Origin of the sequence: Thermohahella caldifontis (assembly GCF_041153465.1) — a bacterium.
GTDB classification, from domain to species: Bacteria; Pseudomonadota; Gammaproteobacteria; order Pseudomonadales; family Oleiphilaceae; genus Thermohahella; species Thermohahella caldifontis.
Genome location: NZ_CP154858.1, coordinates 865,001 through 922,671 on the forward strand (window position 1 = coordinate 865,001; position 57,671 = coordinate 922,671).

At 59.6% G+C, this 57,671-nt stretch carries 51 protein-coding genes and 1 pseudogene (2 of these 52 running past the window's edge); 22 read left to right on the forward strand and 30 right to left on the reverse strand.

Annotated features, from left to right (window positions below; genetic code table 11):
• Window positions 1-296, reverse strand: partial view of a CoA pyrophosphatase gene (locus AAIA72_RS04180; protein WP_369602171.1) — the 5' portion only. The gene continues 286 nt to the left of window position 1, outside the view; the window shows 296 of its 582 coding nt (coding positions 1-296); the start codon lies at window positions 294-296; the stop codon falls past the left edge of the window.
• A gap of 69 nt (window positions 297-365) precedes the next feature.
• On the opposite strand from AAIA72_RS04180, the gene AAIA72_RS04185 reads away from it, so the two are divergent.
• A complete protein-coding gene (locus AAIA72_RS04185) occupies window positions 366-905 on the forward strand; it encodes an NUDIX hydrolase (RefSeq protein ID WP_369602172.1) in 540 nt (179 codons plus the stop codon).
• 12 nt (window positions 906-917) lie between these two features.
• Here the strand turns inward: AAIA72_RS04185 and AAIA72_RS04190 are convergent, their stop codons facing one another.
• Together AAIA72_RS04190 and purL are read right to left on the reverse strand one after the other, a co-directional pair.
• Complete coding sequence (locus AAIA72_RS04190; protein ID WP_369602173.1) at window positions 918-1,226, reverse strand: NGG1p interacting factor NIF3; 309 nt, start codon at window positions 1,224-1,226, stop codon at window positions 918-920.
• Between the two features lie 307 nt (window positions 1,227-1,533).
• Window positions 1,534-5,428 (reverse strand): annotated as a pseudogene (gene purL, locus AAIA72_RS04195) (phosphoribosylformylglycinamidine synthase).
• A gap of 214 nt (window positions 5,429-5,642) precedes the next feature.
• Here purL and mltF point away from each other — a divergent pair.
• Window positions 5,643-7,127, forward strand: coding sequence for a membrane-bound lytic murein transglycosylase MltF (gene mltF / locus AAIA72_RS04200; RefSeq protein ID WP_369602174.1), 1,485 nt, complete (start codon window positions 5,643-5,645; stop codon window positions 7,125-7,127).
• Here the strand turns inward: mltF and AAIA72_RS04205 are convergent.
• Window positions 7,089-7,577 (reverse strand): regulatory protein RecX, encoded by a 489-nt coding sequence (locus tag AAIA72_RS04205; protein ID WP_369602175.1) that lies wholly within the window; start codon window positions 7,575-7,577, stop codon window positions 7,089-7,091. The two genes, mltF and AAIA72_RS04205, sit on opposite strands and share 39 nt — an antisense overlap.
• 30 nt (window positions 7,578-7,607) lie before the next feature.
• On the opposite strand from AAIA72_RS04205, the gene yfbR reads away from it, so the two are divergent.
• The 4 genes from yfbR to AAIA72_RS04225 all read left to right on the forward strand — a co-directional run bounded on the left by yfbR (window position 7,608) and on the right by AAIA72_RS04225 (window position 11,468).
• Entirely contained in the window at window positions 7,608-8,267 is a 660-nt protein-coding gene (yfbR, locus tag AAIA72_RS04210; protein ID WP_369602176.1) for a 5'-deoxynucleotidase, read from the forward strand.
• 97 nt (window positions 8,268-8,364) lie between these two features.
• Complete coding sequence (locus AAIA72_RS04215) at window positions 8,365-9,129, forward strand: PleD family two-component system response regulator (RefSeq protein ID WP_369602177.1); 765 nt, start codon at window positions 8,365-8,367, stop codon at window positions 9,127-9,129.
• Between the two features lie 9 nt (window positions 9,130-9,138).
• Window positions 9,139-10,788, forward strand: coding sequence for a tetratricopeptide repeat protein (locus AAIA72_RS04220; protein ID WP_369602178.1), 1,650 nt, complete (start codon window positions 9,139-9,141; stop codon window positions 10,786-10,788).
• Complete coding sequence (locus tag AAIA72_RS04225; RefSeq protein WP_369602179.1) at window positions 10,785-11,468, forward strand: sensor histidine kinase; 684 nt, start codon at window positions 10,785-10,787, stop codon at window positions 11,466-11,468. The genes AAIA72_RS04220 and AAIA72_RS04225 overlap by 4 nt, the downstream gene beginning before the upstream one ends.
• On the opposite strand, the gene AAIA72_RS04230 is transcribed toward AAIA72_RS04225, so the two are convergent.
• The 3 genes from AAIA72_RS04230 to AAIA72_RS04240 all read right to left on the reverse strand — a co-directional run bounded on the left by AAIA72_RS04230 (window position 11,465) and on the right by AAIA72_RS04240 (window position 14,582).
• Window positions 11,465-12,199: a UPF0149 family protein gene (locus tag AAIA72_RS04230; protein WP_369602180.1), complete on the reverse strand. Its 735-nt coding sequence runs from the start codon at window positions 12,197-12,199 to the stop codon at window positions 11,465-11,467. The genes AAIA72_RS04225 and AAIA72_RS04230 overlap by 4 nt on opposite strands.
• A gap of 158 nt (window positions 12,200-12,357) precedes the next feature.
• A complete protein-coding gene (locus tag AAIA72_RS04235) occupies window positions 12,358-13,044 on the reverse strand; it encodes a lysophospholipid acyltransferase family protein (RefSeq protein ID WP_369602181.1) in 687 nt (228 codons plus the stop codon).
• A gap of 173 nt (window positions 13,045-13,217) precedes the next feature.
• On the reverse strand, window positions 13,218-14,582 hold the full coding sequence (locus AAIA72_RS04240; RefSeq protein ID WP_369602182.1) for an MATE family efflux transporter: 1,365 nt from the start codon (window positions 14,580-14,582) through the stop codon (window positions 13,218-13,220).
• A gap of 74 nt (window positions 14,583-14,656) precedes the next feature.
• On the opposite strand from AAIA72_RS04240, the gene AAIA72_RS04245 reads away from it, so the two are divergent.
• Both AAIA72_RS04245 and dinB read left to right on the forward strand, forming a co-directional pair.
• Entirely contained in the window at window positions 14,657-15,607 is a 951-nt protein-coding gene (locus AAIA72_RS04245) for a LysR family transcriptional regulator (protein ID WP_369602183.1), read from the forward strand.
• Complete coding sequence (gene dinB, locus AAIA72_RS04250) at window positions 15,604-16,680, forward strand: DNA polymerase IV (protein ID WP_369602184.1); 1,077 nt, start codon at window positions 15,604-15,606, stop codon at window positions 16,678-16,680. The genes AAIA72_RS04245 and dinB overlap by 4 nt, the downstream gene beginning before the upstream one ends.
• Window positions 16,681-16,706: 26 nt before the next feature.
• On the opposite strand, the gene AAIA72_RS04255 is transcribed toward dinB, so the two are convergent.
• The 3 genes from AAIA72_RS04255 to AAIA72_RS04265 all read right to left on the reverse strand — a co-directional run bounded on the left by AAIA72_RS04255 (window position 16,707) and on the right by AAIA72_RS04265 (window position 20,141).
• The gene (locus tag AAIA72_RS04255; RefSeq protein WP_369602185.1) at window positions 16,707-17,042 is read right to left on the reverse strand and encodes a rhodanese-like domain-containing protein; all 336 of its coding nucleotides are present in this window, start codon (window positions 17,040-17,042) and stop codon (window positions 16,707-16,709) included.
• A gap of 37 nt (window positions 17,043-17,079) precedes the next feature.
• Window positions 17,080-18,756, reverse strand: coding sequence for a methyl-accepting chemotaxis protein (locus AAIA72_RS04260; protein WP_369602186.1), 1,677 nt, complete (start codon window positions 18,754-18,756; stop codon window positions 17,080-17,082).
• Window positions 18,757-18,857: 101 nt separating this feature from the next.
• Window positions 18,858-20,141, reverse strand: a complete 1,284-nt coding sequence (locus AAIA72_RS04265) for an acetyl-CoA C-acetyltransferase (protein WP_369602187.1) — start codon at window positions 20,139-20,141, stop codon at window positions 18,858-18,860.
• 158 nt (window positions 20,142-20,299) lie between these two features.
• On the opposite strand from AAIA72_RS04265, the gene AAIA72_RS04270 reads away from it, so the two are divergent.
• Complete coding sequence (locus AAIA72_RS04270; RefSeq protein ID WP_369602188.1) at window positions 20,300-21,691, forward strand: 3-oxoacyl-ACP reductase; 1,392 nt, start codon at window positions 20,300-20,302, stop codon at window positions 21,689-21,691.
• A 2-nt stretch (window positions 21,692-21,693) separates the two neighbouring features.
• Here AAIA72_RS04270 and AAIA72_RS04275 read toward each other — a convergent pair whose 3' ends face one another.
• Entirely contained in the window at window positions 21,694-22,134 is a 441-nt protein-coding gene (locus tag AAIA72_RS04275) for a hypothetical protein (protein ID WP_369602189.1), read from the reverse strand.
• A 43-nt stretch (window positions 22,135-22,177) separates the two neighbouring features.
• The gene (locus AAIA72_RS04280) at window positions 22,178-23,197 is read right to left on the reverse strand and encodes an AraC family transcriptional regulator (RefSeq protein ID WP_369602190.1); all 1,020 of its coding nucleotides are present in this window, start codon (window positions 23,195-23,197) and stop codon (window positions 22,178-22,180) included.
• A 113-nt stretch (window positions 23,198-23,310) separates the two neighbouring features.
• On the opposite strand from AAIA72_RS04280, the gene AAIA72_RS04285 reads away from it, so the two are divergent.
• A complete protein-coding gene (locus tag AAIA72_RS04285; protein WP_369602191.1) occupies window positions 23,311-24,159 on the forward strand; it encodes a MaoC family dehydratase in 849 nt (282 codons plus the stop codon).
• Window positions 24,160-24,164: 5 nt separating this feature from the next.
• Here the strand turns inward: AAIA72_RS04285 and astB are convergent, their stop codons facing one another.
• The 7 genes from astB to AAIA72_RS04320 all read right to left on the reverse strand — a co-directional run bounded on the left by astB (window position 24,165) and on the right by AAIA72_RS04320 (window position 31,492).
• Entirely contained in the window at window positions 24,165-25,511 is a 1,347-nt protein-coding gene (gene astB, locus AAIA72_RS04290; protein WP_369602192.1) for an N-succinylarginine dihydrolase, read from the reverse strand.
• On the reverse strand, window positions 25,508-26,980 hold the full coding sequence (gene astD, locus AAIA72_RS04295; RefSeq protein ID WP_369602193.1) for a succinylglutamate-semialdehyde dehydrogenase: 1,473 nt from the start codon (window positions 26,978-26,980) through the stop codon (window positions 25,508-25,510). Before astD ends, astB begins: the two co-directional genes overlap by 4 nt.
• Window positions 26,977-28,029, reverse strand: coding sequence for an arginine N-succinyltransferase (gene astA / locus AAIA72_RS04300; RefSeq protein ID WP_369602194.1), 1,053 nt, complete (start codon window positions 28,027-28,029; stop codon window positions 26,977-26,979). The genes astD and astA overlap by 4 nt, the downstream gene beginning before the upstream one ends.
• Window positions 28,030-28,042: 13 nt before the next feature.
• Window positions 28,043-29,062 carry an arginine N-succinyltransferase gene (locus AAIA72_RS04305; RefSeq protein WP_369602195.1) on the reverse strand — a complete coding sequence of 340 codons (1,020 nt, stop codon included), beginning with the start codon at window positions 29,060-29,062 and terminating at the stop codon, window positions 28,043-28,045.
• A 4-nt stretch (window positions 29,063-29,066) separates the two neighbouring features.
• Complete coding sequence (locus tag AAIA72_RS04310; protein ID WP_369602196.1) at window positions 29,067-30,281, reverse strand: aspartate aminotransferase family protein; 1,215 nt, start codon at window positions 30,279-30,281, stop codon at window positions 29,067-29,069.
• A gap of 93 nt (window positions 30,282-30,374) precedes the next feature.
• Complete coding sequence (locus AAIA72_RS04315) at window positions 30,375-31,316, reverse strand: GlxA family transcriptional regulator (RefSeq protein ID WP_369602197.1); 942 nt, start codon at window positions 31,314-31,316, stop codon at window positions 30,375-30,377.
• On the reverse strand, window positions 31,313-31,492 hold the full coding sequence (locus AAIA72_RS04320; RefSeq protein ID WP_369602198.1) for a hypothetical protein: 180 nt from the start codon (window positions 31,490-31,492) through the stop codon (window positions 31,313-31,315). The genes AAIA72_RS04315 and AAIA72_RS04320 overlap by 4 nt, the downstream gene beginning before the upstream one ends.
• A 65-nt stretch (window positions 31,493-31,557) precedes the next feature.
• Between AAIA72_RS04320 and AAIA72_RS04325 the strand changes: the two genes are divergently transcribed.
• On the forward strand, window positions 31,558-33,312 hold the full coding sequence (locus AAIA72_RS04325; protein ID WP_369602199.1) for a methyl-accepting chemotaxis protein: 1,755 nt from the start codon (window positions 31,558-31,560) through the stop codon (window positions 33,310-33,312).
• Between the two features lie 17 nt (window positions 33,313-33,329).
• On the opposite strand, the gene AAIA72_RS04330 is transcribed toward AAIA72_RS04325, so the two are convergent.
• The 6 genes from AAIA72_RS04330 to lptF all read right to left on the reverse strand — a co-directional run bounded on the left by AAIA72_RS04330 (window position 33,330) and on the right by lptF (window position 39,343).
• Window positions 33,330-33,464 carry a hypothetical protein gene (locus tag AAIA72_RS04330; RefSeq protein ID WP_369602200.1) on the reverse strand — a complete coding sequence of 45 codons (135 nt, stop codon included), beginning with the start codon at window positions 33,462-33,464 and terminating at the stop codon, window positions 33,330-33,332.
• Between the two features lie 71 nt (window positions 33,465-33,535).
• Complete coding sequence (locus AAIA72_RS04335) at window positions 33,536-34,207, reverse strand: hypothetical protein (RefSeq protein ID WP_369602201.1); 672 nt, start codon at window positions 34,205-34,207, stop codon at window positions 33,536-33,538.
• 87 nt (window positions 34,208-34,294) lie between these two features.
• Window positions 34,295-35,077, reverse strand: coding sequence for a c-type cytochrome (locus AAIA72_RS04340; RefSeq protein ID WP_369602202.1), 783 nt, complete (start codon window positions 35,075-35,077; stop codon window positions 34,295-34,297).
• 73 nt (window positions 35,078-35,150) lie between these two features.
• Window positions 35,151-36,980 (reverse strand): methyl-accepting chemotaxis protein, encoded by a 1,830-nt coding sequence (locus AAIA72_RS04345; RefSeq protein WP_369602203.1) that lies wholly within the window; start codon window positions 36,978-36,980, stop codon window positions 35,151-35,153.
• 211 nt (window positions 36,981-37,191) lie between these two features.
• Complete coding sequence (gene lptG / locus AAIA72_RS04350) at window positions 37,192-38,253, reverse strand: LPS export ABC transporter permease LptG (protein WP_369602204.1); 1,062 nt, start codon at window positions 38,251-38,253, stop codon at window positions 37,192-37,194.
• On the reverse strand, window positions 38,240-39,343 hold the full coding sequence (gene lptF, locus AAIA72_RS04355; protein ID WP_369602205.1) for an LPS export ABC transporter permease LptF: 1,104 nt from the start codon (window positions 39,341-39,343) through the stop codon (window positions 38,240-38,242). Before lptF ends, lptG begins: the two co-directional genes overlap by 14 nt.
• Before the next feature lie 167 nt (window positions 39,344-39,510).
• On the opposite strand from lptF, the gene AAIA72_RS04360 reads away from it, so the two are divergent.
• The 6 genes from AAIA72_RS04360 (at window position 39,511) to AAIA72_RS04385 (ending at window position 46,073) form a co-directional block, all read left to right on the forward strand.
• Window positions 39,511-40,986, forward strand: coding sequence for a leucyl aminopeptidase (locus AAIA72_RS04360; RefSeq protein WP_369602206.1), 1,476 nt, complete (start codon window positions 39,511-39,513; stop codon window positions 40,984-40,986).
• A gap of 202 nt (window positions 40,987-41,188) precedes the next feature.
• The gene (locus AAIA72_RS04365; protein WP_369602207.1) at window positions 41,189-41,581 is read left to right on the forward strand and encodes a hypothetical protein; all 393 of its coding nucleotides are present in this window, start codon (window positions 41,189-41,191) and stop codon (window positions 41,579-41,581) included.
• Window positions 41,582-41,734: 153 nt separating this feature from the next.
• Complete coding sequence (locus AAIA72_RS04370; RefSeq protein WP_369602965.1) at window positions 41,735-44,587, forward strand: valine--tRNA ligase; 2,853 nt, start codon at window positions 41,735-41,737, stop codon at window positions 44,585-44,587.
• An 11-nt stretch (window positions 44,588-44,598) separates the two neighbouring features.
• Window positions 44,599-45,501: a ketopantoate reductase family protein gene (locus AAIA72_RS04375; RefSeq protein ID WP_369602208.1), complete on the forward strand. Its 903-nt coding sequence runs from the start codon at window positions 44,599-44,601 to the stop codon at window positions 45,499-45,501.
• 6 nt (window positions 45,502-45,507) lie between these two features.
• A complete protein-coding gene (locus AAIA72_RS04380) occupies window positions 45,508-45,828 on the forward strand; it encodes an ATP:cob(I)alamin adenosyltransferase (RefSeq protein ID WP_369602209.1) in 321 nt (106 codons plus the stop codon).
• Complete coding sequence (locus tag AAIA72_RS04385) at window positions 45,774-46,073, forward strand: ATP:cob(I)alamin adenosyltransferase (RefSeq protein ID WP_369602210.1); 300 nt, start codon at window positions 45,774-45,776, stop codon at window positions 46,071-46,073. The genes AAIA72_RS04380 and AAIA72_RS04385 overlap by 55 nt, the downstream gene beginning before the upstream one ends.
• Window positions 46,074-46,116: 43 nt before the next feature.
• Here AAIA72_RS04385 and AAIA72_RS04390 read toward each other — a convergent pair whose 3' ends face one another.
• The 4 genes from AAIA72_RS04390 to AAIA72_RS04405 form a co-directional block, all read right to left on the reverse strand.
• Entirely contained in the window at window positions 46,117-48,144 is a 2,028-nt protein-coding gene (locus tag AAIA72_RS04390) for a methyl-accepting chemotaxis protein (RefSeq protein ID WP_369602211.1), read from the reverse strand.
• Window positions 48,145-48,304: 160 nt separating this feature from the next.
• The gene (locus AAIA72_RS04395; protein ID WP_369602212.1) at window positions 48,305-49,135 is read right to left on the reverse strand and encodes a hypothetical protein; all 831 of its coding nucleotides are present in this window, start codon (window positions 49,133-49,135) and stop codon (window positions 48,305-48,307) included.
• Entirely contained in the window at window positions 49,132-49,692 is a 561-nt protein-coding gene (gene ampD, locus AAIA72_RS04400; RefSeq protein ID WP_369602213.1) for a 1,6-anhydro-N-acetylmuramyl-L-alanine amidase AmpD, read from the reverse strand. The genes AAIA72_RS04395 and ampD overlap by 4 nt, the downstream gene beginning before the upstream one ends.
• A gap of 46 nt (window positions 49,693-49,738) precedes the next feature.
• A complete protein-coding gene (locus AAIA72_RS04405; protein ID WP_369602214.1) occupies window positions 49,739-52,114 on the reverse strand; it encodes a DUF1631 domain-containing protein in 2,376 nt (791 codons plus the stop codon).
• A 291-nt stretch (window positions 52,115-52,405) separates the two neighbouring features.
• On the opposite strand from AAIA72_RS04405, the gene nadC reads away from it, so the two are divergent.
• From nadC to AAIA72_RS04430, 5 genes are all read left to right on the forward strand, one after another.
• Window positions 52,406-53,239 (forward strand): carboxylating nicotinate-nucleotide diphosphorylase, encoded by an 834-nt coding sequence (gene nadC, locus AAIA72_RS04410; RefSeq protein WP_369602215.1) that lies wholly within the window; start codon window positions 52,406-52,408, stop codon window positions 53,237-53,239.
• 112 nt (window positions 53,240-53,351) lie between these two features.
• A complete protein-coding gene (locus AAIA72_RS04415; RefSeq protein ID WP_369602216.1) occupies window positions 53,352-56,048 on the forward strand; it encodes a putative bifunctional diguanylate cyclase/phosphodiesterase in 2,697 nt (898 codons plus the stop codon).
• Window positions 56,014-56,235 (forward strand): DUF1289 domain-containing protein, encoded by a 222-nt coding sequence (locus AAIA72_RS04420; protein WP_369602217.1) that lies wholly within the window; start codon window positions 56,014-56,016, stop codon window positions 56,233-56,235. The genes AAIA72_RS04415 and AAIA72_RS04420 overlap by 35 nt, the downstream gene beginning before the upstream one ends.
• Window positions 56,162-56,758 (forward strand): RNA 2',3'-cyclic phosphodiesterase, encoded by a 597-nt coding sequence (gene thpR / locus AAIA72_RS04425; RefSeq protein ID WP_369602218.1) that lies wholly within the window; start codon window positions 56,162-56,164, stop codon window positions 56,756-56,758. The genes AAIA72_RS04420 and thpR overlap by 74 nt, the downstream gene beginning before the upstream one ends.
• Window positions 56,751-57,320: a uracil-DNA glycosylase family protein gene (locus tag AAIA72_RS04430; RefSeq protein ID WP_369602219.1), complete on the forward strand. Its 570-nt coding sequence runs from the start codon at window positions 56,751-56,753 to the stop codon at window positions 57,318-57,320. The genes thpR and AAIA72_RS04430 overlap by 8 nt, the downstream gene beginning before the upstream one ends.
• A 19-nt stretch (window positions 57,321-57,339) precedes the next feature.
• Here the strand turns inward: AAIA72_RS04430 and AAIA72_RS04435 are convergent, their stop codons facing one another.
• A protein-coding gene (locus tag AAIA72_RS04435) for a YqcC family protein (RefSeq protein WP_369602220.1) crosses the window boundary here: on the reverse strand, window positions 57,340-57,671 show its 3' portion. Its footprint extends 19 nt past the window's final position; only the last 332 of its 351 coding nucleotides appear in the window; its start codon lies off the right edge, out of view — the gene reads right to left on this strand; it ends in the stop codon at window positions 57,340-57,342.

Consider the following 57,671-nt stretch of genomic DNA (forward strand, 5'->3'; position numbering starts at 1 on the left):
GAAATAACCTGACTGAGCTGACCACATAGCGTGATCTGATCTGAAGACACGCTGATTTCCTCCCGCGCCTCTCTCAGCGCGGTGTACTCCAGCGACGGATCACCGGGATCCTTCATGCCACCGGGAAAGGCTACCTGGCCACTGTGCGTGGAGAGTCCGCTGGCACGTTTGGTCAGGACAACATGAGGATTAATGTCATCAGTCACCAGCACCAGGACAGCCGCATCAGGATAAGGCACACTCAATTGATGAGGCCTGTGAGCAGCCAATGCATTGCGAATTTGTTTGACAACCATGGTGTTTCCGTGCCAGAAAGGCTATCAACTATTATACTTTGTGCCGAATTTTGCAACCGGTGGTTCTCCATGAAGTTTTGTTCTTCCTGCGGTACGCCGCTGACGATCCGCGTCCCCGAAGGCGATAACCGGGAACGTCATGTCTGTCCCGAATGCCAGATGATTCACTACATCAACCCGAAGATCGTTGCCGGCACCCTGCCTTATCATGAAGGCAAAATCCTGTTGTGCAAACGGGCCATCGAACCGCGCATGGGATACTGGACTTTACCTGCCGGCTTCATGGAGATGAACGAGTCCACCGAGGAAGCGGCAAGGCGGGAAACCCTGGAGGAAGCTTGCGCCGCAGCTGAAATCGGCCCCCTGCTCTCCATGATCAGCATTCCCCATATTGGTCAGGTTCACATCTTTTATCTGGCCAGACTGATAAACGGTACCTTTGCTGCAGGCGAAGAAAGTCTTGAAGTGGATCTTTTCGCTCCGGATGACATTCCCTGGAATGATATTGCGTTTCCCACCGTCAAAAGGACACTTCGGTTCTTTATCGACAACGGCTGCCGGTTTGACGGGCAGCCCTATGTTGATGTCATACAACAGCCAGGACGGTAACGCAGCGCGGCATTACGTTTCGATGGCAATAAATCCATAGGCGGGTTCTTCATAGGGATGTGCCCGTCTGAATGCCTGAAGCACCTCCTCCCTGAGCGTCTCCGGCAGCACCATCTCCACACGCCACTCTTCCACGGTTTCCAGTTCACCTTTCCGGCCGATAAACGGGTTGGCGGCGTCTCCGGGACGGAACTGTCCTTTACCGAGGGTCTGCCAGCAACAGGCTTCATAATCACCGATGCGTCCCGCCCCGGCGTCAAACACAGCTTCCTTGACTTGTTCAAGATGGGATTCCGGCACGTAGAAGTAAAATTGCAGCATTCTTGGCATATTTTTCCAGCTCCATTTCATCCACAGATTCTGTGGATAACTTTGGGGATAATATATTGGAAACCATCGCCAGCCCCCGGTATCACTGGCACCTTGTCACTTTGTCCATTTTGCCAACAATTTTGTAACAGCACTTATATATCAATGTGTTACAGAATATTATGAGAATCCACTCAAACTATGTGTCGCAACCCGACCCTAAGGTCCCTAGCTCCGCCGGCTGTGTGCATAACTTTCAAAGTCAAGTCTTGACCGGTAAAAAAACGGGGGCCAGGCCCCCATTTTCATTTGCGTCAGATCAGTTGTCCAGAGCGCGTCTGGCGTTGACAAACAGCTTGAACCAGGGCGCGTTCTCTCCCCAGTCATCCGGATGCCATGACCATTGTACCGTGCGGAAAACCCGCTCTGGGTGAGGCATCATGATGGTCACACGGCCATCCTCGCTGGTAAACCCTGTCACGCCCTGAGGCGAGCCGTTCGGGTTTTCGGGGTAACGCTCTGTCGGCACACCCCGGTGATCCACATATCGGGCAGCAACGAGCCCGCCCTTCAGGGCTTCCTCCAGGCTGGCCGAGCCGCGGAATTCGGCACGCCCCTCTCCATGAGCCACTGCAACCGGCAGAATGGATCCGGCCATGTCCTGAAGCCAGATGGATGCGCTCGGCAGGATTTCAAGCATGCTGACGCGCGCTTCAAACTGCTCCGAGAGATTACGGACAAAATGAGGCCAGTGGGCGGCACCGGGAATGAGACTCTTCAGGTTTGAAAGCATCTGACAACCGTTACAGACACCAAGAGCGAGAGTGTCACCACGCTGGAAGAATGCTTCGAATTGTTCCCGTGCACGGGCATTGAAGAGAATGGATTTCGCCCAGCCTTCCCCCGCACCGAGCACGTCTCCGTATGAGAAACCGCCGCAGGCTGCCAGTACGGCATACCCTTCCAGGGTGTGTCGGCCACTGAGTATGTCACTCATGTGCACGTCAACCGCTTCAAATCCTGCACGGTGAAATGCTGCAGCCATTTCTGTCTGCCCATTGACTCCCTGTTCTCTCAGGATTGCTGCCCGCGGTCTGGCCCCGGTGTTGACGAACGGGGCATCTTGCGGCACAGGGAATGTCAGCCTGACATTGAGCCCCGGGTCTTCGTCGTCACGGATGCTTTCAAATTCCTGATCCGCACATTGGGCGTTATCACGGATACGCTGGATGTGATAGCTGGTTTCGGCCCACATGGCCTGCAGGTCGGCACGGGCGTACTGGCGGTGGACCTCGCCTCCGAATCGCAGCACGACCTTCTGTTCTACTGTGGGGTGCCCGATATCTACCAGACACTCGCCCAGACCAGCGGCATCAAACGCTGCTTTCACTGCGTCAAGATGCTTGTCTTCCACCTGGATTACCGCACCCAGCTCCTCGTTGAAAAGCTCACGGACAATATGGGAAGTATCCCGAACCCAGTTGTCCAGCTCAATTTCCGTACCACAGCGTCCGGCAAAGCACATTTCTGCCACGGTGGTGAACAGTCCGCCATCCGAGCGGTCATGGTAGGCGAGAATGCGATCCTCGCCCGCAAGACTCTGGATGACCCCGAAGAAGGCCTTGAGGTGCGCCGGATCATCCACGTCAGGGGCCACGGCGCCGGTCTGTCCGAAAACCTGGGCCAGCGCGGAACCGCCAATGCGGTTCTTGCCAAAGCCCAGGTCGATCATCAGCAGACGCGACGGGATTTCAGGCCGCAACTGGGGCGTCAGGGTCTTGCGGATGTCGGTCACCGGGGCAAAACCACTGACGATGAGAGAGGGGTGACACGACCGTTTTCCGGGTTTCACCTTCCTTCCAGGTGGTTTTCATGGACATGCTGTCCTTGCCAACGGGAATGGTGATGCCCAGCGCAGGACAGAGTTCAAGTCCGACAGCCTTGACGGTATCGAACAGCGCCTGATCTTCGCCGGGGTGACCGGCAGCCGCCATCCAGTTGGCGGAGAGACGGATGTCAGAGAGCTTCCGGATGCGGGCGGAGGCCAGATTGGTAATGACTTCGCCAATGGCCATGCGTCCGGACGCTGGCGCATCAATGACCGCGACAGGCGTGCGCTCACCCATGGCCATGGCTTCCCCGGTATAACTGTCATAGCCGCTGGCGGTGACGGCGGCGTCCGCCACAGGCACCTGCCAGGGACCGACCATCTGATCACGGGCAACCAGGCCGGTAATACTTCTGTCTCCGATGGTAATGAGGAAACTCTTGGATGCAACCGCCGGCAAACGGAGCACTCGCTTCACAGCTTCATCAAGATCTACCGCTGTGGAATCAAACAGGTGCTTGGTAAAGGTTTGTCGCGTAAAGCTGCGGTGCATCCTGGGAGGCTTGCCGAACAGAACGTTCATGGGCAGATCGACCGGCTTGTTGGCAAAATAGCCGTCGGTCAATGTCAGGTGCATGGTGTCAGTCGCCTCACCCACCACGGCATACGGACAGCGTTCGCGACGACAGATGGCGTCGAAGACGGGCAGGTCCTCTTCTGCCACGGCGAGAACGTAGCGCTCCTGGGATTCGTTGCACCAGATTTCCATGGGTGACATGCCCGGTTCGTCGTTGGGAATGTCGCGCAGTTCGAAGGTGCCCCCGCGCCCGGCATCCTTCACCAGTTCAGGCAGGGCATTGGAAAGCCCGCCAGCACCCACGTCGTGAATGAACAGAATGGGATTGGCTTCGCCCCGCTGCCAGCAGCGGTCGATCACTTCCTGACAGCGGCGCTCCATTTCGGGATTGTCGCGCTGCACGGACGCGTAATCCAGGTCTTCCGCACTGCTGCCGCTGTCCATGGAGGAGGCTGCGCCGCCGCCAAGACCGATGAGCATGGCCGGGCCGCCAAGCACGATGAGCCTGGCGCCAACGGGCACAGTCTTTTTCTCGACATGGTGCGGCCTGATATTGCCCAGGCCTCCTGCCAGCATGATGGGCTTGTGGTAGCCGCGGACTTCTGTGCCGTTGACACCCGGCGCGGCCTGTTCATAGGTACGGAAATAGCCGCACAGATTGGGTCGCCCGAATTCGTTGTTGAATGCAGCGCCACCGATCGGCCCTTCGATCATGATATCGAGGGGCGAAACAATTCTGTCCGGCTTGCCATAAGGCTTCTCCCATGGCTGCTGAAAGCCGGGAATATTGAGGTTTGAAACGGTAAACCCTGTCAGGCCTGCCTTGGGTTTGCCGCCAATGCCCGTGGCGCCTTCATCGCGGATTTCGCCCCCCGAGCCGGTTGCTGCACCAGGGAAGGGAGAAATCGCTGTCGGGTGGTTATGTGTTTCCACCTTCATCAGGATGTGAACGGGCTCTTCCACCTCTCCGTAGATGTGATTTTCAGGATCAGGGAAGAATCGTTTCGCGACAGGCCCTTCGATGATTGCGGCATTATCCTTGTAGGCAGAAAGCACGCCCTCACCACCCTTTTCATAGGTGTTGCGGATCATCTGGAAGAGCGTCCAGGGCTGGGTTTCGCCGTCCACTTCCCAGGTCGCGTTGAAGATCTTGTGGCGACAGTGTTCGGAGTTGGCCTGAGCAAACATCATCAGTTCGACATCGGTGGGATTGCGTCCCAGGTGGCTGAACGCATCCACCAGATAGCGGATCTCATCATCCGCCAGTGCAAGGCCCCACTCCCGGTTGGCCTTTTCCAGCGCGGCCTGGCCGCCCTGCAAGACATCCACGGTCCGCAGTGGCCGCGGCTCGGCATGGGAAAAGAGCAGCTCGGCACCGCTCATTTCATGAAATACGGCCTGGGTCATGCGGTCGTGCAGTTCGGCAGCGATAAGTGCACGCTGCTCGGCATCCGGCATGTCTTCACTCTGAATGTAATACGCGATGCCCCGCTCGATACGTTCGATATCGCCCAGTCCGCAGTTGTGGGCAATGTCCGTGGCCTTGCTGGACCACGGCGAGATGGTTCCCGGGCGCGGCACCACGAGAAACAGTGTCCCCTCCGGGGCTTCGGCCGATTGTTCCGGCCCGTAGTGCAGCAGTTGCTTGAGTGTCTTCAGGTCTGAAGCGCTGAGCTCTTCTCTGAGCTCGACGAAGTGCATGTACTCGGCGTAGATCTGTGTGACGGCGGGTACTACTTCCTGAATCCGTGAAAGAAGAAGATCCCTGCGGAATGGTGACAGCGCGGGTGCGCCCCTGAGTTCCAGCATGGTGTTTAGTCGCCTCTCAGCCCCGTTGAAAAATAAGCGCGTATGATACTCGAATCCCGGGATGCAGGCCACATTGACCAAAGTGGATAGTGTCAGAACGTTCAATTTTTAATCGTTTTGCAAAGTTTAGGTTGCGTGCTCGAATGACTCAGGTTAGGTTCAGGCACACAGGGACAGACTGCGTCTTATCAGGATGCTGAATGAGGTTTTACGCTTGAAGGTTGTATTCAGGTTTTTTCTGGCGACACTGTTTGCCACCCTCGTCCAGGGGTGCACAGAACCTTCCCAGATGGATCTGCTGCGCAAGGAAGGCCGGCTCCACTGGGTGACGCTCAACTCGCCAACCACATATTACGAGAACCGCGACGGTGAACCGGAGGGCCTCGAATACGAGCTGGCCAAGGGGTTTGCCGAATATCTGGGTGTGCGCCTGAATGTGATCGTCGCCGAATCGGCCGATGAAATGTTCGCACAGCTCGACAAGGGTTATGCACACCTTGCGGGAGCGGGCATCACACAACAGGGCGCGCAGCTGAAGTCTCCCGGCTATCGCTTCGGGCCGGCTTACATGCAGGTTCAGCCCACGCTGGTTTACCGGTCCGGCTCCGAACGTCCCACGCAACCCGGTGATCTGAAGGGCAAGGTGGTCTGGCTGGATATCCACACCCCTCATTTCGACGTCATCCGCGAAGCACTTTCCGGTGTTGAAGGACTGACCTTGGCACCGGTTGAGATGGATGACTCGGAACTGCTGAATGCACTTGACAGTGGCGATACGGAGCTGGTTGTTGTGGACTCCAACCTGTTTGAAGTCAAGCAGGCCCTCTACCCCCGTGCACGCTTTGCCTTTCACCTGACTCCGCCCATGCCGGTGAGCTGGGTATTCCCACCCAAGACCAGTGAGGAGCTGGTTCGTGCCGCAGAAAAATATTTCAAGACCATTGAAGAGAATGGCACGCTCATTCAGATGACAGAGCGCTACTTTGGTCACCTGAAACAACTGAACTATGTGGGTGCGCGGACCTTCCTGCGTCACATCGAAAAGCGTCTGCCACGCTACGAACCGCATCTCCGGCAGGCTGCGGCAGAGTACAATCTGGACTGGCGCTTGCTGGCGGCAATCGGTTACCAGGAGTCTCATTGGCGGCCTTACGCGGTCTCTCCGACAGGCGTCAAGGGTTTCATGATGCTGACGCTGCCCACTGCCCGCGAAATGGGCATCAAGAACCGGCTCAACCCGGTGCAGAGTATCTGGGGCGGTGCGCGTTATTTTGCTTCGCTCAAGTCCAGAATCCCTGAACGCATACCGGAGCCCGACCGCACCTGGTTTGCATTGGCGGCCTACAACGTCGGGCTCGGCCATCTGGAGGATGCCCGGGTCATCACTCAGATGCGCGGCGGCGATCCGGACAAGTGGGTCGATGTGAAGGATAGCCTGCCGTTGCTGCAGCAGAAGTCGTGGTATCGCCAGACGCGCCATGGCTACGCCAGGGGCTGGGAACCGGTGCAGTATGTTCAGAACATCCGCCGCTATTACGATGTATTGACCTGGATGACTCAGTCGGACGAGACGCTGACGGCGTCTGCCACACCTCTGAATCCGCTCCCCTCAGGAGAAGACACGGCCGACCGGGAGTCTGACGAGGCGTTGCCCGAGCCCTTACCCCCTACCATGCGATGGGACATCCCCCTTCTCTAGGGCTTCCGCCACGTCCAGCGCGTGGTCGGCCTGATCCTGAGTAAAGCCGCGCTGAAGCAGCCGGCCACGGGCCTTCCAGCGTGCCTCTTCTGTGGACAGGTCCGGTTTCCTGCGTACGAGCCAGTCTGCTGCCGTGGCATACCAGTCTACGTCTGCGTCTTTCAGTCCGGCCCGGATGTCGGTCTCGGAAAGCCCGGCACACTTCAGTTCGTGCTCGACCCGCCTGGGCCCCCAACCCGCCGAAGCGCGGTTGCGTGCGAGCATGGCCGCATAGCGCACTTCATTCAGCCAGTTTTCGGCGACACAGTGATCCAGCACCTTGTCCAGGTCCCGAGGGTTCGTGGCATGACGGGCAAGCTTTCTCGCCAGCTCTGAACGACAGTGCTCACGGCGTGCGAGCAGGCCGAGCGCCCGTTTGAGCAGTTCTGTGGTATGCTGATCTTCATTCATGTCCTTCAGTTTACCGGAGTCTTTTTACTCATGGGTAGCCGTACTTCATTGTTTTTTGCCTACCTTGAACGCTTGCGCTGGATCCGCCGGTGGGGCCTGAAACGGAATGTGGTTGAAGAAAATGTGATGGAACATTCCTGGCAGGTGGCCACCATTGCCCACGCGCTGGCGGTGATCGGAAATGAAAAGTTCGGCATGAAGATCAACCCCGGCGAGGTGGCCATCACGGCGCTCTACCATGATGCTTCGGAAATCATCACAGGTGACCTCCCCACGCCGGTCAAGTACCACTCCGATAGCATCCGCAACGCTTACAAGGCCATCGAGAAAGAGGCTGAGCACGAATTGCTGCGCAAACTGCCCGACTTCATGCAGCCGGCATTTCGTCCCTATCTCCTTTCCGAGAATGTTCCGGAAGACATCGAGCGTTGCGTCAAGGCTGCAGATCTCATCAGTGCCTTTCTCAAATGTCAGCTGGAAACGCGTGCAGGCAATCATGAGTTCCAGGATGCCATGCGGGATGTGGAGCGCCGATTGCGCACCTTCGACTATCCGCCCGCCCATTACTTTCTTGCCCGGTTCGTGGATGGCTATCTGCTGACGCTGGACGAGCTGTTGCGCCATCACGAGGCCGATACCGAAGACACCTCCGCCTCTGACACTCGGGCTATGCCATTCATTCGATTGTGAAGGCCCTGCCACTGACGTTAAATTGGGGGTTTGTTCACGCACAATGATCGTGCAATCGCTATACTGAGTCCTGCAGGGAGACTGATTCGGGGTGGAAATGAGCAGGCTGGCACTGATAGTGGATGACTCGGCGACTGCGCGCCACATGCTTGCCCGTATGCTCAGGGGGCTGGATTTCGAATGTCATTTCTCCCAGTCCGGCCAGGAGGCACTGGATCAGCTCGCGTATGAGTTGCCGGATATCATCTTTCTGGATCATCTCATGCCGGGTCTGGATGGATTTCAGACGCTGGGCGCCATCAAGCAGAATCCGCGTACCCGCCACATTCCGGTCGTCATGTACACCTCCCAGAATGCGCTCAAGTACCAGGAAGAAGCCATGGCGCTGGGCGCCGCCGGCGTCATCACCAAGCAGGTGGACAAGGAAGCACTCTACATTCTGGTGGAAAAGGTGTGTCTTGCTCAGGACATCGGACTGCAGGTCAACGCCGCTGCCCCGGACGGGACAGCGGCGGGAAGCGCCAACGAAATCCAGCCCGTTGAACCTTCGCCCGCAGCCGACAATGTTGTGCCCTTTCAGCCGAAACACCCCTCCCCGGGCGGGGCTGACAAAGCATCATCACCACGGGATTCCGAGACGTTCAGGCTGAGACAACGCCTCAACCTTCTGGAAAGCCGCGTTGCCTTTCTGCGATTGCTGGTATTTCTGCTATTATTGATTTCAGTTCTGCTCGGCATTGAAGTGCTGCAGCAGCATGAACGGCAGGTTCGCCTGACCAGCCAGATGGAGGGTCACCGCAAGGCCCTTCAGGAGCTGATTGATCTGGTGGATCCTGCCAGCAAGCCCACCCGTTCTGAATAGGATCGGCTCGTGACCAATCCGTTCTCTGTGCTGTTCAAGGCGTACCAGCGCAAGCGTTTTCTCATCATTGATGACTTTGACAGCTTTGTGTTTTCCCTCAAGCAGATGCTGCGCCGGCTGGGCGCCGAACAACTGGACAGTGCCAGTAATGGGGAAAAGGCTCTGGATATGGCCTTGCAGCGCCACTACGATGTCGTCCTCTGCGATTACAATCTGGGTGACGGCAAGAACGGACAGCAGGTTCTCGAAGAGCTGAAACATCGCGGGCTGCTGCGCCACCAGGACATTTTCATCATGATCAGTGCCGAGGCAGCGCGGGACTGGGTTTTTGCTGCCATCGAGAATGCGCCGGATGAATATCTGACCAAGCCCATCACCCAGTCCATCCTGCAGAACCGTCTGGACCGCATTCTGACACGCAAGGAGACGCTGCGACCGATGTATGCGGCCATGGATGCGGGCGACTTCTCCAAGGCACTGATTGCCTGCGATCAGGCGCTCCCGGCACACCCGGAATACCGACCGCTACTGATCAAGACAAAGGCCTATCTCTATCAACAGGTGGGAGACCTGGCGTCTGCACGCGCGCTCTACGAAGCGGCGCTGAAGCACCGACCGGTGCAGTGGGCCAGGTTCGGCCTGGCTCGGGTGTTGGTACAGGCCGGCGAGCTGCCCAGAGCCATCGAAATCCTGCAGCTGCTTGTGGCCGAGTACCCGACCATGATTCAGGCATGGGATCTGCTAGCCGAAGCGCTGAAGGCTTCGGGTGATTCCATGGCGGCCGAGGAGGCGCTCCGGCAGGCGGCAAATCTCTCTCCCCGGTCTGTCCAACGTCAGCAAAAACTGGCGAAACTGGCCGAGACCAATGACCATCCGGACACGGCGATCGGGGCCAGCCAGCTGGCGCTGCGGTATGCTGAAAACAGTGTCCATGATACCCCCTCTCTGTATCTGGGACATGCACAAATCCTCTCGGGCGTGTGTGAAAGCCATCCCGATCAGCTGAACAGGCTGGGGCCGGAAATCCGCACGACATTGCAGAATTGCCGGCAGCGTTTTGGCCCGGCAGCGATAGATCCCTTTGACGAGGCAATCATGGAGGCGCGCCTTCTGATCGCCGAAGGCAAATCGGATGAGGCCATGGAAAAGGTACAGGGCCTCAAGTCCCGCTTCTCTGCCCTGCCTTCAGGCCAGCAGAACACGGAACAGGGACTGGCACTCGGACGCTGTCTGCTGATGCTCAATGCACACAAGGAAGCCGAGGCATTTCTCTACCGGCTGGTTCAGGACCACCCCGAAGAGGCGGGGCTCCCGGCACGGGTCGAGGAGCTGCTGGATGAACCGCTCAGTCTGCAGGCACGCATGAAGGCACGTGAGCTGAACAGCCAGGGCATTCGTTGTTATGACAAGGCGCTGTATGAGGATGCCATACGCCTGTTCACCGAGGCGGCTGAGCTGGCACCCAGGCATGTGGCACTGAACCTCAACCTGCTTCAGACCTTGCTCAGACTGGATCCTTCTCGGCGAAAACAGTATCGTGCAACGGAAGCCGCCTGTCTGGAGCGCCTGAAGGGGCTGTCGTCCCGCCACAGACAGTATCGCCGCTACCGTCACCTGCTCGGCCGGCTCGGTCCGGAAATCCCACAGGAGTCATCATGAGTTCATCACCGGATTTCAATCTGATTCTGGCGTCATCCGTACACGACATGAAGAATTCCCTGACCATGTTGCTGTCATCTCTGGATGAGGTGACTCAGGCATTGTCGGAAAAGGATGATCCCATTGCGCGTCAGGTTCCTGTTCTCCAGTATGAGCTGGCGCGGGTGAACAATGATCTGGTGCAGTTGCTGGGATTGTACAAGCTGGGTGAAAACCTCCTTGTGCCCCACATGGAAGAGCATCAGATTGCGGATCTGTTTCGGGAGCTTCAGGCCCGGTACGCACCCCTGTTTGAAAACCGGAAAATCCGCTTTGAAATTCAGGCTCCGGATGATCTGTTCGGGTTCTTCGACCGGGATCTGGTCATGAATGTGCTGAACAACGCCATCACCAATGCGTTGCGATATACCTCTTCCGGGGTCTGGCTCAGCGCGCAGATGGACGGCAAGGATCTGCTCATCGAGGTCAGTGATGATGGCAAAGGCTACCCGGAATCCATGCTGGCGCAGGATTATACCAACCTGACGGGGTTCAGCTGGGCCGAGAAATCAACCCAGCTCGGTTTGTATTTTGCCAACCGGATTGCTGCACTGCACCAGTCAGGTGACCGGTGTGGCCGGCTGGCCATCTGCAACGAGGGTGTGAATGGCGGTGGCTGTCTCAGGCTGTGGTTGCCCTAGGTCCCGCAGCACTTCTTGAATTTCTTGCCACTGCCACAGGGACAGGGGTCGTTGCGGCCAACCTTGGGCAGTTCACGTGTGATGGTCACACCGGGTGAGAGGACCCGGGAAAGGCGCTGTCCGACCTCCGCATACACCCTGAGCTCTTCCTGAATGTTCTCGCGCCCGCGGGCCAGTTGCTCACGAAACTCGTCTGCCCTGTCCGGCTGTTCACGCTCGACCGTTTCCAGCGCGTCGTCAATGTCGGCATAAATCTGCATGAAGGCCAGGATTTCATCCAGCGCTTCGGCAAATTCGCTGTAACCGTCAAGATGCTTGTGCCTGGCTGCCGCAAGTGCCTGACGCCAGTGATCCTCCAGCCACTCATCGGTCATCAGGAAGCCTTCTACCCAGGCATCAAGGTATCTGCGTTCCCAGTTATCCCAGCTGAACACGCAGCGTTCGGGCAACGTCCAGGTGCCTTGTTCGATGTCCTGACGAATGGAATCGTGCAAGCGGCGAACCAGCGCGACAATTTCCGGGTGAGCCTGATCATCCCCGTTTTCACCAAAGATGACCGGCATCCACTCACCCTCCTCCGGAGGCATGGGACAGGAGGCGATGGCAAACAGGAATCCCTGAAGCTGATCCAGGTCCAGTGCATCATCATGACGCGCTTCATCCGCCAGAAAGCTTTCCAGCTTCTGAAGTTCCTCGTCCGTCAAGACCGGGTTGGTTCCGTCTGCCTGCATACCTGACCTCTTGATTACCGGCGCGCAGTATAGCGGACTCTGGTGCAGGACTGAACCAGTGGCATTCAACAGAAGTGAGTTTCCCGTTCAGCGGGCCGATTGATGCCCGGGTGAGCAGCGGGCCGGGACCCGCCGAATTGCCGGGGGCACTGCCGTTTTCAGGCAGCCAGCCTGACTTCGGAGTCGCCGTTGAGCTGGGCTTCGAGTCGGGCGTATGCTTCAAGCATGCGGTTGCGGCACATTTCCATAAGCCGGGGAACATCCTTCGCAGTCATGCCCACCGTGGGAATGGGTGCCAATACTTCGATCAGCACTTCTTTCGCCCTGCCCGATCCGGGTTTGAGGACATCCAGATAGCTGCTCACACAAACCGGGATAATGGGAGCTCCGGTAGACACCGCAAGATGAAAGGCGCCCTTCTTGAAAGGCAGCATGTTGTTGCCGCGGTTACGCGTCCCTTCCGGGAAGATCCAGATGCTCTTGCGCTCACGCTGCATGGCTTCGGCAGTTGCGTTCATGGTTGCCACGGCCTGATTCCGGCGTGACCGGTTGATCAGAACATTCCCGGCTAGCCAGTACATCTGCCCGAAAAGAGGCACCCACTTGAGAACGGACTTGCCCACACTGACGGCACCCTTGGGCACAATCCCCCCACGATAAACAGGTCGAAATTGTGCTGATGATTGGCAACCATCACGGATGGCGTGGTGGTGTCCAGATAATGGGCATTGATGTGGGTGACTTTTACCCCCATGATCTTGCGCCCCCCCAGGCCAGCCACTTGGCACAGTAGTGGCTGTTGTCACGATGGAAAGGCCGGAAGAGACAGAAAACCAGCCCGACACAGGAGGTGGCCAGGCAATAAAGCCAGAGAAAGGTGTATCGAATGTGCTGCACGAGAGCTCCGGAAGATTTCAAGCCTATTCAGCGTACAGTTTAGCGTACAGGTGTACGCCAATCCAGCCGACCAAGGTTGCAAATTTGTAAAATTTTACAGGTTTGCAGCCTCTGAACCGGATCAGAGTGGCGGAATGGCAGGCCTGGCGCTGCGCCGGCTCGACCAGGCCTCCCGGCCCAGCGTGCGCCAGTAAAGCCAGCCCAGCCCAAGTGCCGTGGACAGCAATCCGATCCCGAGCCCACTCCAGATGCCGTGAACCCCCCAATATTGTCCCAGCCACCAGGCCACCGGCACACCGATCAGCCAGTATCCGATTGCTGTCACGACGGTGGGCGCGGTGCCCAGGTGTAGAGCCCGCAGCACGCTGATGATGATGACCTGGGCGCCGTCTGCCAGCTGAAAGAGGGCAGCGACAACGAAGAGCCCGGTTCCCACGGACATGACCTCTGCACTTCTGGCAGCGTCTGCATTAAAGGTAAACAGACGGATGATGGGTTCCGGCAGGGTCACGAACAGGATGGCAATCAATGTACAGCATACCAATCCCAGGCCGAGCCCCATACGGGCCACGCGATCAGCGCTGAGCCGATCCCCTGCTCCGTAAAAATGTCCGACCCGGATGGCCGTTCCCTGTGCCAGACCGATATACAGATTGAATGCGGTTGATGCGGCCTGAAGCGCGACCTGGTGTGCTGCCAGTGACACGGCACCCAGTTTGCCCGCCATCAGGGCAGCAACAAAGAACAACCCCATCTCCATACCGATGGCCACGGCAATGGGTACGCCCAGACGCCAATAGGGCCGGAAGTCCGGGCGCCTGGGGCGGCTCAGTGCATGCATCAGCCAGCGGCGCACCCTGACAGACCGCGCCAGGTGCCACAGCATGCCCAGGGCCAGAAACACATGCACCAGCGCCGTACCCAGTGCAATCCCCTTGAGCCCCAGTGCCGGCAATATTCCTGCGCCGGTCATCAGGGCATAACTGACCGGCACATTGAGCACTGCCGCCATGAGTGTCAGGATCATGATCGGCCGGGTGTCGCCCAGCCCGGACGCAAGCCCGCGCAGGAGCATGAACAGGTAGGCGGGCAGTCCAATCCAGGCAGCACCCTCCAGATAGGCCCGGGCATGGACCAGCATGTTCTTTTCATAACCCAGGGATTCGAGCACACCCGGCGTTACCAGGCACAGGAGGCTGACCAGCATGCTCAGACAGAGCGCGACAACCAGGCCGCCTCTGAGATTGCGCACAATCCGGCCATGGTGCTTGCGGCCGTAGCTCACGGAAATTTCGTTGGGCGCCGCGAAGAGGACACCGCTGAAGGTGATGAGAAAAAAGTGAAAGGCGCCCACGCCCAGAGCACCGCCCGCCAGTGCATCCACTCCCATCAATCCCATGAGGATGGTATCCGACACCAGCATGGCCGACTGAGCCAGTTGTGCCGCAGACAGGGGAAGCGAGATGGACAGCAGGGCCTTCAACATGATTCATCCTCATTCAGGCACCCCATTCTAGGCTATGCGAATGCCTGTTCAAGCGATATGATGTCACCCATGACATGAGTTTTTTTCATGAAGAGGGTTCCGTGCTGCCACCACTCAATGCGCTCCGCACCTTTGAAGTTGCCGCGCGTCACCTCAGTCTGACCCGTGCTGCCCGGGAGCTCAATGTGACTCAGGGGGCCGTCTCCAAACAGATTGCCCATCTGGAAGATGTGCTGGGTGTGCCTGTGTTTGAACGGCATCACCGCCGTCTGACCCTGACCCCTGCCGGCCAGCAGCTGGCAGAGCATCTGACCCCCATGTTTCGCGGACTGGCGGCCGCCTGTGAGCGCATTCGCGCGGCTGACCCTTCTCGCCTGGCCATTCAGCTCACCCCAACCATCGCCATCCGCTGGTTTTTCCCGAGGCTGCCACAGATTCAATCACGGCTTCCCAATATCCGGCTGGAAGTGACCACGCGTTGGTTCGAAGCGGAAAAGGCATTGCCGGATGAGCTGGTGCCCTATGATGTCGTCATCTTTTGTGCACCGAGGCATCACCGCCTGCCAGCCTGTTTTCTGCGCGACGAGATCATGCGTCCTGTCGCCTCGCCGGCGCTGCTGGCACGCTGGGGCGGCGACGTGCGTGCAGCGCTGGCCCATGCGCCCCTTTTACATCTTGAAGCATCGCAGCAGGACTGGGGCCGGTGGTTCACACAGACCGGTTACCACCGCGAGGGTCCAGTGGCGCCGGAACTGCGTTTTGACTCACTTGACATGGCACTCACTGCCGCATTGCAGGGGCACGGGATCGTCCTGATGGATATGCCTTTCGTAATCAATGAGGTTTCATCAGGCGCTTTGCGCTGTCTCACGCCGCAAACGCCATTTGACAGCGGCTGGGCCTATTTCGTTCACCTGCCCCGCGACGACCGGCAGGAACAGGCACGTCCGCTTCTGGACTGGCTGAAGTCCGAAACGGAAAGGGACGCTCACCGCGTTCACGATTGGCTGGGCACCCTGGAATGAGTGTTCGCAAGATCATCCATGTGGATGCGGACTCTTTCTATGCCGCCATTGAAATGAGGGAGGATCCGGCCCTGGCTTCGCGCCCGATTGCGGTAGGCGGCCAACCGGATCACCGGGGAGTGATCGCCACCTGCAATTATCTGGCGCGGGCCCGCGGCGTACACTCTGCCATGCCCTCTTCCATGGCGCTGCGCGCGTGCCCGGATCTGATCATTCTGCCACCACGCTTTGAACTGTACCGGGAGGTTTCCCGGCAGCTCCATGCCATCCTGCGCCAGTACACAGCCCTCATCGAGCCGGTTGCGCTGGATGAGGCTTATATGGACGTATCGGAATGCCGGGCACTGGGGGGCATTGCGACACGGATTGCCGAAGCCATCCGGCAGGAGGTGAGAGAAACGCTGCGTATTACCGTATCGGCCGGGGTGGCACCCAACAAGTTTCTGGCCAAGGTAGCCAGTGACTGGCGCAAGCCTGACGGACTGTTTGTCATCAAGCCTCATCAGGTTGCAGACTTTGTGAAGAATCTGCCGGTTGGCAAGATCAATGGTGTGGGACCCGTCACCCGCAAAAAACTGGAATCCATGGGTATCCACACCTGCGGTGATCTGCAGTCCGTGGAGGCGCTGGAGTTGGAACGCCTGTTCGGGCGCTGGGGGGCGCGGCTGTACCAGCTTGCACGGGGTGTGGACAACCGGCCTGTCCAGACATCACGACGGATCAAGAGTCAGTCTGTCGAAAGAACCTTTGACCACGATCTGATTTCGGAAGCCCGGATTCTGGCAACACTGCCGGATCTGCTGGTCCGCCTGGCCACCCGTTTCGAACGCTATCAGTCCGCCTATCAGCCCGTCTCGCGCACCGTGAAGGTCAAGTTCAGTGACTTTCAGCAAACCACGCTGGAGCAGAGACTGACCACTCAGGACTGGGAAGACCGGGCGGCCTGGGAGGTCATGCTGGCTGCGGCCTGGCGGCGTCAGGGGAAGCCCGTCAGGTTGATTGGTGTGGGGCTGGGCCTTGCGCCCCGCCATGCGGACTCGGCCCAGCTTTCACTGTTCGAAGAGGATTTCTGATCCGGTATCACCGGGTCATTCTCCGGTTACTCCCTGACGACAGGCAGCCCGTATTGCTTCACTACGTCGTCCAGACCGCCTTCATTGACCACCCGCGTATATCCCATGGCACGGAGTGTTTCCAGTGCAATGCCTGCGCGACGGCCGCTGCGGCAATAGAGGTGAATTTCCGCATCCCGGTCAGGGGCGATCGATCCGATACGCTGGCCGATTTCCTGATATGGCACGAGCAATGCGCCCTCTACGTGACCCTGGGCATATTCCTGTGGCGTACGGACATCAATCCAGAGCGCGTCCGCCCAGACGGAGAGACTGACCAAGCTTGCGAGTATCAATCCGAAAAGTCGTTTCATCTCACTCATGGACCTGTTTCAGGAGTTTATGTGCTCCCATTCTACACTATTCTGTCCGGAACCGGGCGACCTGCTGCGACAAGCTGCGTCCCAGTTCAGCCAGTTTGAGTGTGATTTCGCGGGTTTCCTGCATGCCGCTGTTGGCCACTTCAGCCGCCTCGGTGATTTCGGTAATGCTGCGGTTGATATCCTCGGTCACAGCAGTCTGTTCCTCCGCCGCGCTGGCAATCTGGGTATTCATGTCGTTGATCCGGTTGACGGCCTGAGCAATTTCAATGAGTGACTGATTCGAGGCCTCCGCGAGCTCAACGGTATCCTGCCCCTTCTGCTGACAGGCACGGGCCACCGATACGGCCCGGCCGGAGCCGGATTGCAGCTTTTCGATCATCTGCTGGATTTCTTCCGTGCTGTCCTGTGTCTTGCTGGCCAGTGCACGCACCTCATCCGCGACCACGGCGAAGCCTCTTCCGGCCTCCCCGGCTCGCGCCGCCTCAATGGCGGCATTGAGTGCCAGCAGGTTGGTCTGTTCGGCGATTCCGCGAATGACATCCAGTACGGAGACGATGTTCTTCACATCGCCCTCCAGATTGCCAATGACGGAGGCGGCTTCTTCCAGGTCCGACGCCAGCTGACTCATGGATTCGACTGCACGCCCTACCGTTTCACGGGCCTTCTGACTTTCCTCGTCCGCATGATGCGCCGATTCTGCCGCTTCGTGAGCGCCGGTTGCCACCTGACTTGCAGCGGAAGTCAGTTCGGAAACGGCAGTGGCCACCATATCCGTCTGGGCGGTCTGGCGTTCAAAGGCACTCGCCGCATCCTGCACCACGTCCTCCATCTGGCCGGAACGGGCTTCGATCTGCTCGCTGGTATATTTGACCTCCCGGATGAGTCCGCCGATCTTTTCCACAAACCGATTGAAGGCCCGAGAGAGCTCGCCCAGCTCATCCTGAGCCTCATCAGGCAGACGGCGGGTCAGGTCTCCTTCCCCTTCGCTGATTTCATTGAGCTGTCGGGTCACCATGAACAGGGACCGCGCAATGGAACGATAGATGAAATAGCCCACAATGCCGACGGCCAGGAGCATCAACACGGCCGTCGTGATGAAGGTGGTGATCAAGGCGCTGATTTGCTCATCCGCCACCGCTTCCATTTCCGCAACCTTACGGTCAATACTGTCAATATAAAAACCGGTTCCGATTATCCAGTTCCATTTGGGCAGATAAACGGCATAACTCAGCTTGGGCTGAGGCGCCTTCGCCCCCGGCTTCGGCCACATGTATTCAACGTACCCGCCTCCGTTCTGAGCCACCTTCACCAGTTCACGGATCACATAGACCCCGTTGGGATCCTTCACATCCCAGAAATTGTCTCCCCAGCCCCTGTCATTGTCCCCATGAAATATCCGGGTGCCCTTGTCGTCATAACCGAAAATGTAGCCGGTTTCGCCATAGCGCATGCTGTTCATGATGGCGATGGCTTTCTGCTTCGCCTCCTGATCATCCGGTCCCGCTGCGTCATACACAGGTTTGATGGCGGTCTGAACCAGCTGCATGTAGTGCAGCAACTGCTCCTTCTTGCTGGCCAGGAGCTCCTCACGGGCCTGTTCCACGGACTTCCGCGCATTCTGCCCGGCCGTCAGGTAACTGGATACCCCGAGTATCAGTGCAAGAAGGATTGGGGGCAGATAAGTAATGGCTATCAGTCGGGTCTGAATTTTCACGAAGAACAACTCCAATCTGGCGTCCGGATCTTGTCTCCAAGCATAGACGCCAGAATGGAAATATCCAAAAATGATCTTCTGTACTTGAGGACGGGAATCGGTCAGACGGCTTCCAGAATGGCCGTGACGCCCTGTCCGCCGGCAGCACAGATGGAAATGAGTCCCCGACCGGAGCCACGCTGATGCAGGATCTTGGCCAGAGTGGCGACAATCCGCCCTCCGGTTGCGGCAAAGGGGTGACCCGCGGCCAGACTGCTGCCCTTGATATTGAGACGATCCCGGTCGACCGGCCCCAGCGGCGCATTGAGCCCCAGACGCTCCCGGCAGAATGCGGGATCTTCCCAAGCCTTGAGTGTGGCCAGAACCTGGGAGGCAAAGGCTTCGTGAATCTCGTAGACGTCAAAATCCTGTAGTGTCAGATTCTGACGGGCAAGCATCCGCGGTACCGCATAGGCCGGTGCCATGAGCAGGCCTTCCTTGCCGGAGACAAAATCCACGGCCGCTGTTTCATAATCCACCAGTCTGGCCAGGATGGGCCAGCCCTGCGCCCTGGCCCAGGCTTCGCTGGCCAGAAGCACCACCGAGGCGCCATCGGTGAGCGCGGTGCTGTTGCCTGCGGTCATGGTCCCCTTTTCCCGATCAAATACCGGGCGCAGACTGGCCAGCTTTTCCAGGCTGATATCCTCGCGCAGGATGTTGTCCCGGGTGAGGCCGGCACAGGGTGTCATCAGATCCTCGAAGAATCCTTCTTCATAAGCCTGCCTGAGGCGAACATGAGACCGGAAAGCCAGGGCGTCCTGTTCCTCGCGGCCGATCCCCCACTGATGGGCGGTGATCTGTGCATGTTCGCCCATGCTCTTGCCCGTTCGCGGCTCACTGTTCAGCGGAATCTCGGGCATGAGATCACGGGGCCGGATTTGCGCCAGCGCCCTGAGCTTGCCCTGCCAGTCCTTTGCCCGGTTGGCCGCAAGCAACGCCTTGCGAAGGCCCTCGCCGACACCGATGGGCGCGTCCGAGGTGGTGTCCGTACCGCCGGCAATCCCCCACTCGATCTGTCCGAGCGCAATCTTGTTGGCAACGGCAATGAATGCCTGAAGACCGGTGCCACACGCCTGCTGCATGTCGCAGGCCGGGGTATCGGGCGCCAGCCCGGAACTCAGCACCACTTCACGGGTCAGATTGAAGTCGCGGGAGTGCTTGACCACAGCACCGGCGGCCACCTCGCCTGCACGCTGACCGTGCAGACCGAAACGATCCACCAGACCGCGCATGGCCTGTGTGAGCAGGGCCTGATTGCTCAACTCGGCATAGGCGGTATTGGAGCGGGCAAACGGAATCCGGTTGCCTCCGACGATGACCACGTTTCTGAGGGGCGGGCTGGACATGAGCGATCTCCTTTCATGGTTGATTGCCAGCCAGTCTAGGCGAATAATGCGGCTGGACATTGGCAGAGATGACAACCGGACCGGCGTACCAGGCCAATCGCTCCCCTGCGCCGGCAGGACATAATCAAGACTCACACCATTGCAGAGGATGCCCGACCATGACTGACATGTACCAGAAACTTGCCAACTCTCCACTGGGCAGTTCGCTCGTGGATGCCCTGAACCTGCCCCGCCCGGTCTTTCTGGAACGTCTGACCCGGAATGATGCCCCGCTGATCGAGGGCCATGTTGCCATCGGCGGGCTCACGGCAGACAGTGCTGCCCTTCCGGAACTGGCCGGTGTGCTGACCGGTTCGCTGGTGACCTGTCATGTTGCGGAGGATATCCGGGCGGCCTTTCCGGAAGGCGAAAGTCTGGCAGGTGAAGCGTCCGACATCCGCTACAAGGCGGTGGTCTTTGACGCCACCCATGCCCGCACACTGGATGACCTGAAACCGCTTTATCGTTTCATGAAAGCCCATGTCCGCAAACTGGCGACCTGCGCCCGTGTGCTGATTCTCGGCTGTCCGACGGACAAGCTTGAACCCGAAGCGGCGGCCACACATCAGGCTCTGCTGGGATTTGTGAAAAGTGTGGCGAAGGAAATCGGCCGCAAGGGTGCCACGGCCAACCTGATTCAGGTTCAGCCCGGCTACGAGACGGGGCTGACCTCCAGTCTGCGCTTCTTCCTCTCCCCGCGCTCCGCATTCGTGGATGGTCAGTCCGTGGTGATTCAGGGCAAGCCCAAAGCCGGTATCCAGATTGACTGGACCCGACCGCTTGCCGGCAAGACAGCCCTCGTCACCGGCGCGTCTCGCGGCATCGGGGAAGCGATTGCGCGGACATTGGCCCGGGATGGCGCACGGGTGGTGGTACTGGACATTCCCGCAGCCGAGTCTGCACTCAATTCGCTCGCCGGCGACCTGGATGGCATTCCCGTCCTGCTCGATGTGAGTGCACCCGACGCCCCCGAGACACTGGCAAAACGTCTGGCCGCGGAAGATATCGGTGGTATCGATATCGTGGTACACAACGCCGGCATTACCCGTGACAAGACACTGGCCAACATGCCGGAGCATCTGTGGGATCAGGTCATGGCCATCAACATCCAGGCGATTGTGCGGATCAACGCCGCCCTGCTGGCACAGGATCTGATCAGACCTCAGGGACGGATCGTCGGACTGGCCTCCATTTCCGGTATCGCCGGCAACTTCGGTCAGAGCAACTACGCGGCTTCCAAGGCCGCGGTGATCGGCTACGTCAAAGCCCTGGCCGGCACCCTCAAGCAAGGCATCACGGCCAACGCGGTCGCCCCCGGCTTCATCGAGACTCAGATGACGGCAGCCATTCCCTTTGCCATCCGGGAGGTGGGTCGGCGCATGAATGCTCTGTCACAAGGGGGCCAGCCCCAGGATGTGGCGGAGGCCATCGCCTGGCTGGCCAGCCCGGGCAGCCAGGGCATTACCGGCCAGACCGTCCGCGTCTGCGGTCTCAACCTGATCGGACAGTAAGCCTATTCGACGATCAGGGTGTAATCCGGTGTGGGGTTGAGCGGGCAGGAATAGACATAGGTACCGGGCTTCAGATCAATCTGGTATTCCTGTGTCTGTCCCGTACCGATCCCACCGCCGGAGACCGAAGGCAGGGTCACTCTGCCCAGGCCCTTTCCCCGCAGCCAGAATCCCAGTTCCCAGGGCACGTCACGATTGGTCACCCGGATGGTGACCGGCCCCGGGCCGAGATGGACGATCCGACTGTTCGCCAGTCGCTGGTCTTGCGTTGCGCCATTGATCGACGTGCAGTCCGAGGCACTCCCGGCGCGGAAATGATGATCCTGATTTTCCGGTTCAAGAAACTGGCAGCGAGTCTGGGTCAGTTCGAGTGCCCGGGGCGCGCCAAGGGCCGGGACGGCTGTGACTATCAACAGCCCGGCAAACAGGATGAGCTTGTTCATTGCAGATGGCTCCGTTGACTGAGTGTGCAGGGTTAGACTGCACTCAGGGGCCGGAGTTCCCTGTCCGGTGCGCCTGTCTGTATTCGACGGGGGTCATGCCTACCCAGCGCTTGAATGCACGGTAAAAGGTTGAAGGTTCCGAAAAGCCGGTGAGATAGACGATTTCATCAATGGATTCGTCGGTCCTGGCCAGCAGGCGCCGCGCAAGATAACAGCGGTAATCCGCCAGAATCTGGTTGAACGAGGTACCGGCTTCGCTCAGACGGGCCCGCAATGCCCGGGGCTTGATGCCAATCTGTTCCGCAACGCGCGTCAGCGTGACCTCTCCACTCTCCAGTTGCTCTCCGATGGCCCGGCGAACCTGCGCCACAATATCGTTCAGTGCCAGTCGGGCAACCTGCCGATTGGCGATGGCTTCATGTGCCGCCAGCAGTTCGGGTTCGTGGTGAGCCGACGGGTGCGCCAGCATGGCCGCGTCAAAGATGACCCGGTTTTCGGGCTGGTCCAGCCTGACGGGGCAGCCGAACCGCTCCGTATAGTCTTCGAGGGGCAGATATGCCGGGTGCTGCAGCCAGACTTCAAGGGGCTGGAAATGGTCTTCCGTGACGTAACGCAGAAACTTGAGCAATCCCAGCGTGAACGCATCGGAGAAATGGCGAACGGTCAGGGGATCCGAGGACAAGGGACCGATGACAAGGTGTGCCGTTTCACCGTCAATTTCCAACCGGCCCTGGGTGGCATCACTGATCAGGCGCTGGTAGCGGAGCGCCCTGTCCAGCCCTTCTCCAAAGGTCGGACTACTGAGAAAGAGGTACTCGAGAATCTGCCCCTTGAACACCGGGAGGCAGTCTCCGAGATGCAGGCCGATATGGGGGTCACCCGTCACGTCTTCCAGAGTCTGCCAGAAACGCTGCTGTGCTTCGTGAGGCGTCCTGAGGTCCTTCCGGCTGAGCAGATCTCTGGGAATGCCGCAGCGACGGAAAACTTCCTCCACGTCAACGCCGTATTCACACATGGCGCGATAGGCCAGTCTGAACAGTGCACTGTCTTCGGTTCGCTCCACCTCGGCTCCGGGGGTCCATTGACTTGACTGACAAAATTACCGGTTCATCCGGTCATTGTCCAGTTGCCCCACGCTGCCTTATGCTGAAGACCGTCCACACCGGAGAGTGAACCATGACCGCATCACTTGTTTCCATGCTCCCGCTTTATGGTCGCAGCCTGCTGAAAACCGGCCGCGCCGTCAGTCACTGGCCGACGCTGTCCCTCCGGCGGACGGGCATGACCATTGATCAGGCTCACCTGAAGCGCTACCTGGAGGTCTGCGGGTATCCGCCGGTTCTCGATCAGTTGCCTCCCTGCTATCTGCAGGTCTGCGCCTTCGATGCACACATGGCCCTGCTGACGGAACCGGCCTTCCCGCTCAGGCTGCTCGGACTGGTACATCTCGGCAACACCATCCGCCAGCACGCGGAGCTCACACCGCTGGATGTGTTTGATCTGGACATTTCCCTCGGCAGTCTCGAAACCAACCATCTCGGGCATGTGTTTTCCGTTCTGACCGTAGCCAGGCGTGCGGGACGCGTTGTCTGGGAATCCGACATGGCGATTCTGTCACGGGCCCGGACAGGCGTTCCCAAACCCGAAAAGGAACCCGAACCGCCCTTTGTACCCGCTGAAACCCAGGATCTGGGGACGGTTCCCGAAGATATGGGCCGGCGCTATGCCCGCGTGTCAGGGGACTACAATCCGATTCACCTCACCCGTGCCACGGCCCGGCTTTTTGGCTTTCCGAGACAGATTGTTCATGGCATGTGGACCAAGGCCCGGGCACTGGCCGCCCTCCCCGAGAGCTGGCGGAACGGCCCCTTCGAAGTACAGGTCCGGTTCCGCAAGCCTGTCCTCCTGCCTGCGCACCTGACGCTGCAAAGCGCCAACCGGCAAGGCGCGGGCGCATTCAGAGTGACCGACGACACCGGCCAGATCGTGCACCTGACCGGTGAAATCCGGAGGCCCGGGGCCTGACCGACTCAGGCGCCGGCAAGCTGGAAAGGATAGACGCTGCCCACGCCGGTGATCTGCGTCAGTTCATCCAGCGCCGTCCGGCATTCGTTGAGCAGGGACGGATCCGCCAGATCACGGGGCAGGATCTGATCCCGGTAATGCCTTTCCACCCAAGCCACCAGCTGCTCGTAGAGCGCTTCGGACATCATGACACCGGGTGTGACCGCTGCCAGCTGCGCGTCAGTCAGGACCACACGGAGACGCAGGCAGGCAGGCCCGCCACCATTGCGCATGCTCTGTTTCAGGTCGAAGACACGCACTTCACGGATGGGACCACCACTGCCGACCAGCGAATCCAGATACGCCTTCACTCGCGGATGGGTTTCGCATTCCTGTGGTACAACCAGCAGCATGTTGCCATCCGCCCGTGTCAGCAACTGGCTGTTGAAGAGGTACGACTCCACCGCATCCTCCACACTGACCTGATCACGCGGGACGCAGATGGTCTTGAACAGCGCACCTTCAAGCTTCTGCTCGATCTCATTCAGGACCTGTGCGGTATTGAGAAAGGCATCCTCATGATAGAAGAGCACGTTACCATTGCCGACGGCAATCACGTCATTGTGGAAAACCCCCTTGTCCACCACTTCCGGATTCTGTTGCGCGTACACCACCCTGGATTCCGGCAGTCCGTGCAGACGGGCAATGGCCTGGCACGCTTCGAGCGTCTGCCGTGCAGGATACTTTTTCGGCGCGGGCTTGCTGGTATCAAATGCCGACCTGCCATAGACGAACAGTTCCACACCCGGCGCCCCGTATTCGGCACAAAAGCGGGTGTGGTTGGCCGCACCCTCGTCACCGAAATGGATCTGCCCCGGCAGTGCCGGATGATGCGCGAACAGTTGCTCGTCCCGGAAGATCGCTCGCAGAATGCGCCCGGTGGTCGGGTGCTCGATGGAGCGGTGGAATTTTGCCGTCAGGTTGGCGGGCGTGAAATGTACCCGGCCATCGGCGGTGTCCGCACCCGGAGAGACCGTGGCGGCATTGGCTGTCCACATGGCCGAAGCCGAGGATACCGCCGCAAGGATTTCCGGAGCCTCTCTGCCGGCAGCCAGCAGCACTTCGCGCTCGCTGCCCTCGAACCCGAGCCTGCGCAGGGTGTGAATGTCCGGTCGCTCATGGGGCAGCAGAATCCCCTGCTTGTACCCCATGTCATGCAGGGCCTTCATCTTCCGGAGGCCCTGGAGCGCCGCTTCACGCGGATTGGCAGGCTGGTGCCCGTGTTTCTGGGAGGCCACGTTGCCGTAGGAAAGGCCGCTGTAGTTGTGGGTGGGCCCGACCAAGCCGTCAAAGTTCACTTCATGTGCTGTCATAATGTCATCCCCGGAGACAGGTTTTCTGGAGCTCTGGCGGTATCGTCCACCAGCGATGCCATGGGCCAGGCACAATAATCCGCCGCGTAGTAGGCACTGGGTCGGTGATTTCCGCTGGCGCCGATTCCCCCGAAGGGTGCCGCGCTGCTGGCCCCGGTCAGCGGTTTGTTCCAGTTGACAATGCCGGCCCGGATCTCTTCCATGAACATTTCAAAACGTTGCCGGTCATCACTGATGAGGCCCGCGGCGAGCCCGTATCGGGTGCGATTGGCCAGTTCCAGAGCCTCTTCGAAGGTATGGTAACGCTGTACCTGAAGCAGCGGACCGAAGTACTCCTCGTCCGGCAGGTCCCGGATGGCTGTCACGTCCACAATACCGGGTGTCAGCAGTGCCGTATTGTTCTCCAGCGGCCTGCTTTCGAGCAGAAGATTTCCGCCCAGCTCCACCAATCGCTTCTGGGCGGCCAGGATGGCTTCCCCTGCCCGGGCAGAAATCAGTCCTCCCATGAAAGGTTGCGGGTCGGCATTCCAGGCTCCCACCCTGAGTTGTCCTGCCGCCCGGACAATATCCTCAAGCAGCGCGTCGCCCTCTGTACCTGCCTGAACCAGCAGCCGCCGGGCACAGGTGCATCGCTGCCCGGCTGAAACAAAGGCCGAAAACAGCACATGATGGATGGCACCGGCCCGCGCCTTCACGGGTTCGGCAATCAACGGATTGTTGCCACCCATCTCGAGCGCCAGAATTTTCTCGGGATGGCCTGAAAATGCCTTGTGGATGGCGTGGCCGGTCGCGGAACTGCCGGTGAAGAACAGGCCGTCAATGTCCGGATGATTGGCCAGCGCGATGCCGGTCTCCCGTTCTCCCTGAACCAGAGACAGCACGCCTTCGGGCAGGCCGGTTTCATCCCACAGGCGGACCATGAACTCCGCCACGGCCGGAGTCTGTTCACTGGGCTTGAACACAACCGTATTGCCGGCCAGCAACGCCGGCACGATGTGCCCGTTTGGCAGATGTCCGGGAAAGTTGTACGGGCCAAACACGGCCACCACCCCATGCGGCCGGTGCTGCAGGATCGCGTGTCCCGCGGCCACGTCCGACTCCTTGTAGCCGGTCCGCTCATGATAGGCCTGGATGGAGAGCGGCACCTTGCCGATCATGGCCGCCACTTCCGTCCGGGATTCCCAGAGGGGCTTGCCCGTCTCGCGGCCGATCAATGTAGCCAATTCCTCCGAATGGCTCTTGAGCACGTCCGCCCAGCGATTGAGGATTCCGATCCGCCCTTCCAGGGGCATCCGACGCCAGCCCCGGAAGGCCTCGCGGGATTGCCGCACCGCCTCGTCCACCTGTGCCGGTGACGCCATGTGGCCCTGCCATACCGTTTCGCCGGTCACCGCATTGCGGCTTTCCAGCAAGGCACCCTGGCCGGTCACCCACTGATGACCCAGTCTGTTTTCGCCTGTCAGCTTCATTGACCTTTTCTCCCCGGCTTCAGCCGAACCAACCGTACCGTGTCCCCGGAGCCGACCTGCAGGTGCCCGGCCATCGAGTGGGACAGGGTAACGGTATCAATCTTGATGGATTTGCCCGGCACCAGTGCCACACGAAAATCCTCGAACCGGCGGTTGGAGACCATGTAAAGTTCATCCCCCTGCCAGTGAGCTGCCGGCGCATCATCTCCTGACACCAGTGCATAACGCTTGAAACTTTCCCTCACGCTGCGGACGTTGTGCACGAAGGCTTCCACCAGCGGGCCGGCATCGAAGATGTCGATCATGCCATTGAAGTTGAAGCCCTCGGTGGTGAGCATGTGCAGCGCAGGCCCGGTGTTTTCATGCACCTTGCCGATCACTTCCTGAGCACTCTGCGGCAGGAAGGGCACGAAGATGGGATACTTCGGCATGAGTTCGGCAATGAAGGACTTGTTCCCCAGGCCGGTGAGGTAATCGGCATAGGAGAAATCCAGCGTGAAGAACTTGCGGCCCAGACCTTCCCAGAAGGGTGCGTTGCCCTGCTCGTCCGACACGCCGCGCATTTCAGCAAAGACCTTTTCGGCAAAGCATTCCCTGAAATCGGCCATGAACAGGAAACGGGAAAGCGACAACAACCTTCCGTTCGCGCCCTTGCGGTAATCTTCGTGCAGGAACAGGGTGCAGACTTCGCTGCAGCCCGTCATGTCATTGGAGAGATACAGGGTCGGTGTCTGGCGATGAATCCCCAGTTCCGATGAAGCATTCACCGTATTGCTCAGACGGTAGTTGTACCAGACATCCTTCAGGCCGACGCCCGCATCAATGGCACAGACGCCTGCCACGCGCTCCTGCCCGGTATCTTCCAGCACGAACATGTAATAGCTACTTCGGGGATCCCCTTCGCGATGGAAGGCCTGGCGTGCCGCCTCGATACGGGCCGCCAGAAACTCACGGTTGGCGGGCAGCGTGGTCACGCCCACGCCGGCACTTTCCGCCAGTGCATAAACACCATCCAGATCGGAAGGTTGTACAGGTCGTATGATCATCATGTCATCATTCCCCTTATAGCGGACTGTAGATGACCTGATCGCCATCATTGAGTTCGAGCATTTGAGCCGCACGCTCCGGCACGCGCAGGACGTCTCCCATGCCGTCCGTTAGCTTGACCAGTGTGGCGACAAATCCGTTTTCCTGCTGAACGCCCATCAGATAGCTGAGTCCCATGGTACCCGGCGTCAGCCGGACCTGCTTGCTGCGTGCATGCTTGACGGTATTGATCTGATCCAGGCTGGCTTCCAGCGTCGGGCCGCCATCAAAGATGTCGATATATTTCCCGATCCGGAACCCTTCCCGATGGAGGAGCTGACAGTTGGCAGACGCTGCCGGATGGGGCTGACCAATCGCCTCCCGTGCCGCGTCCGTGAGCAGGGAGACATAGATGGGATGGGCGGGCATCATTTCCGCAATGAAGGTCTTGCTCTTGATGGAGGAATAATAGTCAGCGGTGGCAAAGTCCATGTCGAAAAAGTGCCGTCCCAGGCTGTCCCAGAAGGGCGACTGCCCCTCCGGGGTCTGCACACCCTGAATCTCGACGATGACACGCGGATCGAAGCGTTCGGCGTTCAGATGCATGAACAGAAAGCGGGCACGGGACAGCAGTTCCCGTCCCGCCTGGTCCACCTTCTGCTTGTCGAAGGTCAGCGAGCAAAGCAGCGATCGCCCGGTCAGTTCATGGGTCATGTAAAGGACGGGCACCGTGTTGAACACACCGAGCTGATGGGAGGAGTGAATCAGTTCGTCCATCCGGTAGTTGTAGAACGGTGCGCCGTTGCCGGCACAGCGGTCGATACCCGAGGTTCCCAGAATCTCGCCGCTCTCCGTATCTTCGAGGACAAACAGATAGCGCTCCCGGCCAGCAACGGACGGATCACCCTCAAAGGCCAGACAGGATTGCGAAATCTTCTCAGCCAGCTTGTCCCGGTCAACAGGCAGCGTGGATACCCGGACATCCATTTGCGCCAGCAGGCGCTCGATCCCCGGCACGTCTTCGTGGCGGGCGGGCCTTACCCGGTATGCCGTCATCGTCTCACCCCCTGACCACGCGTGCAACCGCACGCTCGAATCGCGCCAAGCCATCGTCGATATCCGCTTCGGGAATGATCAGCGAAGGCGCAAACCGCACCACATCCGGGCCGGCAACCAATGCCAGCAGTCCTTCTTCCAGTGCTGCCGTGACAAAGGCCTTGGCCTGCCCCTTCCAGGCGTCTTCCACTTCGGCACCGATGAGCAGGCCGGCCCCGCGGATGCTGCGAAAGGCGTTGTGGCGGGTATTGATGTCACGCAGTCCGGCGACAATCCGCTCGTGACGTGTCTGAACGCCCTCCAGTACGCCGTCACGCATGACGATATCCAGCACTTTTGCAGCCACTGCACAGCCCATGGGGTTGCCGCCATAGGTGGAGCCATGGGTGCCGACCTTGAGTGACGCGGCAACCCTGGTAGTGGTCAGCATGGCCGCAATGGGGAAGCCGCCCCCGAGCGCCTTGGCGGTGGTCAGGATGTCAGGTGTGACCCCGTATTTCATGTACGCATACAGGTGGCCGGTCCGGCCCACGCCGGTCTGCACTTCATCAAAGATCAGGAGTGCGTTATGGCGGTCACACAGCTCACGGGCTTTCTTCAGATAGATCTCGCTGGCAGGCGTAATGCCCCCCTCCCCCTGCACGGGTTCCACCACAAAGGCGCAGGTGCGATCGGTAATGGCCGCTTCCAGGGCTTCGATATCATTGAACGGGACATGGGTGACGCCTGCCGGCACCGGCTCGAAACCTTCGCGATACTTGTTCTGACCACCCACCGTCACGGTAAACAGGGTCCGGCCATGGAAACTGCTCAGACAGGAAACAATTTCATGCTTCTCCGGGCCAAAATGCTCCCAGGCATAACGCCGGGCCAGCTTGAATGCCGCCTCGTTGGCTTCCCCGCCGGAATTGGCAAAGAACACCTTTTCCGCAAAGGTCAGCCGGGTCAGCTTGTGAGCCAGCAGCAGGGCCGGTTCCGTGGTCAGGACATTGGAGACATGCCAGAGCTTGTTGGCCTGTTCGACCAGCGCCTCCACCAGCTCGGGGTGAGCATGGCCCAAAGCTGTCACGGCAATCCCGCCGGCAAAGTCCACGTATTCCCGCCCGTCCTGATCCCAGACGCGGGATCCCTGGCCACGTACGGGAATGATCTTGCCCGGCGCATAATTGGGCACCATTACTTCGTCAAACAGGTCGCGATTGAGTACAGGTTCTGTCATGTGATTCACCCCGATAGGCATTCAGCAGTTGTTGTCAGGGTGATTGTAGAAGGGAAAGGCCGGATACGCGTTTCAGGAATGCGACACCGGCTTTCAGATTTTTTCTCCGGAAACCTGTTCCCGGTCCTGAGATGGTGTGCAACCGTAACGATCCCGGTAAGCGGTGGCGAAATGGGCTGCGGAACTGAAACCGCATGCCACCGCAATTTCCGCCAGCGGCAGACGAGTTGCGCGCACTTTCTCACGTGCCGCTTCCAGACGGATTTCCTTGTAATAGCGTGACGGCACCGTATCGAGATATTTCCGGAACCAGCGCTCCAGCTGTCGGCGGGAAATGCCCAGATGGCCGGACAGGTCATCGGTGGTCAGCGGCTCTTCCACATTCGCCTCCATCAGCCGGATGGCCTCCATGAGCAACGGCGCCTCCTGTACGGCTTGTCTGTCAGGAAGGCGCCGGACCCTGGCCGGCGTGCCGCCCACACGCTCCTGAACCCAGCCATGCGCCAGGCTTTGTGCCGCTTCGGCCCCGAGCCAGCGTCGGAACCAGAACAGCAATGCATCCAGTGGCGCTGTCCCCGCGCGGCAGGTGGTCAGTTTGCCCTCAATGCTGAAGAGGTCGGACGACAACCGGATGCCCGGCGAAACCCGTGCCGGATCCAGCAGCAACTCGGGTGCACTGACCTTGCCTTGCTTCAGCCTCCCCGAGGACACCAGCCAGGCCGACGCCGAACCGGTCGCCATGACCCACTCAGCCTTGGCAGTCATGGTTTCAAGCCAGACGGCCTGATCCTCATCCGGCCAGCTTGCCCGATTGCCACCAATCAGCACGAGGTGCGAGGCCACGACCGGCCCTGTCAGGGCTTCAGCCCGAATCGGACCGGGGACATTTTTTTCCCGCAGTTGCCACAGGGAAATCCCCTCACCTTCTCGCCCGTCCAGGGCCAGCACATCCTGCAGGGGCTTGATCACGTTGGCCGCGCTGAGCAGACAATAATCCGGCAACAGCACAATGGTAAAGGTATCCGCCAGTCTCACCCGAAAGTCTCCTGAATACCATGTTCCACGTCAGAAACGTCAAAGGGACCTGACGACAGCGCGTCCGGTTCGGACAACGCCAGTATCTTTCCGGCACCCATCAGCACGTCACGGATACCCTGATCTTCGGGTGCAAACACCCTTGCCTTCCTCACCAGCACCCAACGGTTGTCCATATTGGCTCCTGCAAATTCGTCACGGTCGTCTAAGCTTATCAGATCAGAAAAATGAGGTGATCGCCATGTCCGATCCGGATCGCACAACGTTCAGTCTGACCATTTTTCAGAGGACACTGATATTGTGCCTCGCCGTTGCTCTGGTTTCAGCACTGGGATATGGATTCCTGATGTCCCGGATTTCGGATATGGTTGAAGTCATCCGCAGCCAGTCAGCCCAGGTTCAGGCCCAGCAGGCGGCAGTGGAAGGCCAGACCCGGCTCAGCCGAAGCCAGAAAGCGCTGATTGACCTTCAGTCCGCGACCCAGCGCGCCTACGCGCTCTACTCTCAATATGTCTACTGGCGACTGAATGCTGCCGCGACGGGGGATGAACAGTCCACCCGCAACGGCGATGAGGCCGAAGCACAACTCCGCTCACAACTGGCCACCATAGCCGGCATGGATGAGGGCCTTGCCGAGGCAATTGATGTGGTCAATGTCTATCTGGATGACTTCAATTCTGCCATTGGTCAGGCCATCGAACGATTGATCCGGGATGAACCGAGAAAACGTGTGGCCTCCAAGATCGCTCAGGCACAAAGCGCCAGCATGGCCATGAATGCCACCTTCGAATCCATACTTGAGGAAACCGGCCAGCGTGTCAGCCAGGCCAGTACCGGGGTACTGCAGGCGGCAGACAAGGTTGCCGTTGCAGCGCAGCATGTCCAGGCCGGTACCGGGGCAGTACTGGAACAAGGAGAAACCCTGGCAGCAGTGGTGCCCGGCATCATGGGCGGCACCCTGGTGCTGGCGCTGTTGGTCGGGCTGGCCGTCTCACAATCCATTACCCGCCCCATACAACGACTCCATCGGGTCATTGAAAGCATCGGACGGGATCACGACCTGACACGCCGCGTTCACTACACCCGCAACAACGAAATCGGCGCAATTGGCCAGGCAGTCAATACCATGCTGGATACCTTCGCCTCCATAATGGAAGACATGAGAGCCCTTTCATTGCAGCTGACGGAAACGGCACGCCAGGCAAGAGACAACGCGCAGGCCACCCGACAAAACGCCGAACAGCTTCAGCAGGAAACGGATCTGGTGGCCACCGCTTCCAATGAGATGACAGTAACCGTCAAGGGCATCAATGATCATACGCGGAACACGACGGAGGTGGCGATACGTGCCCAGCAGGCCTGTCTGCACAGCCACGAAACCGTGACTACCGCAAAGGGCATCATGGCGCATCTGGCCAACAGCATCCGCGATGCAGCCGAAGCTGTGGACGATGTTTCCCATCGTGCCGAGTCCATCAGTTCCGTTCTGGATGTGATCCGGGGAATCTCGGAACAGACCAATCTGCTGGCACTCAACGCAGCCATTGAAGCCGCACGTGCCGGCGATCAGGGACGCGGTTTTGCGGTAGTCGCGGATGAAGTGCGCACTCTGGCCCAGAAAACCGGGAATTCGACGGACGAAATCCAGTCCGTCATCGAAAATCTTCAATCAGTTGCCCGGCAGTCAGTGGAGCGCATGCAACGCAATGTGGAACGTGCCCGGACAACTCAGAATCATTCGGACAAGACAGCGGAGGCCATTCAGGACGCCCTTTCCGCTGTCGAAGAAATCTCCGAAGCCATGCAGCACATCTCCACTGCAACCACGGAACAGACTCAGGCCGCAGAGAACATTGACCGGAGCATCATGAATATCAGTCAGCTGGCTTCGGAGGTCAACGAAACCGCAAACGTGAACAGCCAGGCCAGCGTTCAGCTCAGCACCATGGCTGAACGACTCAATACAGCCATATCACGCTTCCGCCTCAATGCCTGATCCGGCAACCGGGCGTCTCAGTGCAGGCGTGAGATACACTCGCGCTTGTACTTGACCCACTGATCACCTACCCGGCGGAACCAGTACATGACCTTGACCTGATGGATGGCCATTTCAATGCACAGCGTTGAATCGTTGCCTGTAACACGCATCAGTCTGTCCTCATCACGTCATTGATACTGTAATTATATACAGCATCATGTTTCATGCAATGACTTCTGCGTCATTTTCGGACAAATGGAGCCAGCGTGGCTGCCAGATCAACGGGTTGCCAGGCCAGGATCTCCAGATGCCGGTCCTCCAGCACATCGGCTCCGGGGGCGGACTTGCGGGCCGCCGCAATCTGCCTGTCACGCTCCCGGATCAAGGCGATGATCTCCTCACGAAACAACCGCAGAAAGGCCGTGAGCCAGAGGTTTACCGCCCAGTTGGGGGTGGCATGGGTCACAGCGAAGCGGTCCAGGTGACGGATGACATCTTCTGCACTGAACCAGGTTTCGTCCGTGACCCAGCGGTTGGTGACGAACAGGCCCTGAGGAAGACCGTACGCATCCATGCTGATGCCGACCAGATGCATCAGCGCTTCATCGCCCTCCGGCCAGTGCTCCGATACTTCCTCGCCACGTGCGGGCGCAATGTCCTTGTCAAACGCACTGACCCTGAGAAACAGGTGAAAATGACCATGCTCCTGTTCCGGCCCCCGGTGAGCATGGTAGTAATACTGACTGCCGGATGACGTATCAAAGACATCGCCCTCCGGGTAATGATTCATTTCATAAAAGGTTCCCTGCCCCTTGAGCACCTCTGCCACGACGTTGGTCTCGCCTTTTTCCAACGCCTCCTGACATCGGAGCAGCGTCAGGGCCGACGCTTCCCGTGAAGAAAAATCAAACATGGCAGGCATATTCATCTCGTCACACCGTGGATTCCGCATCAAAAACGGCGACCACTGGTCGCCGTAAATGATGGCAGGTCAAGTACTTCAACCCGCTGCACAGGGGTTCTTCGCCGCACAAGGGTTCTTCGCCGCGCAGGGGTTCTTGGCCGCGCAGGGGTTCTTGGCCGCGCAGGGGTTCTTGGCCGCGCAAGGGTTCTTGGCCGCGCAAGGATTCTTGGCCGCGCAGGGGTTGAAGCCTTTCTGAACCTGTGCCACATAGGCCGTCAAAGCCGCCAACTCCTTGCTTTTCCATGGCAAGGGCTTGCTCTGCATGGGCGCAACCAGGCAAAGCTGTATCATTTCATCCAGCTGAATGGAGGGAATGCCGTACTGATTGGCTGCCATGCCCACCTTGTGGGGATACGGCTTGGCGAAACCCGCCGTGAACCCGGCGCCACCCGTATGACAGGTCTGGCAGGAAAGCCCGTTGCTGCTCAGGCTGCTGTCACCATACAGCTTCTTGCCCAACGCCAGCAGGGCCTTCGCGTCACCACGGTAAGGCTTGTAATCATCCGGCCGCTTGACCAGCGTTCGGACCTTGGCCGCACAGGGATTTGTGGCTTTGGCCGCACAGGGATTCTTCGCTGCGCAAGGATTCATCGCTTTGGTTTTCGCTGCACAGGGATGCTTTGCAGCACACGGGTTTTTGGCCGCGCAAGGATTCATCCAGGCTTTTTTGGCCTTGCAGGGATTGCAGGGTGCACAGCCAGCCCAGGCGAGTGTTCCGCTCAAAGCGGCCATGAGGACTCCGGCAGACAGTCCGGCTGCGGTCTTGAGGGTGGCAGGATGACGCTTGGCTGCAGGCAAGGGGGCTCGAGAGGTATTCATGTGTTGCTCCTGATTTGATTGTTATGACCAAGTGGTAGCAGCTCAGACCCCCTCTGCCCCAAAAAAGTTCCCCCTACACTCTGAATTTTGCTACCAGTTCGCTCAGATGATTGCCCAGTTCGGCAAGTTTCTGAGCGGTTTCAGCCGCCTCCCGCGTGCCGGCAGCGGTCTGGTCGGCCGAATCTGCAATCGTGGTAATGGAGCGGCTGATGTCCTCCGTCACGGCAGTCTGCTCTTCGGAAGCCGCGGCAATCTGAGTGTTCATGGACGAAATGGTGCCAATGGCTTCGGCGATGCTGTCCAGGGACGTTCCGGCAGAACGCGCCTTCTCCACCGTATGCTCGCCGCTCGCCCGACTCTCGCCCATGACGGCAACGGCGCGGTTGGATGCGGCCTGCAAGCGCTCAATGGTGTTCTGAATTTCTTCCGTGCTTTCCTGCGTCTTGCTGGCCAGTGCGCGGACTTCATCAGCAACCACGGCAAATCCCCGTCCCGCATCGCCGGCACGGGCAGCCTCGATGGCCGCATTGAGTGCCAGCAGGTTGGTTTGCTCCGCAATGCCGCGAATGACGCTGAGCACTGAAACGATACTGTTGACGTCGCTGCCCAGCGTATTGATCACATCCGAGGCATCACCAATCTGGCGGGAAAGCTGCTCAATGGATGCAACGGCTTCATCCACAATCCGCTTGACCTGCTCACCCTCCTCATCCGCATGCTGGGCCGCTTCCGCAGCCTGCTGTGCATTCTGTGCGATCTCGTGAGCGGCCGCGGACATCTCGTTGACGGCGGTCGCCACCATGTCCGTTTCGTGCCGCTGACGGTCAACCTGTTCGCTGGTTTCCTGGGCAATCCGGGACATTTCTTCCACGGATCCACGCAACGTGACCACCGAGTCCACCACATCACGTACCAGCAGATGAATTTTCTCCACAAACTGATTGAAGCCTTTAGCCAGACGACCGATCTCGTCCTCGCTCACCACATCCAGCCTGCGTGTCAGGTCACCCTGTCCCTGCGACAAATCATCCATGGCGTTGCCCAGTTGAACCAGGGGACGCATGAGACGGCCCAGAAGCAGCGACATCAGGCCGACAACCAGAACCACGCCCAGCACCGTCGCCAGCACCGCCGAATTCCGGAAAGCGGCCATCTGGGCATAGGCCTTGTCACGATCAATCACGATACCGATTTTCCAGTGAATGTTCGGCACGCCGTCAATCGGCAGGAACGACACGAGAACGGATTTGCCCGAGGCTTCCGCATCCTGAAGCTGCCCGTCCAGCTTCAGTGCCGCTTTCCCGAACAGGGCAGAAAGCGGCTGATCGGCAAATGACTTGTCCTCATGCACCAGAATCTTGCCGCTCTCCGAAACCAGGAACGCCGACCCCATCCCGAAAAAGTCCACCGCATTGACAATGTCCGAAACCATTTTCAGAGACAGATCACCGCCGGCCACCCCGGTTTGGTGACCCGAGAATGCCGCGGCGGCCGTAATAATCAGGTCTCCGCTGGAGGCATCACGATAGGGTTCGGTGAAACCGCCTTTCCCGCCCAGTCCCTTTGCCAGCGTGTACCAGGGCCGTTTGCGGGGATCATAACCTTGAGGCAGCTGGGCTTCCTGCGCCGGATCATGCATGGTCATGGTGCCGTCATCCGTCCCCACATAGACATCAAAGCCTCCGGCTTTTGCACCGATTACGGCAATATCGCGGATGCTTTCCCTGTCCGGTGCCTTGGCGGCAGCCTGCGCGACGGCCCGGACGATATCCAGCCTTGCATTCAGCCAGTTGGCGATATTGGTGGAAGCAGCCCGGCCGACCTCATCCACGCCCTGTCTGAGGTTGTTTTCGACATGATTGGCCAGGAATACATAGTTCCCCAGGAAAACGCTCCCAGACACAACACCAGCAGGCTGGCACTCAACACAATGATCTTGCTGCGAAAGGACAATGCGGGCATGTTTACTCCACCTTGCGAGAATGTTGGTATCCGTGTTGAAGTGTAGATCGAAATCCGGAAAGTGCGAGCCATCATGCAAGGGGCTGAACCGTGGGCCAGGTTTCCGCCGGACAGGGGATACGCTGCCGACGCCCGGGCTCTGTGCACAGATTCTAGCGGATACGGCGAAACAGAAGCGTCGCTGCAATGGCGCTGATGAGGATGGGCAACGCCACGGCCAGTGCGGGATGGAATCCATAGACCACACTGGCCGGCCCGAGCATGTCCTGCATGTACTTGAAGACAAGTCCCACCAGAATGCCACAGAACACCCGAAAGCCCATGGTCACTGACCGCAGCGGCCCGAAGATGAATGAAATGGCCACGAGGACCAGCACAGCCGTGGCGAGAGGCCTCAGCACCTTGTTCCAGAAGCTGAGCTGATAACGGTCTGCATTGAGACCCTGTTCCGACAGGTAGCCGATATAGGTGCTCAGCCCGCGTATGGAAAGGTAATCCGGATCCAGCACCAGCACTCCCAGCACATCAGGTGCCAGCTCTGACTGCCAGGGTCGGGTGGCATGCCGTGAAACCGTGGTCTGTTGCGCGCCAAGCTGCGTCTCGCGCACATCGTACAGCAGCCAGTGATCCCCCTGAAACAGGGCCCGGCGGGCTTCAACCGCCTTCTGCAAGCGACCGGTTTCATCAAACTCGAACAACTGCACCCCGAGGAGGACACCCTTGGGCTGCACGGCATTGAAGTGCATGAAGGTATTGCCTTCCCGGTGCCATAAACCGGTACTGGAACTGATGGTTTCCGCCTCCCCCCGTGCCAGCGACTTGTAGGTTTTGGCCACGCGCTCGGTGAACGGCGCCACATACTCACCGAGCAGCATGCCTGCCAGAATGATGACCAGCGCAGGCTTCAGCGTGGACCAGGCAATACGGCGGATGGAAACGCCCGCTGCACGCATCACCGTCAGCTCACTGGTATTGGCCAGCACACCCAGCCCGGCCAGGGCGCCAATGAAAGCCGCCAGCGGCAGGTAGTCGTAGATCCGCCTGGGGATGGTATAGGAGATATACATCAGCGCCTGAAGAATCTGGTACTCACCCTTGATATCCTCCATCTCGCCAATCAGGGCAAACACCAGATCCAGTGCAAGCACGACCACCAGCACCAGAAACATGGCACCGGCCACGGTGGATACAATGTACCGGTCAAGCCGCCGCACGGACCGCCCTCCGCTTCCACCACAACCGCAACGACTCACTGTAAAGCAGCCAGAGGGCAATGATCAGATAGAGGCCATGCACCCACCACATGCCCAATTCCGCCGGCACGCGCCCCTTCTCGATCTGCTTGCGGGCAAAGATCAGCAAACCGAGATAACTGATGTACAGCAGCATGGCGGGCAGCAGCTTGAAATACCGCCCCTGGCGGGGGTTGACCCGTGACAGCGGAATGGCCAGCAATGTGACGATAGGTACCAGCAACGGGATGGAAAGCCGCCACTGCAGCAGTGCCACCGACTTGGCGTCACTGGCCTGCATCAGCTCCATGGTGGGAATGGCTTCGTCGCGAGGTTGTCGGGCCTCTGCCGGGGCATCCGCGATTTTCACCCCGTATTCGCGGAACTCGATGACCTTGTAGTCCGCCTCACCCGGCCGGCCTTCGTAGCGCTGCCCCTCGTGCAAAATGAGAAAGCGACTGCCTGTTTCCGGATCAATGAACTGAGTCCCCCGTTTGGCCACCACGACGGAAAGACTGTTTCGCAGCGGATCCTTCTCGGAAATGAAAACTCCGGAAAGTACCCGCCTGTCCTCCGACAATGACTCGGTATAGGTCACCCGCCCTCCGGTTCTCAACGCCTGAAAGCGGCCGGGGGCGAGCATGTCGAACTCGGTTTTCCGGCTCTGTTCCACGAACAGCTCATCCACCTTCTGCATGCCTTGGGGTGTCACCCAAAGGCTCATCCAGCCCACCAGAATCATGACCGGCAAGGCGGTGACAAAGGTTTTCAGCACCAGGTCCGTGGGCCCCATGCCGCTGGCCCTGAGCACCACCATTTCGCTTTCGATGTACATGCGGCCATAAGAAAGCAGGATGGCCATGAACAGGCTCAGGGGAATGATCAGCTCCAGGAACTGGGGCATCCGGTAGGCCATGATGGCCAGCACGATATCTGCCGCCCACTTGCCCGCTGCCACTTCACCCAGATACTTGATGAACCGGCCACTCATGAAGATGAGCACGAGCACGCCACTCACCGCGAGCATGGTCACGAAAAGCTGCCGGAAGAGGTAGCGGGGAATGATCGCCATTCAGAACAGGGCTCCAAACAAGAAGCGCTCATGATACCATCGTTACCAGGAATTTCGAGGTCAGGCCTGCACAAAGCCTCCGGATACCGGACACGCAGAACTACGGACTGCAGAAACGTGCAGGTTTCACCAGAATTGGCCGTACCACCCTTTGTGAGGAAACGAGGATGACCTACACAGTCCAACTTGCGGATATCAACAGGTTCCAGGCGGACACCTGGATCATTGCCCTGGATGAAGACAACACGCTGCAGACCACACAACAACTGGATGCCCGGCTGGGCGGCATCATCCGCCAGCAGCGCGAATCCGGCAATCTGAGCGTCAAGGCGGGCGAAACCCGCACCCTGTATCTGACCGACGAAACGGTCAAGCGGGTTATCTGTGTCGGCGCGGGCAAGTTGCCCCTGAAAGAAGCAGACTGCCTGAAGGTGCTCAAATCGGCCGCACAGGCGGCGACGGCGGAGAAACAGGCACGTCATCTGGCCTGCACGCTGGCCGAAGTCTGCACGCAAGGGCGTGATGCCGCCTGGCAGGCCGGCCAGTGGGTCATCGAGCTGGAGGCCGCCCGATACCGTTTCGATCAGTTCATGAGCGAACAGGAATCCCTGCCCGAGACGGATTGCACACTGGTACTGAGTGAAGGGGATGCCGGCACCGTGACTGCGGCTGTCGAACAGGCAGCCGCCATTGCCACCGGCATGAAGCTGACACGTGATCTGGCCAACACGCCCGGCAACGTCTGCAACCCGGAATACCTGGCGGAGCAGGCCCGGCAGCTGGCGACATCCTTCGACCGCCTTCAGACCACTGTCCTGAACGAGAAGGACATGGAAGAACTGGGGATGGGCGCCCTGCTGGCGGTGGCCCGCGGCAGTGCCAATCCACCCCGACTGATCATCATGGAATACACCGGTCCGGGCGCCGAAGGACGTGAGCCGGACATTCTGGTCGGCAAGGGCATCACCTTTGACAGCGGGGGCATCAGCCTGAAACCCGGTGAAGCCATGGACGAAATGAAATATGACATGGGCGGCGCCGCCAGCGTGTTCGGCACCCTGCGTGCGCTGGCCGAACTGGACGCGCCCGTCCATGTGATCGGCATCATCGCCGCCGCGGAGAACATGCCGGACGGTAATGCCACCCGACCCGGAGATATCGTCAGAACCCTTTCCGGGCAGACGGTTGAAATTCTCAATACGGATGCGGAAGGGCGCCTGGTGCTGTGCGATGCCCTGACCTATGCTCAGCGTTACAACCCCCGCAGTATTGTGGACATCGCGACCCTGACCGGTGCCTGCATCATCGCACTGGGGCATGTGGCAACCGGACTCCTTGCCAATGACGACGATCTGGCTGCGGAACTGTTGAAGGCCAGCCGTGAGGCGGCAGACAAGGCCTGGCAACTGCCCCTGTGGGATGACTATCAGGAACAGCTCAAGAGCCCGTTCGCCGACATGGCCAATATTGGCGGACGCCCGGCCGGCACCATTACTGCCGCCTGTTTCCTGTCCCGCTTCGTGCGTGACCAGAAATGGGCGCACCTGGACATCGCCGGCACGGCCTGGCGCTCCGGCAAGGACAAGGGAGCCACCGGCCGCCCGGTTCCGCTGCTGACCCGCTTCCTCCTCGCCCGCGCCTGACGGGCACCCCACGGGACGATGCTCGCCATCGTCCCGTCATATCTGACCATCCATCCGGCATATCCCGATCGGCCACTGGTCAATTACATAAATTTACACTACGCTTGACAGAAGGATGGGATTCCATCCGGTGTCGCGCAGGATGCGCATGAAGCACCCCATAACAACAACAGTCACACATCTCCATACAGGAAGGACACGCATGGCCACACAAAACGCACACACAGCTGACGACATCATTCCGCTGCTTGAGGACCCGATCAGGGAACCTGAGGCAGAAACCAAACCCAAGGGGCGCAACCCGTTTTTGCCCTACGAGCACCTGGAGCGCCTTGCCCGCGAGCGGGAGGAATTCAACCGCCAGTTTGCCGAACTGATGAAACAGCGGGTCGAGCAGAAGCGTACTCAGACCGCCGTATTGGGCGCGGCTGCTTCACAGAGCATCCAGGATCTGCGTCATCCTGACCTTGAGCGCATCATTCATCTGACCACTCAAAAGGTGGTTGCCGAGTACCTGCCGCAGATTGAACAGCGCATCCGGGCCGAAGTGATCCGGCATCTGAACAGTCTTGACTTCAGACACGAAAAGGAATGAACCGGAGCACCACCTGATGTGTGCGCCTGCGTGGCGCACACACTACATCCTCCCCGCTTCTGTGTGTATAATCCCTTCTCTTTTCCAGGTCCGCCTGGTGTCCGTTGCAACACCTGACAGCCAATTCATTGCAGGGTGAATGATCGAATCATGATGGAAAAAACGTTCCAGCCGTCCGAAATTGAACGCAAGTGGTATGAATTCTGGGAAAAGAACGGGCATTTCCGCCCCTCCGGTGAAGGCACGCCCTACTGCATCATGATTCCGCCGCCCAACGTCACGGGCAGCCTGCACATGGGTCATGCGTTCCAGGACACCATCATGGACGCGCTCATCCGCTACCATCGGATGAAGGGCTGCAACACGCTCTGGCAGGTGGGTACCGACCATGCCGGCATCGCCACGCAGATGGTCGTCGAGCGCAAGCTTCAGGCCGAAGAAGGCAAGACCCGGCATGACCTGGGCCGTGAAAAGTTCCTGGAGAAAGTCTGGGAGTGGAAGGCCGAATCCGGCGGCACCATTACCCGGCAGCTCCGCCGCATGGGGGCCTCCGTGGATTGGGAACGCGAGCGCTTCACCATGGACGAAGGTTTCTACCGCGCCGTCCAGGAAGTCTTCATCCGGCTCTATGACGAAGGCCTGATCTATCGCGGCAAGCGCCTGGTCAACTGGGATCCCAAGCTGCACACGGCCATTTCGGATCTGGAAGTCCTCAACGAGGACGAAAACGGACACCTGTGGTACTTCCGCTATCCGCTTGCAGATGGCCGCAAGACCGCCGACGGCAAGGACTATCTGGTTGTGGCCACCACCCGTCCCGAGACCATGCTGGGCGATACGGCCGTGGCCGTGAATCCGAAGGATGAGCGCTATGCCGAACTCGTGGGTGCCGAGGTCGAGCTGCCCCTGACGGGCCGTCGCATTCCGGTCATTGCCGACGACTACGTCGACATGGAATTCGGAACCGGCTGCGTCAAGATCACACCTGCTCACGATTTCAATGACTACGAAGTGGGCAAGCGCCACCAGCTGCCCATGATCAATCTCTTCACCGTCGATGCCTCTCTGCTCGAAACACCGGAGGTCTATCATCATGACGGCACGCCGAATCCGGATCTGAAGGCCAGTATCCCGCAAGACTACGCCGGCCTGGATCGCTATGAGGCACGGAAGAAGATTGTCAGTGCCTTTGAGGAAATGGGGCTGCTGGAAAAGATCGAACCGCACAGCAACAAGGTGCCCCGGGGAGACCGCTCCGGCGTGGTCATCGAACCCTTCCTGACCGACCAGTGGTTTGTGGCCGTGGAAACGCTTGCCCGTCCGGCTATCGAAGCGGTTGAGAAAGGCGACATCCGGTTCGTGCCCAAACAGTATGAAAACATGTACTTTGCCTGGATGCGAGATCTGCAGGACTGGTGCATTTCGCGCCAGCTCTGGTGGGGACACCGCATTCCGGCCTGGTACGACGACGCCGGCAACATCTACGTCGGACGATCCGAGGAAGAAGTCCGCAGCAAGTACAACCTGCCTGCAGACCTGCCGCTGCGTCAGGACGAGGATGTGCTGGACACCTGGTTCAGCTCGGCCCTGTGGACATTCGGCACCTTGGGCTGGCCGGAGGATACCGAGGCCCTGCGCACTTTCCATCCGACCTCGGTGCTGGTCACCGGCTTTGACATCATTTTCTTCTGGGTCGCACGCATGATCATGATGACCATGCACTTCATGAAGCACCCGGATGGCACACCGCAAGTGCCTTTCAAGACGGTGTACGTCCACGGACTGGTGCGCGACTCCCACGGGCAGAAGATGTCCAAGTCCAAGGGCAATGTGCTGGATCCCATCGACGTGATCGACGGTATCGACCTGGAAAGCCTGGTCGCCAAGCGTACCAGCAACATGATGCAGCCGCAGAAGGCGAAAGCCATCGAGAAAGCCACACGGGAAGAATTCCCGGAAGGCATTACCGGCTATGGCACCGACGCCCTGCGCTTCACCTTCGCCTCCCTGGCCACGACGGGTCGCGACATCAACTTTGACACCAAGCGCGTCGAGGGTTACCGGAATTTCTGCAACAAGATCTGGAATGCCGCACGTTACGTCCTGATGCAGACAGAAGGCAAGGACTGCGGCCAGCAAGGCGGCGAGGTGGAACTGGGCGTGGCGGATCGCTGGATCATTTCACGCCTGCAGGAAACCGAACAGGCTGTCGAGAAGGCTTTTGGTCAGTACCGTTTTGACCTGGCAGCCCAGGCCATCTACGAATTCATCTGGAACGAATACTGCGACTGGTATCTGGAACTCTCCAAGCCGGTACTCTGGGATGAAGACGCCAGCGAAGCACGTCAGCGGGGCACCCGCCGGACACTGGTCCGCGTTCTGGAAGCCGCCCTGCGCCTGACTCACCCGCTGATGCCCTTCATCACCGAAGAGATCTGGCACAAGATCAAGGCGCACGCCGGTGTGGAAGGCGATACGCTGATGCGTCAGCCCTTCCCCGAGGCGGATCCGTCCCGCATCGATCCGGAGGCCACCGCCACCATCGAATGGCTCAAGGGCGTGATTCTCGCCGTGCGCAACATTCGTGGCGAGATGAACATCCCGCCTTCCAGAACCATTCCCGTACTGTTCAGTGAAGGCAGTGAAAGCGACCGTGCCCGTCACGCCGAGAACGACACCTTCCTGCGCAAGCTGGCCAGGATCGAGTCCATCGAATGGGTGGAGGCTGATCAGGCCCCCGCCGCGGCCGTACAGGTGGTCAATGGTCTCAAGGTCATGGTACCACTCGCCGGCCTCATCGACGTGGAGGCCGAACTGGCGCGACTGGACAAGGAAATCCAGAAACTGGAGAAGGAGTGCCAGCGTCTATCCGGTAAGCTCGGTAACGAGAAATTTGTCAGCAAGGCACCGGCCGAGGTGGTTGAAAAGGAACGTGAGAAGTTTGCCACCGCGGAAGATGCCCTGAACAAGCTCCGTGAACAGCGCCAGCAACTGGCCAGCCTCTGAACGGAAGCCCCATGGCACACATTCTGATAGCCGGATTGGGTGCCATGGGCGGCCTCTGGGCCGCCCGCCTCGCGGCGGCCCACACCCTCTCGGTGCTGACGCCCGCCAGTGACCGGGAGATACGTGACGGTCACATCCATCTGACGCTCCACGAGCTGTCCGGAACAACCCGGACTGTCACCCTCCCTCTCCGGCATGACCGTGAATCGCGCCCGGACGTGGTGCTGCTTACCTGCAAGACCTGGCAAACTCATGACGTACTTGCTCAACTGGCGCCGATACTGAGCGAGAATGTGCCCCTGGTGATCCTCCAGAACGGCATGGGGACCCAGGACCGGCTTTCGGGCCTTTCCCGGCCCGTACTTGCTGCCAGCACAACCGAGGCCGCCTGGCGGGAAGAACGCCGCACCCTGCACCATGCCGCTACGGGTACAACCCTGATCGGGGGACTCAATGCCGCCGGTGATGCCTGTCTCGACACTGTCTGCGGCTGGCTGTCCGCTTCCGGTCTGGACATCCGCCCCACAGAGGCCATCAGAACGGTTCTCTGGGACAAGCTTTGCGTGAACTGCGGCATCAACCCCTTCACCGCCCTCCTGCGCGTCCGCAACGGTGAGATTCTGGATTCGGACCTGTACCGGCAATCGATTGAGCCCCTGACCCGGGAACTGGCTCTTGCCCGGCAACTGGCGGGTACACCCTTGTCCGCAGACGAGATCCGGACACGCATTGAGTCCGTGGCTCGCCGGACCGCCGGCAATCGTTCTTCCATGCTGCAGGACGTGCTGGCGGGTCGGCCGACGGAAATTGATGCCATGAATGGCTTTGTGGCGCAGTTTCTGGAATCCCGTAATCAGAACGCCCCCGTCAACCGCCTCCTGACGGATCGCATTCATCAGCTCAAGACAGGATAGGAAATCATGGGATACCGACTTTCGAAAATCTATACCCGTACCGGCGACGGCGGCGAAACCGGACTCGGTGACGGTCGCCGCATCCCCAAGCATCACCTGCGTGTGGAAGCCATGGGCGCAGTGGATGAGCTCAACTCCCAACTGGGCATTGCGCTGTCCCTCATGACGCCCGATGACCCGCTGAGTCTGCCCCTGAAGCAGATTCAGAACGATCTCTTTGATCTGGGGGGGGCTTGTGCCTGCCGGATTCGGATCACTTTCCCGCAAGTCACGTGGACCGTCTCGAAGCGGATCTGGACGCGCTCAATGCTGCCCTCCCGCCCCTGAAGAACTTCATTCTACCCGGAGGCACGCCTGTTGCGGCACAGATTCACATGGCACGGGCCTTGTGCCGGCGAGCGGAGCGTGTCGTGGCCGCACTCATGGCCAGCGAAACGGTGCCCACGGTACTTCAGGCGTACCTCAACCGGCTATCCGACTATCTGTTTGTGGCCGCAAGGCACCTCAACCACCGGGAAGGTGATCGGGAAGTTCTCTGGCAGCCTTCCGTCCAGCCCGGATCCGGCACATGACATGAAAAAGGGGGCCATGCCCCCTTATTCGCCTTCACCGCCTTCACACGCGGAAGGTACCGATCAGATCATGCAGGCGCTTGGTCAGCTCCGACAGGGCCTCGCTGGCCTTCAGCGTCTCATCCGCGTTCTCTGCGGTTTCATGTCCCAGATCACTGATCCGGACCACGTTCTGGTCAATGGTCTTGGCTACCACGGCCTGCTCTTCAGCCGCCTGGGCAATCTGATGGCTCATGTCCACAATATTGGCCACCGCCTTGACGATGTTGCCCAGTGCTGCAGCCACAAGATTGGACTGTTCCACCGTGCGCTGGGTAGCCCGGTGGCTGTCCTGCATGGCCTCCACGGCACTGCTCACACCGGATTGCAGGCGCTCGATCATGGCCTCGATTTCTTCCGTGGACTTCTGGGTGCGCTGCGACAGCGTCCGGACCTCATCTGCCACCACTGCAAATCCACGGCCCTGTTCACCGGCACGGGCTGCCTCAATGGCCGCATTCAGGGCCAGCAGATTGGTCTGATCCGCAATGGCCTTGATTTCAACCAGGACCTGAGCAATATTCTCGGAATCCTCCTCCACCCGGTTGATCCGTTCCATGGAACGGTTGATTTCCTCGGCCAGATGCTCGATCGTCCTGAGTGTCTCCTCCACGACTTTCTGACCGTTGGCCGCCTCATCATTGGCCGATGCTGCAGAGTCCGCTGCGGCCTCGGAGCTGCGCGCCACTTCCTCAACCGTCATGGCCATCTGATGCATGGAGGTGGCAATCTGCTCCGTTTCGGACATCTGAGTCGCCACCGCTTCCCGGTTCTCCACCGCCAGCTCGTGCACCCGCGCCGCCTGCTGATCCACGTTCTGCCCGGTTTCGGCCACGACCTTGATCAGGTCATGCATGCGTGAGGTCATGCTGTTGAACTCGCTGGACAGGGCGCCCATCTCGTCCCGGTTGGACATGGCCAGCTGAACCGTCAGATCGCCGTTGGCCACCTTTTCCGCCGCCTGTGCAAAGCGCTCGATGGTTCCCTTGACAGAAACAAAGAATCCGCTGTAGAGATAGATGATGATCAGCAGCAGGATACCCTGCACGACAAAGATGGTGGTCAGTGTCCGGTAACGCTCTTCCAGCCGATTCTCGAGCACCAGGTTGACCTGCTCGAGCCCGAGGGATTCGAAGTCATAGATCTGCTTGAGTGCGCCTGAAGCCAACTCATCAAACTCCGGCCACCTCATCTCCAGCGAGGCAGGCGTGATGATCTGCTCGTCCATGCTATCCCGCACCTTGGGCAACAGCCCACGCAGCGCTTCTGCAGGGCCGGATAATGCAGCCTTGACCTCCGGAGAAGCACCGAGCAACACATCCAGTGCCGGCAACAGGCCGGTCTGAACACCGCTCAGCTCATCATAAAGCGCATTGAGCACATCGCTGGTTTCATACGCCACCCGGCCTTCAACCAAAGCAAAGATGCCCGCCGCCCGCGCATGCCCGACCGTATCCGCTGCAGTATGCAAGCGATTGTTAAAGTTGAGAATGAACTGGACCGTACGCGACGGATCCAGAGAAAGCCCCGAAAGCTGCCCCACACTGCTGACCAGCGAACGGGATTTTTTGACAAAGGTGTCGTAGTAGTTGAACTGGGGGGCCAGCGTCATCTGGTTGGCGTCTTCCGCCACCATCTGCTTCCACGCCTTGACCACGCCCTCTAACTGGTCTTTCAGGTCATTTCGCGTATCAAAAGGCATGGGCAGTGCGGCCAGATTCTCCAGCTCCGCGTTGAGCTTCTTCCGGATATACTCGACCCGGTCATTCAGTTCGGGAACCTGGCGCAGCTTGCTCACCGTCCGGTAATCCCGGTAATCCAATGCCAGCCGGTATATCTGCGTTGCGGATTCCAGCACCCGCAGACCCGACTGCTCATTCTTGACTGCCTGGATATCCTTGTACATCTGGCTCACCAGACTGTACCCCAGAGCAATGATGGGCAGAAGAAACAAAATACTGATGAGCGCAAACTTGTACACCAGCTTGAGCCGGTTCATCAGTCGTATGGCAGGCAGCAACAACAGTTTCACGAGTTCCCCTCATTACAGGCACTTGGCGTCTTTTTCTCTGAATCAGTCTAGACGACTGCGGCAGATTCGCCACACATTCCGTGCAACTCTACGAGCGGGAAGACCTGAATTCAGTTTCTTATTGTTACTTCCTGTAAATTTGACAATGTCTGACAAGGAATCAGGCCATCCACCCCACCAGGGTCATCACCGCCAACAGTGACATCCAGACCAGAAAGGCGAGATTGATCAGTCGGCGCGCCGTGACGAGTGTATCGGCAGATCCGCCCGTTTCTGAAGCGATCCCTTCCATGGCACCCGTCAGTCCCGCGGCCAGCAGCCTGCGCCAGCCGGCCTGCGGATCAATCAGGTCATTCAGGCTCTTGTTCAGCATGCCCATGAAATTGCCCACCAGTCCGAGCGCAATCACCACCAACCGCACCGGCAGCCAGAACAGCACATGCTCAAGCCGGGTCCAGCGTGCGCGACCACATTGATTGAGGAGAATGATCACGCGTGCGAAGAAGGCGCCCGGTGCACCCAGCATCAGGAACCAGAAGACAATGCAGAAATATTCCGCCACCGAGCGCTCCGCATACCACAGGGCCACACGGCGCACCAGTGCGTCCCGGTCCTGCACGCCTTCGGCATCCCCGAAACCTGCCGCCTGAAGGTGCTGGTAGCCGCTCTGCCACGCTTGCCGCTTCCATGCATCCAGAAACTGATCCACAGCTGGCCGAAGATCCACGCTGCCCATGCAGGCCATCAGCGCCAGAAAGTCCACGGCCAGCGTGACCACACCGAAAAACAGATCGTCCAGCACAGCCATCAGCAGGACAGACAGCACCAGAGGCACGCCCACCGGCCACCCGGCACTCCGGGGTCCGAGCACTGCCCGCTCGCCCTTCAGCCGGTCCACCTGACGAATGATCCAGGCATCCAGATGGGCGCTGAGGCCAAGTTCATGGCGTCGGTGAATCATGTAGGCCAGCAGCAGAATCAGAAAACTCATGGTCGCTCCCCGAGCAGTTGATGAAGCCGCTGCCAGTCGAAGGCAGGGCCCGGATCTGTCTTGCGGCCGGGCGCCACATCGCTGTGGCCGGTGATGCGGCCGGCATTCAGGCGCGGATAATGTGACAGGAGATGCTGAAGGACGTCCGCCAGCTCCTTGTATTGCCGGTCAGTATAGGGCGTGGTGTCAGTCCCCTCCAGCTCAATACCGATGGAAAAGTCATTGCAGTTGTCGCGTCCGTCGTAACTTGACACACCAGCGTGCCACGCCCGCAGGGAGAAGGGGACAAACTGGGTCACTTCTCCCGCCCGGTCAATGAACAGGTGTGCCGATACGCATACCCCCCGCAGCGCTGCATACGCCTCGCAGGACGAACAATCCAGTGTGTTGGTGAACAGCCGGTGTACATCCCGGCCGCCGAACTGACCGGGGGGCAGACTGATGTTGTGCAGAACCACCAGACTGATATCGTCCGGGTCCGGCCTGGCATTGAAATTGGGAGACAGTATGCGACGGGCCGGCACAAGCCAGCCCGCAGGTGTAATCGTCCTGTTCATGGCGCCAGTTTAGGCGCTGGGGCGTTGCGTCACAAGTGGTGTCAGCTCAGGCACGCTGGCTGTTGGAGCGCAGGGATCCGATGACTGCCTCGAGCGCACGGTCAAAGAGCAGGCCGTCATCCAGGATGTTCACCTGTCCGGCCCGCATGGCAACGGCAAGGCCCATGCGTGTCTTTTCGCAGACCTTGACCCCCATGCGATTGACAAAGATGTACTTGTCCGCGTTGGAAATAATTGCTGCCAGCTTGCAACGCTGCTTGCGATCTTCACTTTCACGCAACTCGATCCAGCTGCCAACCTTCAGGGCGTCCACCTTCTGCAGATACTCGTCATCCGTGCCCTGATATGCCGGTGCTTCCGGAGCCTCGCCCGGTGCTGTCAGCACGATTTCCTCGATGGCCTCGTCCAGTTCGGCTTCACGACTCTCCCGGATCGTCCGGTCGTCCCTTGTCGCAGCCGGATCCGCTGCGTGGTCATGTCCGGCCACCGGCACCCCCTCTTTACCGGAAGCGGCCATGCGGACGTCTGCCGGAACTTCCGCTTCGGGCTGGCCCTGCTCCGCTGCAGGGTCCGGGGTGGGTGCAGGGGCCTCGGACACGACCTGGCGGGTACTGACGGTTGCCAGGGCATGCAAGGCCTTGAGGTGTGCCTTTTCTAGCGCCTTGAGCCAGATTTCCTGATTGCCCGGTTCTACTGCGGCCTCCTTCAGGCCCTCACGCAGCGTCCGGATCAGCCCGGGGATACGGGTCAGCAACTCGCGGCGGCTGCCTTCCACGAGGGGAGGCGCCACACTCCACAGGACATCATCCACGGTCTTCAGCGTTGCCGCATAGGCTTCACTTTCAGGGCCATGCCTCAGCCAGTCGAGCACCGCTTTCTGAGCCCAACCACCAAGCAGCAGGTCACGGATGCCTTCGTCACAGGTACTGCCCTCCAGTCGCGCGAGGATGGCTCGTCGTACCTGCTCGCGGGCAATGTCGGTCTGTGCACGGCCCTGCTCCGCGTCGCAGGTACGCTTTTCCAGCAAGCGACGCCGCTTCTCCTCCGAAGTCAGGAAGGCAAGAAAATCTTCCAGCACGTCATCAAAGAGGCCGAGATCACGATCAAATTCATTAACCAGCCGCTCAACGATTGCCGTCACTTTCTCGAAATAGGGATCCCGCTGGCCCGCCTCACGCGGCTGCCAGCCGATGGCGGAATTGGCCAGCTCGTTGAGCAGACGCCGGGCCGAGTGGTCGGCCGAGCTGAAGAAGCTCCGGTCCAGCAGTGCAGCCTTGAGCACGGGAATCTGAAGACGCGCGATCTGGGCCTTGATGGCATTTTCAAGCTGATGATCCGACAGGATGTACTCGAAAAGCATGGAAACCAGGTTGATGACATCTTCATCCACCTGGCCCAGCCTTCCCTTGCCCCGGGACACCTGCTGTATCATGTGCTGTACCAGAGCCTGATAGTCCAGCAGCCCGGTATCAGCCTGGGCGACCGGCACGGCCTGCATCTGGAATCCGGTCAGCGCCGCCACCACATTCTGGGGCGGGATCACGCCGGCCTGGGGCGTGGCAGTTTGCCCACGGGCCTGTCCCATGAGCTGACGCAGCAGTGCAAAGGTATCTTCCGGCCCGGATGCCATGTCTTCGGCGCCGCTCACTTCCACCTGCCCGGTCTGCTGATCCACCGTTCGCCGAACCGGTGCGCCCCTGGAAACCGGAGGCATGCGGCCACCCGTCCGCCCGGTTCTCAGATCGGGCAGCACACCCTGTGCGACAAGGAATGCATTGGCGTCCTTGTAGACGTCGGGCATGATTTTCAGCACATGACGCTCGAACAGCTTGAGCAGCACCAGACGCACCCGGATGTCCCATTCACAGGATTCCAGCGCCTGAGCAAAATGGCGGGCCAGGGCCAGCGGCCCCAGGGGATTGTTGTCGTCATCCACACTCTGATCGGTCACCAGCGCGTCCAGACGGATGAGCAGATGATCCAGTGACTGGCCCGCATCGGCCTTGAGGCGGGATGCCATGCTCTCCACGGCCACATTCAGCTCGAGCTGATCATTGTCCACCAGTGACAGGCTGTCCATGTCCAGCGCCTTTTCCCTGAGTGCGGAGGCCCCACGCTGAACACCCTCCAGACGAAACCCTTGATTGAACGCCTGAAAGAACCGCCCTTCGATCGCCTGGCGATTGAGGCGGAGAATGCGCATGGCATCAAAAAAGCGGGTCTGATCCGCATTGGTCGCGGCCTTGTCAGCCAGCTCGAACAGTGCATCATCGGCGCGGTCCATCAGTGTTTGCAGGGCGCCACGCAGCGTCTCGGTCACACGATCCCGCAACAGGATCATGGGCAGTGGGATCTTGCTCCCCGAAGTACGGCCCGCTGCCTCCCGAACGGCAGAAAGCTGAACAACTTTGGGATTGACCATGAGAAACCTCCGCTTGCGCTGACCAGGTGCCGACTGCAACACTGACACGCTTTTTCACTTTTTGACAGTATACGACGGTAATCTGACAGCCATTGTCACAAAATGTGTCAGCGCGACGTACGTCACACTTCCTTCAGTTTACGCCATCTACGGTTGCCGGGCCATCGGCCGTAAGTCATTACTAAGGTCTAGGCCATATGAACGAGCTCTTTCCCCCACGCCGTCTCCGATGCGGGTGAAGACCTGCCTTTCATCGGGTATAATGCGCCTCCCACGCGCCGGAGGTGACCCATGAGGGATTTGTTGCAAGAAGCGATCGAGACAAACGTACGCCACGCACTGGACGAAGACATTCAGTCCGGGGACATCACGGCGATGCTCATTCCGGCAGATCAGACCGCACATGCCCGCGTCATCACCCGCGAACCCATGGTTCTGGCAGGTCGCCCATGGGTCGATGCCGTTTTCAGAACACTGGATTCCGGTATCCGTGTGCAATGGCATGCCAGCGAAGGTGACGTGCTGCAGGCCAATGATGTAGTCTTCGAAGTCGAAGGCAACACGCGCGCACTGCTGACAGGCGAACGCACGGCACTCAACTTTCTGCAGACACTTTCCGGTGTGGCCACGGTCGCACGGGAATGGGCACAGAAAATCGCACACACCGATGCCGTCATCCTGGATACCCGCAAGACCATTCCGGGCTTGCGACAGGCGCTCAAGTACGCCGTTCGCACCGGTGGCTGTGCCAACCACCGGATGGGACTGTGGGATGCCTTCCTGATCAAGGAAAATCACATTGCCGCCTGTGGCTCCATCACCCTGGCCGTACAGAAAGCCAGAGAGATCGCCCCCGGCAAGCCGGTCGAGGTGGAGGTGGAAACCCTCGCCCAACTGGAGGAGGCGGTTGCCGCCGGTGCGGAGCGTGTCATGCTGGACAACTTTGATCTGGAAACCATGCGCAAAGCCGTGGCCCTCGCCAAGGGCAAAACGGAACTGGAAGCTTCCGGCGGCGTGGACGACACGACGCTGGTGGCCATTGCGGAAACCGGCGTGGATTACATTTCCATCGGGGCGCTGACCAAGCATCTGCGCGCCATTGACCTGTCCATGAGACTGTGCTGAGTCCGTCACATTCCGGCCGGGGGTGTGACTTTTACGTACTCAGCGCTTCGCGGGCATCCGGTATAGTCGGTTTCAGAAAAGAATCATAACAACGACTTGCCCAAGGAACGGCATGCTCAAGGACCTGACACGCTCCGCCAGCCACCTGCTGGCCACGGCAACCACTTCGCTGCGTCTGAACCGGATGCTCGCCGGCCTGTTGCTGCCTGCTGCCCTGCTGGCACTTTCCGGACTGACACTGACATTCGTGCCCATCGGCCAGATTCCCTTCTGGCTGCCGCTGGCCGGACTGCCTCTCGTCCTACGCCTGTCGCCTGCCCAGCGACTGGCCACCCTGATCATCTTCATTCTGGGGGCCTCGACACTGCTCGTGCGTCACGGCCTGGGACAATGGCCCGACGATACTATTCCGAGACTGGCCAGCGTGGCCACAGCCCAGTCACTGCTCGCTGCCTTTGTCCTCGCTGCCGCCACAACACGTTTCGGAAAAATGCCGCTGCCCGGACAGTATATTGCCGGGATTCTGATTGCCGGAGTGAGCAGCTTCGCCATGGCCCGGGGCCTGTCCGCACCCCATCAGCACATTGCAATGGCTGCGCTCGCATGGTTCGCGGCACTGGCATTGCCCTCACTGGCAGGCCTGCACCTGTGGCATCCGGCGCCCATTGCCCCCCCGGAAATCCGGCCAAAACTTCTGTTCTGGGTGCCGGCACTGTTGCTCACCCTTTTCGTACAACATCGGTGGCCCGGTCAGACCGGCTTTCTCTCGGCCATTCTCATGGTGGGTGGCATCGTCGGGGTCCCCGTTCCGACCGCCCGCAAGCTCGTCGCACTGACAGCCCTGCCCTCCGCGTATGTCCAGGCCGCATACCTCCACGGGGCCGAACCCGCCATGGCGCTCGCCTGGATTGAACAGACCATACTGCTCGCACTCAGTCTTCACGTACTGCGCATCCGCAAGTCGCGCGACACGGCGCTCGGACAACTGGAGTCAGAGGTCCAGGCACGCACCCAGCAATTGCATGCCATCAACGAGGCGCTCAACGAAGAAATCCGCCACAGCAGACAGGCCGAAGAACGCTACCAGACAGCCTACCGCAAACTCCGGGCACTGTTCGATGCGTCACCGGTCCCCATTCTGGTTGCAGACAAGACACTCTCTCTCCTGCAGGTCAATCAGGCCGCACGGACGTTGCTGTTCGGCAACGGTGAGACCCCGGAATCCCTGACCAGGCTTCTCGAATCGGCACAACAGAACACGCTCCTTCAGCATGTTCGCAAGGTGCTGGGCGAGCCAGGAAGCCAGCGCTGCATGGATCTTTCTGTCTCCACCGACGACGGCAAGCGCCTGTTGCGCTGGACCATTGCGGGCTACCCCGACGAATCTTCCGGTCACGAAGCGGTCATCCTGGTGGGCACCGACATGACAGAAGTCCGTGACAATCAGGAACGCCTGTTCTACCTCGCCCACTATGATCCGCTCACGGAAACGGCAAACCGGCGTCTGCTTGAGGAACGTTGCCGGCAGACTCTCAAGCAGATTCAGCGACACGGGGGACGGATGGCCCTGATCAATCTGGATCTGGACCACTTCAAGCGCATCAACGACTCATTGGGGCACGATGCAGGGGATCAGCTCCTCAAGACCATCGCCGAACGCCTGAAAAAGGCCTTGCGCGAGGAAGACACGGTCAGTCGACTGGGAGGCGACGAGTTCGTCGTGGTTTTGCACCGAGTGGATGGTCCTTCCGGGGCCTACAAGGTTGCCCAGAACCTTCTGGATGCCATCCGCGAGCCGGTGTCCCTGGGCAACCAGACATTCACCGTATCCGGAAGCATGGGGATTGCGCTCGCCCCGCTGGACAGCATGACCTACAGCGGCCTGCTCAAGTGTGCGGACATGGCCATGTATGCCGCCAAAAAGGCCGGCCGCAACCGGATTGCGCTCTATGCCCCTCACATGAACGAATCCCTGCAGGCACAGATGAAGCTGGAGCAGGCATTGCAGGAGGCCGTTGAAAAACAGCACTTCATGCTCTGCTATCATCCGATCGTGGATATCACGAGCCATCGTATCGTGGCACTGGAAGCCCTGCTGCGCTGGAAGCATCCCGACGGCCGTCTGCTGGCGCCACGCGAGTTCCTGGACACTGCCGACAACATGGGTCTGCTGTCACGCATTGCGGACTGGGCACTGCAGAATGTCTGTCTACAGGCACGGCTGATTTCCCATGTCGCGGGGCAGCCGGTGCGGGTGAGCCTGAACGTTTCGGCGCGCCAGATCATGGAGGGCAACCTGCTCAGTGCTGTCAGCAGGGCTCTGGCCATGACCCGGGTGGACCCGCGACTCATCGCCATCGAGCTCAAGGAGAGCAGTCTTGCGTCCCATCCTTCAGACGTGCGGGAAGCGCTGACCTCGCTGAAGCACATGGGCGTGGATGTGATTCTGGACAGTTTTGGTGACGGCCTTTCCAATCTGGCAGAGCTCGTGCAGCTGCCTTTCAGGGCTGTCAAGATCGGCCGACGCCTGGTGAAGGCACTGCCCGACGACGAGGTGGCGACCACATTGGTGGATACGCTCATTACCGTCGCCGGCAAAACCGGACAACTGATCATGGCCGAAGGCATTGAGCTTCCGGAACAGGAAGCTTGGTTCCGGGAACGCCAGGTCCGGCTGCTCCAGGGGTACCTCTACTGCAAACCGGTTTTTCAGGATGACATTGCCGCTTTCTTCAGACAGAATGAAAACGGATATCTATTCAGGGCCGGCCAGTATGACCTCCCCCTTCCCGCCCGCGACACCGACTGATTCGCCCTGTATCCGGCAGTGCTGCCTGGATGAGGCCAACGTGTGCGTCGGATGCGGACGGACACTGGAGGAAATCCTGAACTGGCATGGCATGACTGCCGAGGAAAAAGACAATGCAAGACAGCGTGCCCACGCCAGATGCCAGGCACGGCGCCACCCGGGTCTTTCTGGCCCTGGGCGTCCCTGAACACATTGCGGCGTCTCTCGCCTCGGCCGTGCCCGTAACACCCGACGCAGCACGAATCGTCCATCCCGCCGACATGCATGTGACGCTGCACTTTCTGGGTGATCAGACGCCTGAAGCCCTGAGTGCACTGATGGCCGGACTGGATCGTTGCGCCACATCACTGCCTGGTGGTACCGTCCGCCTGGATCGCACCTTTGCCCTGCCCTCCGGAAACCACCCCCGGCTCGTGGCTGCTGAAGCCAGTGTCAGTCGCGGGCTGCATGTCATGCGGGAACACCTCACCGATATGCTGGCCACACTCAGCCGGCAATGGCCTGGCCTCACTCCCGAAAGCCGGCCCTGGCGGCCTCATGTGACGCTCTACTGGCTGAAACGACGGCGCCATCACCCGCTGCCACTTGACCTGCCGCTTGGACTGGCATTTGACGCTCGGGCAGTCGGACTCTATGCTAGCCAGCCTGGTCAGGTGCCCCGTTATCGGATGCTCGCAAGCTGGCCATTGCGGTGTGACGAGGATGATTGAGTCTCTGGCTGAAGAAGTGTCCCGTTGCCGGCTATGTGAGGACTGGCTGGAACCCCGGCCGGTCATCCGGGTCAGCGCAACCGCACGACTCCTGATCGTGGGCCAGGCACCCGGTCGCAAGGTTCATGAAACCGGCATCCCCTGGAATGATCCCAGTGGTGATCGCTTGCGGGAATGGCTCGGACTGAGCAGGGATCAGTTCTATGACCGCACCCGTATTGCCATTGTACCCATGGGATTCTGTTACCCGGGCAAGGGACGCTCAGGTGACCTGCCACCCCGGCCGGAGTGCTTCCGGACCTGGCATGCACGCCTGCTGGCCGCCATGCCGGAGATCAGAATGCGGTTGCTTGTGGGCCGTTACGCACAGCAGGCCTATCTGGAAGAGCTGCCCGCGACCCTGAAGGAAACGGTCAGACAATGGGAGCGCTGGTTTCCGCAAGCCGTTCCCCTGCCTCATCCCTCGCCACGCAACCGGCGCTGGCTGGCACAGAATCCCTGGGTGGAAGGCGAAATCATTCCCCGGGTAAGGGAAGCGGTCCACAGCCTGCTGTGGGAATGAGGCCGCCGATAGCCGCGACTCAATGACGCGGCGCACCGCCCCCGTGGGTCACCAGTGCATCGATCTCACCCAGCACATCAAGAAATGCCGGGTTGTCGCGGCCCAGACTCTTGAGGCGCTCTTCTGCCATGGGTCTGATGGCACAGGGCCCGGGCATGGGGGCACGAGCCTCAACCATGACTTTCATCCGCTCGATGAAGACGAACTGCAGCCACTCTTCCAGTGCCATGCGATCCGCACAGAAGGGCATGGTACTGGCAAACGCCTCTTCACCGGGGCGTTCTGACGACCACAGCCCGGTCTCACGCATCACGCGTTCCAGCTGTAACAGACGATCAGCCAGACGCAGGT

What these genes read in the sequence shown, in the direction of transcription:
- AAIA72_RS04185 (WP_369602172.1), top strand. Translation starts at nt 366, where the DNA reads ATGAAGTTTTGTTCTTCCTGCGGTACGCCGCTGACGATCCGCGTCCCC.
- AAIA72_RS04190 (WP_369602173.1), bottom strand. Translation starts at nt 1,226, where the DNA reads ATGCTGCAATTTTACTTCTACGTGCCGGAATCCCATCTTGAACAAGTC.
- AAIA72_RS04205 (WP_369602175.1), bottom strand. Translation starts at nt 7,577, where the DNA reads ATGAATGAAGATCAGCATACCACAGAACTGCTCAAACGGGCGCTCGGC.
- yfbR (WP_369602176.1), top strand. Translation starts at nt 7,608, where the DNA reads ATGGGTAGCCGTACTTCATTGTTTTTTGCCTACCTTGAACGCTTGCGC.
- AAIA72_RS04215 (WP_369602177.1), top strand. Translation starts at nt 8,365, where the DNA reads ATGAGCAGGCTGGCACTGATAGTGGATGACTCGGCGACTGCGCGCCAC.
- AAIA72_RS04225 (WP_369602179.1), top strand. Translation starts at nt 10,785, where the DNA reads ATGAGTTCATCACCGGATTTCAATCTGATTCTGGCGTCATCCGTACAC.
- AAIA72_RS04230 (WP_369602180.1), bottom strand. Translation starts at nt 12,199, where the DNA reads ATGCAGGCAGACGGAACCAACCCGGTCTTGACGGACGAGGAACTTCAG.
- AAIA72_RS04240 (WP_369602182.1), bottom strand. Translation starts at nt 14,582, where the DNA reads ATGTTGAAGGCCCTGCTGTCCATCTCGCTTCCCCTGTCTGCGGCACAA.
- AAIA72_RS04245 (WP_369602183.1), top strand. Translation starts at nt 14,657, where the DNA reads ATGAGTTTTTTTCATGAAGAGGGTTCCGTGCTGCCACCACTCAATGCG.
- dinB (WP_369602184.1), top strand. Translation starts at nt 15,604, where the DNA reads ATGAGTGTTCGCAAGATCATCCATGTGGATGCGGACTCTTTCTATGCC.
- AAIA72_RS04255 (WP_369602185.1), bottom strand. Translation starts at nt 17,042, where the DNA reads ATGAGTGAGATGAAACGACTTTTCGGATTGATACTCGCAAGCTTGGTC.
- AAIA72_RS04265 (WP_369602187.1), bottom strand. Translation starts at nt 20,141, where the DNA reads ATGTCCAGCCCGCCCCTCAGAAACGTGGTCATCGTCGGAGGCAACCGG.
- AAIA72_RS04270 (WP_369602188.1), top strand. Translation starts at nt 20,300, where the DNA reads ATGACTGACATGTACCAGAAACTTGCCAACTCTCCACTGGGCAGTTCG.
- AAIA72_RS04275 (WP_369602189.1), bottom strand. Translation starts at nt 22,134, where the DNA reads ATGAACAAGCTCATCCTGTTTGCCGGGCTGTTGATAGTCACAGCCGTC.
- AAIA72_RS04285 (WP_369602191.1), top strand. Translation starts at nt 23,311, where the DNA reads ATGACCGCATCACTTGTTTCCATGCTCCCGCTTTATGGTCGCAGCCTG.
- astB (WP_369602192.1), bottom strand. Translation starts at nt 25,511, where the DNA reads ATGACAGCACATGAAGTGAACTTTGACGGCTTGGTCGGGCCCACCCAC.
- astD (WP_369602193.1), bottom strand. Translation starts at nt 26,980, where the DNA reads ATGAAGCTGACAGGCGAAAACAGACTGGGTCATCAGTGGGTGACCGGC.
- astA (WP_369602194.1), bottom strand. Translation starts at nt 28,029, where the DNA reads ATGATGATCATACGACCTGTACAACCTTCCGATCTGGATGGTGTTTAT.
- AAIA72_RS04305 (WP_369602195.1), bottom strand. Translation starts at nt 29,062, where the DNA reads ATGACGGCATACCGGGTAAGGCCCGCCCGCCACGAAGACGTGCCGGGG.
- AAIA72_RS04310 (WP_369602196.1), bottom strand. Translation starts at nt 30,281, where the DNA reads ATGACAGAACCTGTACTCAATCGCGACCTGTTTGACGAAGTAATGGTG.
- AAIA72_RS04320 (WP_369602198.1), bottom strand. Translation starts at nt 31,492, where the DNA reads ATGGACAACCGTTGGGTGCTGGTGAGGAAGGCAAGGGTGTTTGCACCC.
- AAIA72_RS04325 (WP_369602199.1), top strand. Translation starts at nt 31,558, where the DNA reads ATGTCCGATCCGGATCGCACAACGTTCAGTCTGACCATTTTTCAGAGG.
- AAIA72_RS04330 (WP_369602200.1), bottom strand. Translation starts at nt 33,464, where the DNA reads ATGCGTGTTACAGGCAACGATTCAACGCTGTGCATTGAAATGGCCATC.
- AAIA72_RS04335 (WP_369602201.1), bottom strand. Translation starts at nt 34,207, where the DNA reads ATGTTTGATTTTTCTTCACGGGAAGCGTCGGCCCTGACGCTGCTCCGA.
- AAIA72_RS04340 (WP_369602202.1), bottom strand. Translation starts at nt 35,077, where the DNA reads ATGAATACCTCTCGAGCCCCCTTGCCTGCAGCCAAGCGTCATCCTGCC.
- lptF (WP_369602205.1), bottom strand. Translation starts at nt 39,343, where the DNA reads ATGGCGATCATTCCCCGCTACCTCTTCCGGCAGCTTTTCGTGACCATG.
- AAIA72_RS04360 (WP_369602206.1), top strand. Translation starts at nt 39,511, where the DNA reads ATGACCTACACAGTCCAACTTGCGGATATCAACAGGTTCCAGGCGGAC.
- AAIA72_RS04365 (WP_369602207.1), top strand. Translation starts at nt 41,189, where the DNA reads ATGGCCACACAAAACGCACACACAGCTGACGACATCATTCCGCTGCTT.
- AAIA72_RS04370 (WP_369602965.1), top strand. Translation starts at nt 41,735, where the DNA reads ATGGAAAAAACGTTCCAGCCGTCCGAAATTGAACGCAAGTGGTATGAA.
- AAIA72_RS04375 (WP_369602208.1), top strand. Translation starts at nt 44,599, where the DNA reads ATGGCACACATTCTGATAGCCGGATTGGGTGCCATGGGCGGCCTCTGG.
- AAIA72_RS04380 (WP_369602209.1), top strand. Translation starts at nt 45,508, where the DNA reads ATGGGATACCGACTTTCGAAAATCTATACCCGTACCGGCGACGGCGGC.
- AAIA72_RS04395 (WP_369602212.1), bottom strand. Translation starts at nt 49,135, where the DNA reads ATGAGTTTTCTGATTCTGCTGCTGGCCTACATGATTCACCGACGCCAT.
- ampD (WP_369602213.1), bottom strand. Translation starts at nt 49,692, where the DNA reads ATGAACAGGACGATTACACCTGCGGGCTGGCTTGTGCCGGCCCGTCGC.
- AAIA72_RS04405 (WP_369602214.1), bottom strand. Translation starts at nt 52,114, where the DNA reads ATGGTCAATCCCAAAGTTGTTCAGCTTTCTGCCGTTCGGGAGGCAGCG.
- nadC (WP_369602215.1), top strand. Translation starts at nt 52,406, where the DNA reads ATGAGGGATTTGTTGCAAGAAGCGATCGAGACAAACGTACGCCACGCA.
- AAIA72_RS04415 (WP_369602216.1), top strand. Translation starts at nt 53,352, where the DNA reads ATGCTCAAGGACCTGACACGCTCCGCCAGCCACCTGCTGGCCACGGCA.
- AAIA72_RS04420 (WP_369602217.1), top strand. Translation starts at nt 56,014, where the DNA reads ATGACCTCCCCCTTCCCGCCCGCGACACCGACTGATTCGCCCTGTATC.
- thpR (WP_369602218.1), top strand. Translation starts at nt 56,162, where the DNA reads ATGCAAGACAGCGTGCCCACGCCAGATGCCAGGCACGGCGCCACCCGG.
- AAIA72_RS04430 (WP_369602219.1), top strand. Translation starts at nt 56,751, where the DNA reads ATGATTGAGTCTCTGGCTGAAGAAGTGTCCCGTTGCCGGCTATGTGAG.